Origin of the sequence: Sphingomonas trueperi (genome assembly GCF_040545665.1) — a bacterium.
Taxonomy (GTDB): Bacteria; Pseudomonadota; Alphaproteobacteria; order Sphingomonadales; family Sphingomonadaceae; genus Sphingomonas; species Sphingomonas trueperi_B.
This window is the reverse complement of sequence record NZ_JBEPMH010000003.1, coordinates 57395-112626: the sequence shown is the minus strand read 5'-3', so window position 1 is coordinate 112626 and position 55232 is coordinate 57395. Positions and strand designations below refer to the sequence as shown.

Annotated in this window: 56 protein-coding genes (2 of these 56 running past the window's edge); 21 read left to right on the top strand and 35 right to left on the bottom strand. The window is 67.8% G+C overall.

Annotated features, from left to right (window positions below):
- Nucleotides 1-1103 carry the 3' portion of an outer membrane protein assembly factor BamB family protein gene (locus tag ABIC65_RS11315; RefSeq protein WP_354308743.1) on the top strand. The gene continues 229 nt to the left of window position 1, outside the view, so only the last 1103 of its 1332 coding nucleotides appear in the window; the start codon falls outside the window, past its left edge; its stop codon occupies nt 1101-1103.
- A gap of 124 nt (nt 1104-1227) precedes the next feature.
- Nucleotides 1228-2595 (top strand): ribosome biogenesis GTPase Der, encoded by a 1368-nt coding sequence (gene der, locus ABIC65_RS11310; RefSeq protein WP_354308741.1) that lies wholly within the window; start codon nt 1228-1230, stop codon nt 2593-2595.
- A gap of 147 nt (nt 2596-2742) precedes the next feature.
- Here der and bfr read toward each other — a convergent pair whose 3' ends face one another.
- The 7 genes from bfr to ABIC65_RS11275 all read right to left on the bottom strand — a co-directional run bounded on the left by bfr (nt 2743) and on the right by ABIC65_RS11275 (nt 10026).
- Entirely contained in the window at nt 2743-3225 is a 483-nt protein-coding gene (bfr, locus tag ABIC65_RS11305; RefSeq protein WP_354308739.1) for a bacterioferritin, read from the bottom strand.
- 70 nt (nt 3226-3295) lie between these two features.
- Nucleotides 3296-3466 carry a (2Fe-2S)-binding protein gene (locus ABIC65_RS11300; protein WP_010545522.1) on the bottom strand — a complete coding sequence of 57 codons (171 nt, stop codon included), beginning with the start codon at nt 3464-3466 and terminating at the stop codon, nt 3296-3298.
- Nucleotides 3467-3499: 33 nt separating this feature from the next.
- Nucleotides 3500-4744, bottom strand: a complete 1245-nt coding sequence (locus tag ABIC65_RS11295) for a DUF418 domain-containing protein (RefSeq protein WP_354308738.1) — start codon at nt 4742-4744, stop codon at nt 3500-3502.
- A gap of 9 nt (nt 4745-4753) precedes the next feature.
- On the bottom strand, nt 4754-5407 hold the full coding sequence (locus tag ABIC65_RS11290) for a nitroreductase family protein (protein ID WP_354308737.1): 654 nt from the start codon (nt 5405-5407) through the stop codon (nt 4754-4756).
- 94 nt (nt 5408-5501) lie between these two features.
- On the bottom strand, nt 5502-5903 hold the full coding sequence (locus tag ABIC65_RS11285; protein ID WP_354308736.1) for a hypothetical protein: 402 nt from the start codon (nt 5901-5903) through the stop codon (nt 5502-5504).
- Between the two features lie 66 nt (nt 5904-5969).
- Entirely contained in the window at nt 5970-7001 is a 1032-nt protein-coding gene (locus ABIC65_RS11280) for a sensor histidine kinase (protein WP_354308734.1), read from the bottom strand.
- Nucleotides 7002-7113: 112 nt separating this feature from the next.
- A complete protein-coding gene (locus ABIC65_RS11275) occupies nt 7114-10026 on the bottom strand; it encodes a sensor histidine kinase (RefSeq protein WP_354308733.1) in 2913 nt (970 codons plus the stop codon).
- 160 nt (nt 10027-10186) lie between these two features.
- On the opposite strand from ABIC65_RS11275, the gene ABIC65_RS11270 reads away from it, so the two are divergent.
- Nucleotides 10187-10786 carry an alpha/beta hydrolase gene (locus ABIC65_RS11270; protein ID WP_354308732.1) on the top strand — a complete coding sequence of 200 codons (600 nt, stop codon included), beginning with the start codon at nt 10187-10189 and terminating at the stop codon, nt 10784-10786.
- A gap of 8 nt (nt 10787-10794) precedes the next feature.
- On the opposite strand, the gene ABIC65_RS11265 is transcribed toward ABIC65_RS11270, so the two are convergent.
- The 11 genes from ABIC65_RS11265 to ABIC65_RS11215 all read right to left on the bottom strand — a co-directional run bounded on the left by ABIC65_RS11265 (nt 10795) and on the right by ABIC65_RS11215 (nt 25076).
- Complete coding sequence (locus ABIC65_RS11265; protein WP_354308731.1) at nt 10795-11595, bottom strand: cyanophycinase; 801 nt, start codon at nt 11593-11595, stop codon at nt 10795-10797.
- A complete protein-coding gene (locus ABIC65_RS11260; protein WP_354308730.1) occupies nt 11588-12484 on the bottom strand; it encodes an isoaspartyl peptidase/L-asparaginase family protein in 897 nt (298 codons plus the stop codon). The genes ABIC65_RS11265 and ABIC65_RS11260 overlap by 8 nt, the downstream gene beginning before the upstream one ends.
- The gene (gene cphA, locus ABIC65_RS11255) at nt 12477-15239 is read right to left on the bottom strand and encodes a cyanophycin synthetase (protein WP_354308729.1); all 2763 of its coding nucleotides are present in this window, start codon (nt 15237-15239) and stop codon (nt 12477-12479) included. The genes ABIC65_RS11260 and cphA overlap by 8 nt, the downstream gene beginning before the upstream one ends.
- A 113-nt stretch (nt 15240-15352) precedes the next feature.
- Entirely contained in the window at nt 15353-16501 is a 1149-nt protein-coding gene (locus ABIC65_RS11250) for an acyltransferase family protein (RefSeq protein WP_354308728.1), read from the bottom strand.
- A complete protein-coding gene (locus ABIC65_RS11245) occupies nt 16498-18831 on the bottom strand; it encodes an alpha-N-acetylglucosaminidase (protein WP_354308727.1) in 2334 nt (777 codons plus the stop codon). Before ABIC65_RS11245 ends, ABIC65_RS11250 begins: the two co-directional genes overlap by 4 nt.
- A 69-nt stretch (nt 18832-18900) precedes the next feature.
- Nucleotides 18901-21579, bottom strand: coding sequence for a TonB-dependent receptor (locus tag ABIC65_RS11240; RefSeq protein ID WP_354308726.1), 2679 nt, complete (start codon nt 21577-21579; stop codon nt 18901-18903).
- Between the two features lie 305 nt (nt 21580-21884).
- On the bottom strand, nt 21885-22367 hold the full coding sequence (locus ABIC65_RS11235) for a GAF domain-containing protein (protein ID WP_354309379.1): 483 nt from the start codon (nt 22365-22367) through the stop codon (nt 21885-21887).
- A 178-nt stretch (nt 22368-22545) separates the two neighbouring features.
- Nucleotides 22546-22947: an alternative ribosome rescue aminoacyl-tRNA hydrolase ArfB gene (gene arfB, locus ABIC65_RS11230; RefSeq protein WP_093298655.1), complete on the bottom strand. Its 402-nt coding sequence runs from the start codon at nt 22945-22947 to the stop codon at nt 22546-22548.
- Nucleotides 22940-23599: an RluA family pseudouridine synthase gene (locus ABIC65_RS11225; protein ID WP_354308725.1), complete on the bottom strand. Its 660-nt coding sequence runs from the start codon at nt 23597-23599 to the stop codon at nt 22940-22942. Before ABIC65_RS11225 ends, arfB begins: the two co-directional genes overlap by 8 nt.
- Nucleotides 23600-23719: 120 nt before the next feature.
- Nucleotides 23720-24322, bottom strand: a complete 603-nt coding sequence (wrbA, locus tag ABIC65_RS11220) for an NAD(P)H:quinone oxidoreductase (RefSeq protein ID WP_354308724.1) — start codon at nt 24320-24322, stop codon at nt 23720-23722.
- Nucleotides 24323-24377: 55 nt separating this feature from the next.
- Entirely contained in the window at nt 24378-25076 is a 699-nt protein-coding gene (locus ABIC65_RS11215; protein WP_354308723.1) for a pirin family protein, read from the bottom strand.
- 113 nt (nt 25077-25189) lie between these two features.
- On the opposite strand from ABIC65_RS11215, the gene ABIC65_RS11210 reads away from it, so the two are divergent.
- The 4 genes from ABIC65_RS11210 (at nt 25190) to ABIC65_RS11195 (ending at nt 28520) form a co-directional block, all read left to right on the top strand.
- Entirely contained in the window at nt 25190-26101 is a 912-nt protein-coding gene (locus ABIC65_RS11210) for a LysR family transcriptional regulator (RefSeq protein ID WP_354308722.1), read from the top strand.
- On the top strand, nt 26098-27168 hold the full coding sequence (locus ABIC65_RS11205; RefSeq protein WP_354308720.1) for an AI-2E family transporter: 1071 nt from the start codon (nt 26098-26100) through the stop codon (nt 27166-27168). The genes ABIC65_RS11210 and ABIC65_RS11205 overlap by 4 nt, the downstream gene beginning before the upstream one ends.
- A 134-nt stretch (nt 27169-27302) precedes the next feature.
- Nucleotides 27303-28010, top strand: a complete 708-nt coding sequence (gene ctrA, locus ABIC65_RS11200; RefSeq protein ID WP_093298664.1) for a response regulator transcription factor CtrA — start codon at nt 27303-27305, stop codon at nt 28008-28010.
- Between the two features lie 105 nt (nt 28011-28115).
- Entirely contained in the window at nt 28116-28520 is a 405-nt protein-coding gene (locus ABIC65_RS11195; protein WP_354308719.1) for a diacylglycerol kinase family protein, read from the top strand.
- A gap of 123 nt (nt 28521-28643) precedes the next feature.
- Here the strand turns inward: ABIC65_RS11195 and ABIC65_RS11190 are convergent, their stop codons facing one another.
- Both ABIC65_RS11190 and ABIC65_RS11185 read right to left on the bottom strand, forming a co-directional pair.
- Nucleotides 28644-29291 (bottom strand): HPP family protein, encoded by a 648-nt coding sequence (locus ABIC65_RS11190; RefSeq protein WP_354308717.1) that lies wholly within the window; start codon nt 29289-29291, stop codon nt 28644-28646.
- Nucleotides 29292-29295: 4 nt separating this feature from the next.
- Nucleotides 29296-30951 carry an amidohydrolase gene (locus ABIC65_RS11185; protein WP_354308716.1) on the bottom strand — a complete coding sequence of 552 codons (1656 nt, stop codon included), beginning with the start codon at nt 30949-30951 and terminating at the stop codon, nt 29296-29298.
- Between the two features lie 57 nt (nt 30952-31008).
- Here ABIC65_RS11185 and ABIC65_RS11180 point away from each other — a divergent pair, with 57 nt between their 5' ends.
- Together ABIC65_RS11180 and ABIC65_RS11175 are read left to right on the top strand one after the other, a co-directional pair.
- A complete protein-coding gene (locus ABIC65_RS11180) occupies nt 31009-32253 on the top strand; it encodes a threonine ammonia-lyase (protein ID WP_354308715.1) in 1245 nt (414 codons plus the stop codon).
- The gene (locus tag ABIC65_RS11175; protein ID WP_354308714.1) at nt 32253-32852 is read left to right on the top strand and encodes a TIGR02466 family protein; all 600 of its coding nucleotides are present in this window, start codon (nt 32253-32255) and stop codon (nt 32850-32852) included. The genes ABIC65_RS11180 and ABIC65_RS11175 overlap by 1 nt, the downstream gene beginning before the upstream one ends.
- On the opposite strand, the gene ABIC65_RS11170 is transcribed toward ABIC65_RS11175, so the two are convergent.
- Nucleotides 32836-32982 carry a hypothetical protein gene (locus ABIC65_RS11170; protein WP_354308713.1) on the bottom strand — a complete coding sequence of 49 codons (147 nt, stop codon included), beginning with the start codon at nt 32980-32982 and terminating at the stop codon, nt 32836-32838. The two genes, ABIC65_RS11175 and ABIC65_RS11170, sit on opposite strands and share 17 nt — an antisense overlap.
- A gap of 130 nt (nt 32983-33112) precedes the next feature.
- On the opposite strand from ABIC65_RS11170, the gene ABIC65_RS11165 reads away from it, so the two are divergent.
- The 3 genes from ABIC65_RS11165 to ABIC65_RS11155 all read left to right on the top strand — a co-directional run bounded on the left by ABIC65_RS11165 (nt 33113) and on the right by ABIC65_RS11155 (nt 37021).
- Entirely contained in the window at nt 33113-35455 is a 2343-nt protein-coding gene (locus ABIC65_RS11165) for a ribonuclease R family protein (RefSeq protein WP_354308711.1), read from the top strand.
- 133 nt (nt 35456-35588) lie between these two features.
- A complete protein-coding gene (locus tag ABIC65_RS11160; RefSeq protein ID WP_354308710.1) occupies nt 35589-36599 on the top strand; it encodes a LacI family DNA-binding transcriptional regulator in 1011 nt (336 codons plus the stop codon).
- 257 nt (nt 36600-36856) lie between these two features.
- On the top strand, nt 36857-37021 hold the full coding sequence (locus tag ABIC65_RS11155; RefSeq protein WP_185742933.1) for a hypothetical protein: 165 nt from the start codon (nt 36857-36859) through the stop codon (nt 37019-37021).
- 7 nt (nt 37022-37028) lie between these two features.
- Here ABIC65_RS11155 and ABIC65_RS11150 read toward each other — a convergent pair whose 3' ends face one another.
- On the bottom strand, nt 37029-38324 hold the full coding sequence (locus ABIC65_RS11150; RefSeq protein WP_354308708.1) for an MFS transporter: 1296 nt from the start codon (nt 38322-38324) through the stop codon (nt 37029-37031).
- Between the two features lie 104 nt (nt 38325-38428).
- Here ABIC65_RS11150 and ABIC65_RS11145 point away from each other — a divergent pair, with 104 nt between their 5' ends.
- From ABIC65_RS11145 to ABIC65_RS11120, 6 genes are read left to right on the top strand one after another with little or no spacing between them, the layout of a single operon-like run.
- Entirely contained in the window at nt 38429-39238 is an 810-nt protein-coding gene (locus ABIC65_RS11145) for an APH(3') family aminoglycoside O-phosphotransferase (RefSeq protein WP_354308707.1), read from the top strand.
- 55 nt (nt 39239-39293) lie between these two features.
- Nucleotides 39294-39848 (top strand): CDP-diacylglycerol--glycerol-3-phosphate 3-phosphatidyltransferase, encoded by a 555-nt coding sequence (gene pgsA / locus ABIC65_RS11140; RefSeq protein ID WP_354308706.1) that lies wholly within the window; start codon nt 39294-39296, stop codon nt 39846-39848.
- A complete protein-coding gene (gene moaD, locus ABIC65_RS11135; protein ID WP_354308704.1) occupies nt 39848-40105 on the top strand; it encodes a molybdopterin converting factor subunit 1 in 258 nt (85 codons plus the stop codon). The genes pgsA and moaD overlap by 1 nt, the downstream gene beginning before the upstream one ends.
- Nucleotides 40102-40539: a molybdenum cofactor biosynthesis protein MoaE gene (locus ABIC65_RS11130; protein ID WP_354308703.1), complete on the top strand. Its 438-nt coding sequence runs from the start codon at nt 40102-40104 to the stop codon at nt 40537-40539. The genes moaD and ABIC65_RS11130 overlap by 4 nt, the downstream gene beginning before the upstream one ends.
- 33 nt (nt 40540-40572) lie before the next feature.
- Nucleotides 40573-40842, top strand: a complete 270-nt coding sequence (locus ABIC65_RS11125; protein ID WP_354308702.1) for a ribbon-helix-helix domain-containing protein — start codon at nt 40573-40575, stop codon at nt 40840-40842.
- A complete protein-coding gene (locus tag ABIC65_RS11120; protein ID WP_354308701.1) occupies nt 40839-41153 on the top strand; it encodes a type II toxin-antitoxin system RelE/ParE family toxin in 315 nt (104 codons plus the stop codon). Before ABIC65_RS11125 ends, ABIC65_RS11120 begins: the two co-directional genes overlap by 4 nt.
- Here ABIC65_RS11120 and ABIC65_RS11115 read toward each other — a convergent pair.
- The 3 genes from ABIC65_RS11115 to ahpC form a co-directional block, all read right to left on the bottom strand.
- Nucleotides 41150-42103 (bottom strand): hydrogen peroxide-inducible genes activator, encoded by a 954-nt coding sequence (locus ABIC65_RS11115; protein ID WP_436286729.1) that lies wholly within the window; start codon nt 42101-42103, stop codon nt 41150-41152. The two genes, ABIC65_RS11120 and ABIC65_RS11115, sit on opposite strands and share 4 nt — an antisense overlap.
- 56 nt (nt 42104-42159) lie before the next feature.
- Nucleotides 42160-43740: an alkyl hydroperoxide reductase subunit F gene (gene ahpF, locus ABIC65_RS11110; protein ID WP_354308697.1), complete on the bottom strand. Its 1581-nt coding sequence runs from the start codon at nt 43738-43740 to the stop codon at nt 42160-42162.
- A gap of 131 nt (nt 43741-43871) precedes the next feature.
- Complete coding sequence (gene ahpC / locus ABIC65_RS11105; protein ID WP_066722263.1) at nt 43872-44435, bottom strand: alkyl hydroperoxide reductase subunit C; 564 nt, start codon at nt 44433-44435, stop codon at nt 43872-43874.
- Between the two features lie 206 nt (nt 44436-44641).
- On the opposite strand from ahpC, the gene ABIC65_RS11100 reads away from it, so the two are divergent.
- Nucleotides 44642-45184 carry a hypothetical protein gene (locus ABIC65_RS11100; RefSeq protein ID WP_354308696.1) on the top strand — a complete coding sequence of 181 codons (543 nt, stop codon included), beginning with the start codon at nt 44642-44644 and terminating at the stop codon, nt 45182-45184.
- Here the strand turns inward: ABIC65_RS11100 and ABIC65_RS11095 are convergent.
- Both ABIC65_RS11095 and ABIC65_RS11090 read right to left on the bottom strand, forming a co-directional pair.
- A complete protein-coding gene (locus ABIC65_RS11095; protein ID WP_354308695.1) occupies nt 45169-46392 on the bottom strand; it encodes an acyltransferase family protein in 1224 nt (407 codons plus the stop codon). The genes ABIC65_RS11100 and ABIC65_RS11095 overlap by 16 nt on opposite strands.
- Nucleotides 46393-46480: 88 nt before the next feature.
- Nucleotides 46481-47254 carry a sulfite exporter TauE/SafE family protein gene (locus ABIC65_RS11090; protein ID WP_354308694.1) on the bottom strand — a complete coding sequence of 258 codons (774 nt, stop codon included), beginning with the start codon at nt 47252-47254 and terminating at the stop codon, nt 46481-46483.
- A gap of 155 nt (nt 47255-47409) precedes the next feature.
- Here ABIC65_RS11090 and epsC point away from each other — a divergent pair, with 155 nt between their 5' ends.
- Together epsC and ABIC65_RS11080 are read left to right on the top strand one after the other, a co-directional pair.
- Nucleotides 47410-48099 (top strand): serine O-acetyltransferase EpsC, encoded by a 690-nt coding sequence (gene epsC / locus ABIC65_RS11085; protein ID WP_354308692.1) that lies wholly within the window; start codon nt 47410-47412, stop codon nt 48097-48099.
- Nucleotides 48099-48437 carry a DUF2794 domain-containing protein gene (locus ABIC65_RS11080; RefSeq protein ID WP_354308691.1) on the top strand — a complete coding sequence of 113 codons (339 nt, stop codon included), beginning with the start codon at nt 48099-48101 and terminating at the stop codon, nt 48435-48437. Before epsC ends, ABIC65_RS11080 begins: the two co-directional genes overlap by 1 nt.
- 43 nt (nt 48438-48480) lie before the next feature.
- Here ABIC65_RS11080 and ABIC65_RS11075 read toward each other — a convergent pair whose 3' ends face one another.
- The 8 genes from ABIC65_RS11075 to pstC form a co-directional block, all read right to left on the bottom strand.
- Nucleotides 48481-49593, bottom strand: a complete 1113-nt coding sequence (locus tag ABIC65_RS11075) for a hypothetical protein (protein WP_354308689.1) — start codon at nt 49591-49593, stop codon at nt 48481-48483.
- 70 nt (nt 49594-49663) lie between these two features.
- Entirely contained in the window at nt 49664-50554 is an 891-nt protein-coding gene (locus ABIC65_RS11070; RefSeq protein ID WP_354308688.1) for an SDR family NAD(P)-dependent oxidoreductase, read from the bottom strand.
- 104 nt (nt 50555-50658) lie between these two features.
- Nucleotides 50659-51117 carry a hypothetical protein gene (locus tag ABIC65_RS11065; protein ID WP_354308686.1) on the bottom strand — a complete coding sequence of 153 codons (459 nt, stop codon included), beginning with the start codon at nt 51115-51117 and terminating at the stop codon, nt 50659-50661.
- A gap of 125 nt (nt 51118-51242) precedes the next feature.
- The gene (gene phoB, locus ABIC65_RS11060; protein WP_064314091.1) at nt 51243-51935 is read right to left on the bottom strand and encodes a phosphate regulon transcriptional regulator PhoB; all 693 of its coding nucleotides are present in this window, start codon (nt 51933-51935) and stop codon (nt 51243-51245) included.
- A gap of 10 nt (nt 51936-51945) precedes the next feature.
- Nucleotides 51946-52647, bottom strand: coding sequence for a phosphate signaling complex protein PhoU (phoU, locus tag ABIC65_RS11055; protein ID WP_354308684.1), 702 nt, complete (start codon nt 52645-52647; stop codon nt 51946-51948).
- Nucleotides 52647-53423, bottom strand: a complete 777-nt coding sequence (gene pstB, locus ABIC65_RS11050) for a phosphate ABC transporter ATP-binding protein PstB (protein ID WP_354308683.1) — start codon at nt 53421-53423, stop codon at nt 52647-52649. Before pstB ends, phoU begins: the two co-directional genes overlap by 1 nt.
- On the bottom strand, nt 53423-54721 hold the full coding sequence (gene pstA, locus ABIC65_RS11045; protein WP_354308681.1) for a phosphate ABC transporter permease PstA: 1299 nt from the start codon (nt 54719-54721) through the stop codon (nt 53423-53425). Before pstA ends, pstB begins: the two co-directional genes overlap by 1 nt.
- Nucleotides 54714-55232, bottom strand: the 3' portion of a protein-coding gene (gene pstC, locus ABIC65_RS11040; RefSeq protein WP_354308679.1) for a phosphate ABC transporter permease subunit PstC. Its footprint extends 858 nt past the window's final position; only the last 519 of its 1377 coding nucleotides appear in the window; its start codon lies beyond the right edge, outside the window; its stop codon occupies nt 54714-54716. The genes pstA and pstC overlap by 8 nt, the downstream gene beginning before the upstream one ends.

Here is a 55232-nt window from a genome sequence, read left to right as displayed (position 1 = left end):
CGAAGGCGATGGGCCATCTGACGCTCGGTGAATCGCTGTCGCGCGTGTGGTCGCGCCAGGTCGCCAAGCCGTCGAAGAGCCAGCGTCTCGCCGCGTCGCCGGTGATCGAGGGCAACAAGCTGTTCGTCATCGACCAAGCGGGCACCGTCCACGCCATGGCTGCCGATACCGGCGCGGAGCTGTGGAATGCGCGGACCGGCACCGGTGAAGACAAGCGCAGCCGCGGCGCGCTGTTCGGCGGCGGCGTCAGCGTCGATGGCGATCACGTCTACGCCTCCAACGGCCTCGGTGACGTGGTGGCGTTGCAGGTGGCGGACGGCAAGGAGCTCTGGCGCAAGCGCCCCGGTGGTCCGCTGCGCGGCGCCCCGACGCTGGCCAACGGCAATGTCTATGTGGTGACGCAGGACAACCAGCTGTTCGCGCTGACCCAGGACAAGGGCGAGATTTCGTGGACGGCGACCGCCAGCCTCGAATCGCAGGGCGTGTTCGGCGTCGCGGCCCCGGCTTCGGCGCAGGGCACGGTGATCGCCGGCTTCTCCTCGGGCGAGCTCAACGCCTATCGCTATGAGAACGGCCTGTCGCTGTGGGGCGACGTGCTGACCCGCAACACCATGACCACCTCGGTCTCGTCGCTGTCGGACATCGATGCCGAGCCGGTGATCGACCAAGGGCGCGTCTATGCGCTGGGCGAGGGCGGCCGGATGGTCGCGGTGGACATCACCAGCGGCTCGACGCTCTGGGAGCAAAGCATCGGCGGCCTCGCCTCGCCCTATGCGGTGGGCGAGTGGCTGTTCGTCGTCACCGACGATGCGCGCCTGCTCTGCCTGTCGCGCAGCAGCGGCAAGCCGCGCTGGATCGTCCAGCTCAAGAAGTACAAGAACGAGAAGAAGCTGAAGAACCCGGTCGCCTGGAAGGGCCCGATCGTGGCCGGCGGCCGTCTCGTGCTGATCAACACGCTGGGCCAGATCGTCTCGGTGTCGCCGAAGGATGGCAGCATCCTCTCGACCAAGGAGACCAAGGATCCGCTGTCGCTGGCGCCGGTGATCGCCAACAGCACGCTGTACCTGCTCGACGACAAGGGACGCCTGAGCGCCTATCGTTGAACCTGCTGCTCCGGCTTCGCGCCGGGCAGAATACCCAAAAAGGGGGCCGGGGCGCAGCGCTCCGGCCCCTCTCGTTTTTCCGGCGGCTTTGCGTCGCCCTTTCGACTGCGTTAGAGAATCGATCATGCCTTTGCCCACCGTCGCCATCATCGGACGCCCCAATGTGGGCAAGTCGACGTTGTTCAACCGGCTGGTCGGGAAGCGCCTCGCGCTCGTCGACGACCAGCCCGGCGTCACCCGCGATCGCCGCGAGGGCGATGCGAACCTGCTCGGCCTCGAGTTCCGCGTGATCGATACGGCGGGCTATGAGGACGAGGATGCCGCGACGCTCCCGGGCCGCATGCGCGCGCAGACCGAGGCGGCGGTGCGGGAGGCCGATGTGTCGCTGTTCCTGATCGACTCGCGCGCGGGCGTGACGCCGCTCGACGAGGAAATCGCCCGCTGGCTGCGCTCGACCGACCGCCCGGTGGTGCTGATGGCCAACAAGGCCGAAGGCCGCGCGGGCGAGTCCGGCGTTCTGGAAGCGATGGCGCTGGGCCTTGGCGATCCGATCCCCTTCTCGGCGGAGCACGGCGAAGGCGTGGCCGACCTGTTCGAGGCGCTGCTCCCGCATGTCGACCGCGAGGACGAGGAGCCCGAGGAAGATCCCGAGAGCCCCGACGCGCCGCTCAAGCTGGCGATCGTCGGGCGCCCGAACGCAGGCAAGTCGACGCTGGTCAACCGTATCCTCGGCGAGGATCGGATGATCACCGGGCCCGAGGCGGGCATCACCCGCGACTCGATCTCGATCGATTACGAGTGGACCGATTTCGAGGACAAGCCGCGCAAGGTACGGCTGGTCGACACCGCAGGCTTGCGCAAGAAGGCGCGGGTCGAGGAGAAGCTGGAGAAGCTCTCGGTCGCCGACACGCTGCGCTCGATCGACTTCGCCGAAGTCGTGGTGCTGCTGCTCGATGCAACGCGCGGGCTGGAGGTGCAGGATCTCAAGATCGCCGATCGCGTGCTCCAGGAAGGCCGTGCGCTGATCATCGCGTTGAACAAGTGGGACGTGGCGGAGAATGCTTCCAGCCTGTTCAACGGCGTGAAGGGCGCGCTGGACGAGGGGCTGGCGCAGGTGAAGGGCGTGCCGCTGCTCACCGTCTCTGCGGTGACCGGCAAGGGGCTGGATACGCTGATGCGGGTGGCGTTCGAAACGCGTGATGCCTGGTCGCGGCGCGTGTCAACCGGCCAGCTCAACCGCTGGTTCGAGCGCGCGATCGAAGCGAACCCGCCACCCGCGCCTGGCGGCAAGCGGATCAAGCCGCGCTACGTCACGCAGAACAAGACCCGGCCGCCCAGCTTCGTGCTGTTCGGCACGCGAGTGGACCTGCTTCCGATGAGCTACCAGCGCTATCTGATCAACGGGTTGCGGCGCGAGTTCGATTTCGGCGCGGTGCCGGTGCGGCTGGTGCTGCGCGCGCCGAAGAACCCGTTCGACCGCGAGAAGGATTGAGGAGTTAATCCCCCGCCCGCTTGCGGGAGGGGTTAGGGGAGGGTGCGACATGGAGGTTCCATCCGAACCGGCGTCGCCCGCTACCCTCACACACCCTCCCCTAGCCCCTCCCGCAGGCGGGAGGGGGACAAGAAGAAGGGACGCCCCTTACTCCGCTTCCGCGGGCTTGCTGTTGAGCTGGATGTAGTTCTCCAGCCCCATGCGCTCGATCATGTCGAACTGGCGCTCCAGCGTGTCGACATGCTCTTCCTCGCTCTCGAGGATCTTGAGGAACAGGTCGCGGCTGACGAAGTCGCGCACCGTCTCGCAATGCTGGATCGCATCGCGGAGCACGGCGATCGCTTCCACTTCCAGCGCCAGATCGGCGCGAAGCAGCTCCTCCACCGTTTCACCGATGCGAAGGCGGCCGAGCAGCTGGAAATTGGGCAGGCCGTCGAGGAACAGGATGCGCTCTGCCAGCCAGTCGGCATGCTTCATCTCGTCGATCGATTCGTGGCGCTCGAACTCGGCGAGCTTCTGCACGCCCCAATGGTCGAGCATGCGATAGTGCAGCCAGTACTGGTTGATCGCGGTGAGCTCGTTCTTGAGCACCTCGTTCAGATACTCGAGAACCTTGGCGTCGCCCTTCATGTGCAAATCCCTTATCGTCTGGCGGACAACCTAGCCGCGAAACGATCGGGACGGAACCGGGGAAGTGCGCTCAGGCGGCAGCCCGTTCCTCGGCGATGATGGCACGGGCGAAGGGGACGCACTGGCCGCATTTGGCTTGGCAGCCGAGCGCGCGATAGGCCTGGCAGGCACTTTGCGCGCCGGATCGCGCAGCTTCCCGGACTTCCCGTTCCCGCAGAGCATTGCACACGCAGACGACCATCGACAGTCCCTCGATTCTCTCGCTGCGAGGGATCTAGTGCGATTGCGAGCGATTCGCAAGGCTATTGCGAATGGGTTGCAGGCTGCCCCGCGCCAGGCTGCGCCACAGCCATTCGAACGGCCCATAGCGGAAGACGGTCAGCCAAGGCTGCGACCAGAGCAGCAGCAGCGCCCACACGCCGAATACCACCGGGTAGAGCTGCCAGCGCGAGAGATGGCCGAACCAGCCCAGGCCGTAGCCGTCGAAGAACCAGACGCAGAGCAGGCTGGTCGCAAGGTAATTGGAAAAGGCCATCCGCCCCGCCGCCGCTATCCGGCGGGTGAGCCACCCCTCGGGCCGCGCGAGGAAGAGGATCAGGCACGCCCAGCCGACGATCATCACCGGCCGCACCAGCCCGGGCAGCGTCACCGCCGCCATCAGCACGGCGAAGAGGCTGAACTTCGCTGCGATCAGCCAGATCGCCAGCAGCGCGTAGACAGGCAGGGCAATCGCCCAGCAGCGCAGCCACCAGCGCCGATAGGTTTCGCGCGGCCACGCGCCCGCGAGCAGCCCCGTGCGCAGCGCCGCCATGCCGAACAGCATATAGCCGAGCGTCTCCCAGCCATAGACGAGCAGCATCGCGAAGGGGCTGGTCGCATATTCGCCGAAGCGCTGGCCGACCACGCCGGCATAGTCGCCGCGATGCACGGCCAGCTCGGACGCGATCCGCGCGGGCGTCGGCACGCCGAAGGCGTTCACCAGCGACGCGAATTCGCCCTGCGTCGTCTGCGGCAGCAACGACATCCGCCAGGCATCATGCGCGAAGGTGCCGAACAGCGCGGCGCTGACCAGCACCAACACGGTCCCCAGGCTCAGCAGCCGCGCGATCGGCAGCTTGCGCAAGGGGAAGGCGAGCATGCCGACCAGTGCGTAATGGGATAGGATGTCGCCGTGCCAGACCAGCCAGAGATGGCAGAGACCGAACAGCAGCAGCCAGCCCATCCGCGCATAATGCGTTCGCGCCGGGTCGCGCCCGGCCGCCTCCGCCGCATCGATGACGATCAGCAGCGAGGCGCCGAACAGGAAGGAGAACAGTCCGCGCATCCGTCCGTCGAAGAACAGGAAGTTGACCAGCCAGGCGGCGAGGTCGGCACCGTGCCAGCCGCCATAGGCGCGCGGGTTGAAATAGGCAGCCTCGGGCATGCCGAAGCCGACGATGTTGAGCAGCAGGATGCCGAGCAGCGCGGTGCCGCGGACGAGATCGAGCGAAAGCAGGCGGGCGGAAATCGGGGAATGCACCCCAGGCGCTTAGAACCAGCTGGCGATCTGATCCATCGCTTTACGCTCCAGCGCGGCCGCCGGCACCGCCGCATCGGGGGCAGGGTGACCCGCGACGATCAGCATCATCGGCCGCTCATGCTCGGGCCGCCGGCACAGCCGGTTGAGGAAGCGCGCGGGCGTGGCGGTGTGGACCAGCGTGGCCAGCCCCGCCATGTGCAGCGTGGTAAGCAGCAGGCCGCAGGCGATGCTGACGCTCTCGACCATGTGCGGGTTGGGGAAACGGTCGGTCTCGCTCGCCTTGGTCTGGCCGAAGGCGACGATGATCCAGGGCGCGATTTCGAGATAGGGCTTGTCGGCATTGGTGCCGAGGTTCTGGAGCAGCCCCTGCCACTCGCTGCCGCCGATCCCGCCGTAGAAGTTGCGCTCTTCCTCTTCCACCGCGACGCGCAGCGCGGTCTTGGCACCCGGCGAGGACAGCGCCGCGAAATGCCAGGGCTGGCGATTGGCGCCGCTCGGCGCGGTGCCGGCAGCGGCGATCGCGGTTTCGATGATCGCGCGCGGCACCGGCGTCGCCGAAAAACTCCGGCAACTGTGGCGCATCGCCATCCGCTCGCAAAAGGCTGCGGCGTTGGCGATCCGCGCGTCGTCGGGCAGATCGATATCAGGAGTCCAGGGCCGCATATCAGGTTTCATAGAGGAATTTACGAACAAGCGTCGTCCAAGAGGCGCCGCCTGTCCACCTGTGTCTTATGCGGAGACGTGCATATGTCGAGCTTTATTCGGTTGCAGGCGTAAGCCGGGGGGTTAGCTTGACCCCAGACCAACCCTCGAACGCGCAGCGGTCGCCCGCCTCCCATCCTTGCGCGGCGGCAACATCGGCGACGGTGTTCTCGCGCACATCGGAGGCCCCTTCCTGCTCGGGCCAGGAGACCCAGCAGAAGCCGTTGCTGGCGAGCAACCCGCGCAGCGCGCCCAGTTCGCGTTCCAGATGGTCGCGGCGGTGGGCGAACAGGTGGACGCCCTGCACGCCGTCGGTGGCGCAGCCCAGCTCTTCCAGCGCGGCCCGTTCGGGTGCGATCGCGGCGCGAACCGCGGGCGGCATGTCGTGAAACCATACGCGCATGCCGGGCTTGAAGCCGAGCCGCGTGGCCATTGGGGTGCCAGAACATTGTTCCATCGTCGCCGCCCTCCTTGGATCAACCTACAGGATGCGGCAGACCGGCGCCAGCGGCCTTGATCGCGATCAGACGGCGGGCTGCACGGCGCGGTCGATCGGGATGTTGCGCAGCTCCACCAGCGTACCGGGGCGGGCGGCGACGATCCGCAGTTCGGCGTCCATGCCTTGCGCCAGGCTACGCGCGATGCGCAGCCCCAGGCTGTCCACTTCGGCCAGGTCGAAGCTTTCCGCCACGCCCGTGCCGTCGTCGCGGATCGACAGCGACAGCCGGTCGCCCTCGGCGCAGACCTGGACGAGGATGGTGCCGGTCTCGCGATCGGCAAAACCATGTTCGATGGCGTTGGCGATCCCTTCGGCGACGATCAGCGCCAGCGGAATCGCGCGGTCGGGCGGGAGCAGCAGCGCGCTGTTGGCTTCCACCACATGGCGGATGCCGGGCTTGCCGCTGCTTTCGGCCAGATCCTCGACCAGCGCGGTGACGAAGGCATCGAGCGCGAGCGGCTCGCCCCGGCTGCCGTACAGCCGCCGCTGGATGCGACCGATCAGCTGGAGCCTGGCCGCGGCTTCGCCGAGCGCGCGCTTGGCCTCGCCATCGGCGACCCCGCGCCGCTGGAGTGCGAGCATCGCACCCACCATCTGGAGATTGTTCGAGACGCGGTGCTGCAGTTCCTCGAACAGGATCTCGGTGCGCGCGGCGAGGCCGGCGCTGCGTTCGCGTTCCGCCATCAGCCGGGCATTGGCGACCTGCATCCAATGGACGAGCAGAATGTCCACCGCGACGACGCCGACATAGAACAGCAGCGCCACCGGCGTGCCCCGGGCCAGCGCGAAGCTGCCAAAGGGCGGGATGAAGAAATACCAGGCGAGCAGCCCGCACACTATCGCCGCAACGATGCCCGGGCCGCGCCCGAACAGGAAGGAGGCGAGGATGACCGCCGGGAAGAAGGTCAGGTAGGGAAAGCCCGGCGGAAAGAACGGATCGAGCACCAGCCGCAGCCACCAGGCGACGATGCAGAACCCCAGCGCGATCGCATAGGCCAGCGGCCGCCGCTTCTCGAGCAGCGGCAGGTGTTCCAGCGTCCGATGGTAGGAATTCATCGCCAACCCGTTGCCCCAGTCCTGACCCGCATACGCGGCATCGCTCCCCAGGGACGGAGCGGCCAAGCGGCTACCCTCATCGTTCAGAAACACTGCAGACGCAAGCGCCCCGTCACCGCGCTACCGTGAGGGTAACCACGGTGCCGATCGGCGTGCCGCGACGGACCTCCAGCGAGCCGCCTAGCGCCGCCGCGCGCTCGCGCATACCCTTGAGCCCGTAATGCCCCGGGCGTTCCCCGGCAGCCACGATATCCGGGGGGATGCCCCGGCCCTGATCGTCGATCTCGATCCGCAGCCGGCCGTCGCGGCTGTCCACCCGCACCTGCGCGACCAGCGTGTCGGCATGGCGGCGGACGTTCGCGAGCGCCTCCTGCACGATCGCCAGGATCTGCTCGAGTTCCTCGGGCTGGAAGCGCAGCGGCGGCCCGTCGCGGGTGACGGTGAGGATCAGGCCTTCCTCTTCGAGGTAGCGGGCGAGTTCCTCGATCAGCGGCTGGGGATCGCCGGGGCCGGTAATGCGGCGGAGCGCCATCACCCGGTCGCGCGCTTCCATCATCACGTCGTCGGCGCGGTCCAGCGCGCTGTCGATCAGCGTCTGCGCCTTGGAGCCCGGCTCGGTGGCATAGGCCGCGGCCTGGAAGCGCAGCATCAGGCCCTGCATGCTCTGGAGCAGCGTGTCGTGCAACTCGCGGGCGATGCGCTCGCGCTCGGCGAGCTGGGCCTCGGCGCGGGCGCGGCTGCGGGCGATCTGCTCGCGCAGCCGCCAGGCATAGAGCAGCCACAGCGCGCCCGCGCCCGCGCCGATCGCCAGCAGCCGGAACCACCAGGTCTGGTAGAAATGCGGGGCGATGGTGACGATGACGGAGGCGCCTCGCTCGTTCCACACGCCGTCGTTGTTGGCGGCGATCACCTGGAATCGCCAGCTTCCCGGGCCGAGATTGGCGTAATAGGCCTCGCGCGCGGTGCCCGCGTCGATCCAGGCGCGGTCGACCCCGATCAGCCGGTAGCGGAACCGCACGCGTTCCGATTCGGCCAGGCTCAGCGCCGTATAGGCAATGCGCAGATTGGAGGTGCCTGCGGGCAGGGCGACGTCGCGCGGCGCGGTGTAGCTGCTATCTCCCGCCGTCAGTCGCAGGATCGTTACCGGCGGCGGCAACTGGTTCCGCACGACGCGAGCAGGATCGATCCAGCCGATCCCGACATTGTCCGCCAGCCAGATCCGGCCGTCCCCGCCGCGCACGGCGGTGGTCTTCCGCGTGACCTGCTGCGCGACGCCGGGCAGCCCGTCGGCGGCGGTGAAGAGCCGGTGCTGCAGCGGGGTGCGCGGATCGGCGAAGGCTGCATCGAGCGAGGCCTTGTTGGTGCGGACCAACCCTCGAACGCCATTGATCCACACGGTCCCGTCGCGCGCTTGGACGATGCCGGTGATGCCGCCGAATTCGGGCACCCGCACGTCCGGGATGGCCCGCAAGCGGCCTTGCTCAAGGCGGGCTAGCCCCAGTTCGCCGCCCACCAGCGTACCGGCCGGCCCCTCGGACACCAAGGCGATGACGCCAATCCGGTCGCCGCCGATGACGTGCAGTCGCCCCGCGTCCCGGCGGTACAGGCGATCCCGGCCATAGAACCACGTCCCGCCGCCGGCGCCTGAACTGGTGTACATGCGCGTGGGCGGTTGGTCCGTCGCTTCCATCGGTTGCCAACGGCCATCGGCGAGATGGAACACGCCGACATTGGCCACCGAGATCCATTGCCCGGCCGCGTCGCGGGCCCAGCTCGCCGCCGGGCCAGGCGGCGGCGGCACGGGCAGCGCCGAGAAGCGGCCTTCGTGCAGCCGGAGCAGCTGGTTCTCCAGGCCGACGACCAGGTCGGCGCCGTCGGCCTCGATCATGTTGATCGGCTGCTCGAACCGGCGCAGCCATTGCAGTGGCCCGCCCGGCCGCGCGCGGTACAGGTTGTGCGGGTTGGCGCCGTAGACGGTGCCGTCGCTGGTCACCGCAAGATCGAACCCGCCCAGCGTCTCGTTGTCGACACGAAGCGCGGTGGCGCCGCTGACCGGCCGCAGCCGGAACAGCCCGAGATTGGTACCGACCCAAAGGTTCGATTCGCGGTCCTCGAGCAGCGGTACGGCGACGAGCGACGGCAGTCCCTGCTTCGTGGTGAGGCGGGCATATGCCGGTGTGCCCGCGCCATCCACACCGCGCGTCTGCAGCACGCCGCCCGCGAAAAGCGAGCGCCACAAGATGCCGTCGCGGGTGAAGCGCATGCGGTCCGCAGCAGGCGGCGCAAGGCCCGGGGGCAGCGGCGCGATCCGCAACCCGGCCGCGCGGGCGCGCGCCGCGTCGGCCGGGTCGGCCGAGGCCCATACCTGCCCGTCGGGCGCAACTGCGAGCCGGGACCGTCCGAGGCTGCGACTGACCGCCACGAAGCGCGCGGCGTTCGGGCGCAGCACGCGGATATCGCGTTCGGTCGCCACCCAGATCGCGCCGGCACCGTCCGCAACCACGCTGAACGCAGGGCCGGCCGGCATGCCGCGATCCGTGCCGATCCGCGCGATGCCGCGCGAATCGATCCGGAAAAGTCCGCCTTCGAGCCCCGTCATCGCCGCCCAAATCCTATTATCGGGGCCTCGCGCGAATTGCTCGACGATAGCATTGGGCGTGCCGAAGCTGCGGACGCGGCGGCCCTGCAGGTGCGAGACCTGGCCCTCGAAATGGCCGATCCACAGGCTGCCGTCCAAATCGGCGAGCAGGGCAGTGATGTTGCGCGCCGGGAAGCGGCCGACCGACGGCACGACGGGTTCGAACGTGATACCGTCGAATCGGTACAGGCCGGCGCTGGTACCTAGCCACAGGAAGCCGTCGGGTGACTGGGCGATCGCCCAGATGTCCGGCGGGGCGCCGTCGACGAGGTTCCAGGCGCGGAGGTTGTACTGGTCGATGCTGCGCTGGAGCGGCGCCTGCGCGATGGCAGGCGCGGCGGCGAGGACCGGCGCCAGCAGCATCGTCCAGGTTCGTCTGCGCCGCATCGCTCGCCCATCCTCCCCGCGTTCCGTGCCCTGAGAACGTTCTCCCCGCAAGAGGCCGCGGCGAAGCGTGCGCCAGGTACGACCCGGATCGCACGAACCGCATTGCGCGGGGGGCGGGGAGCATATAGCCTCGCTCGACCAGCACACGGGAAGACTCGCCATGACGCTCGTGACGACCCCCTTGGATCGATTTTCGGTGATCAGCACCGGCAACGGACCGGCCCGCGCGCTATCGGCATTGTTCGGTGCGCCGCTGCGTGCCGACGCGCATCTCGATTATTCGGAAGAAACGGTGCGCCAGCGCAGCCTGTGGGCGGCCAAGCTCGATTCGGCGATCCTGCATGCCGAGCGGCCAGTGCTGCTGGTCGCGAACGGCGCGAGCTGCTTTGCCGCGACCTGGTGGGCCAGGCTTTCGCCGCGCGACTATATCACCCGCGTCGCCGGCGCACTGCTGATCGATCCGATCGCAGGTGAGGGCGATGCCGCGCATTTCGCCTCGCCCAAGATCCGGCTGCCCTTCCCGTCGCTGCTGTTGAGCGGCGACACGCCCGATGCGGCGGTGGCGGAGCGGGTGCAGGCGCTTGCCACCGGCTGGGGCAGTGCGGTCGGCGGTATCCCGCAGCTGCCGCATGCGCGTCGCAGCGGCAGCCATTGGCAGGGCGCCCGCGACCTCGTCCTGCGGATGACCGCGGGCATCGTCGAGCGCCGCGCCCAGGCCGCCGACGCGCTGGCAGCGGTGCTGGCGCCCGAGCAGGACTGAACGGGCGGTCAATCCTTCTTGGAGAGGGGGCGGCGCTGGTCGAGGTCGAACGCATCGCCATGGCTGAGGACGTGCAGGCGTACGTCGTGCATCGATAGCGTGCGCTCCGGGCTCGCCTCGGCGATGTTCGAACGGGTGACGCCAGAGCCGTCGACGATATAGACCGCGCCCGCCCCTGCGACCCGGAAGCAGCAGCCCTCCAGTACGATCGCGGTATCCTCGTCGATGCCGATGCCCAGCACGCGCGGGTTCTGCGCCACCGCGCCGAGCAGCCGGCCGATGCGGCCGCGTTCGGCGAAATGCTGGTCGATGATCACGTCGCGCACCAGCCCCAGGCCCGGCGCCATGTGGAGGTCGCCAATGCGGTGCGATTCTGCGCTGGAGCCCTTCACCAGCATCGTCTCGCTCATCACCGAGGCGCCCGCCGAGGTGCCCGCCACCACGCCGCCGCGTGCGTGAATGTCGCGCACCATGCGCTCGACGGGCGTGTCGCCGATCTGGCTGGAGATGCGCAGCTGGTCGCCGCCGGTGAAGAAGATGCCCGCGGCATCCTCGAACACCGACTGCGTCTCCTGCTCCAGCGTCTCGCCGCGTTCATGCACGTAGAGCTCGACCAGATTGTCGAGCCCCAGCGCGCCGAACGCCTTCTGATAGGCGGTGAAATAGCCGTCGGGCTGGTGGCTGGCGACGGTGGCGATGACGAGCTTGCCGCCGTTCACCCGCTCGGCGACTTCCTTGAGGATGGTCTTGTCGCCTTCCTTGTCTTCGTGGCCGCCGATGATGATGAGCGGTCCGCCGGAGTCAGCCATGCAGCAAGTCCTTCACTTCGTCGCGGTGGACGCCCGCGCGCGGGGCATCGAGCCCATGGGAATGGAGTGCCAGCGCGAAATGCTCGCTGTTATGCGCGATGCCGAAGGCGCCCGAGCGCTCGATGACGATCGCACCGGCTTCGCCGCCGACGCGGCCGAGCCGCGCGATGGCATGGTCTGCCGCTTCGCCGGCCGAGCCGCCGCGTTCGAGCGCGTGCATCACCTGCGCCGCGAGCATCGTCCGCAGGATCGCCTCGCCGTCGCCCGAAAAGGCACAGCCGCCCAGCGTGTCGTCGGCATAGAGGCCCGCGCCGGGGACGGGGGAATCGCCGATACGGCCGGGATGCTTGCCCGGCAGCCCGCCGGTGGAGGTTGCGGCGGCGATCGCGCCGGTGGTGTCGATCGCGACGCAGCCGACGGTGTCGTGCGCCTTGCTGTTCTCCGAGGCGAGCGCCTCCGGAGAGAGCATGGTCTCGGCCTCGACGAGTTCGATGCCGTTGTCTGCTGCGAACCGTTCCGCGCCCTCGCCGGCGAGCAGCACCGGGCGGGCGGTGAGCATCGCCCGGGCGACGCTCACCGGATTGCGGACGCGCCGCACGCCCGCGACGCCGCCAAGGGTGAGCTCGGTGCCCTCCATCAGCGCGGCGTCCATCTCGACGGTGCCGTCGCTGGTCAGCACCGAGCCGAAGCCGGCGTTGAACACCGGATCGTCCTCCAGCACCCGCACCGCCGCCTCGGCTGCGAGCACCGCGCTGCCGCCCGCGCGCAGCACTGCCGCGCCGGCTTCGGCAGCAGCGGCGGTCCCGGCGCGGTTGCGATCGTGGAGCGCCGGGTCGATCGTCTTGGCGCCGCCATGGACGAGGATCGCCCAGCGGATTGCTTCAGGCATGCTGCTTCTCCCGCACCGCCGCGTCGGGCTGGAAGGCGAGGATCCGGTCCCATACCGCCTGGATCGCGCTGGGCATGAGCACCAGCAGGTCGCCGGGGCGGCCGAGCTGCAACACGGTGTCCACCGCCTCCATTTCGTCGACGACGCGGTGGACCTGCTCGGGCCGCACGCCCGCTGCCATCGCGCCTTCGGACATCAGCCCGTTGGTCTCGCCACGTGGTCGGCCCCGGCCGTCGGGTGCCTCGCGGAACACGATCTCGTCGAAGATCGCGCCGGCGAGCTGGCCCATCTCGACGATGTCGCAGTCGCGCCGGTCGCCGGGGATGCTCACCATGCCGATCACGCGGTTGTAGCGCCCGCGCATCCGCTCGATCACCTGGCCCAGTGCCTGCAGGCCTGCGGGGTTGTGCGCATAGTCGAGGATGTGGCGGCGGCCATGCGCATCGTGGATGTTGAGCCGGCCCGGCGAATCCTCGAACGAGATGCTGAAGGCGCTGAGCCCCTCGCGGATCGTGTCGAGCGACAGCCCTTGCGCCGCGCACATCGCCACCGCGGCCAGGGCGTTGGCGATGTTGAAATCGGCGATCCCGCCCAGCGTCGCGGGAATGTCGGCGGCGGCCATCAGCTCGATGCGCTCCCCGCCGCGGTGGAGGATGATGCAGCCGCCATAGCTGCCCGGCTCGCGGACCACCGCCATGCCGCCCTCGGCGATGTGTCGGCGGAGATGGCCGGACAGGTCCGAACCGCCGCTCAGCGAGAACCACACGATCGTCCCGCGCGCATGGCGGGCGATGCGATGGCACATCGGATCGTCGGCGTTTAGCACCGAATGCCCCCGCCGCGCGACGCTCTCCACCACCACGCCCTTCACCTGGGCGAGCTCCTCGATCGTGTCGATGCCCTTGATCCCGAGATGGTCGGCGGTGACGTTGAGCACCGCGCCGACATCGGCACCGTCGAAGCCCAGCCCTTCGCGCAGGATGCCGCCGCGTGCCGTCTCCAGCACCGCCACGTCGACCGCGGGGTTGCGTAGCACCGTGCGCGCGCTTTTCGGCCCGCTGGCATCGGCTTCGGCCATCAGATGGCCGTTGAAATAGATGCCGCTGGTAGTGGTCATGCCGACATTCTTGCCGGCGTGGCACAGGATGCGGGCGACCATCCGCGCGGTGGTCGACTTGCCGTTGGTGCCGGTGATCGCGAAGATCGGGATGCGGCTGCGGCGCCCACGCGGGAACAGCATGTCGATCACCGGCGTGGCGACGTCGCGCGGGGTGCCGCTGGAGGGCTCGAGATGCATGCGGAAGCCGGGGGCTGCGTTGACCTCGACGATGCCGCCGCCGGTCTCGCGCACCGGACGGGCGATGTCGGGCGAGAGGAAGTCGATCCCGCACACGTCGAGCCCGACCACCGCCGCCGCCTGCTCGGCGATCGCGCGATTGGCGGGGTGGATCGCGTCGGTGCGGTCGACCGCGGTGCCGCCGGTGGAGAGGTTGGCGGTGTCGCGCAGGATCACCTGCTCGCCCGCCATGGGGATGGTCGCAGGGTTGCGATCGGACTTCGCCAGCAGCGCCCGCATCGCGTCGTCGATGACGATACGGGTGAGGACATTTTCATGGCCCAGGCCGCGGCGGGGATCCTGGTTGAGATCGTCGATCAGCTGGGCGATCGAGTGGAAGCCGTCGCCGATCACCTGCGCGGGGACGCGCTCGGCGACCGCGACGACCTTGCCGTTCACGACGAGGATGCGGTGGTCGTTGCCCGGCACCTGCTGCTCGACGATCACGCGGCGGCCATGCTGGAGCGCGAGGTCGAAGGCGGTGCGCAGCGCGGCCTCATCGGCGATGCCGGTGGTGACGCCACGGCCGTGATTGCCGTCGAGCGGCTTCACCACCACCGGCCAGCGCAGGCGCTTGGCCTCGGTGAGCGCCTCCTCGACCTGTCGCACCACCACGCCGCGCGGGACGGGAAGTCCAGCCTCGGCGAGCAGCTGCTTGGTCATCGCCTTGTTGCCGGCGATGTCGACCGCGATCTGCGCGGTGTCGCCGGTGATGCTGGCACGAATGCGCTTCTGGCGGCTGCCATGGCCGAACTGGAGCAGGCTCTGCTCGTTGAGTCGCGTGACGGGGATGCCGCGCCGCTCCGCTGCCTCGACCAGCGCGCGGGTGGTGGGGCCGAGGGCGCTGGCCTTGAGGATGGCCTGCAGTGCCGCGACGATCGCGCGCACGTCCTGCGGCGCATCGAGCGGCGGCGAGCCGAGCAGTTGCAGCCCCTCCACCTTGCGCAACGGCTCCGGCAGCAGGTCGGCGACCAGCCGGATCGCGGCAAGGCCGGCGGCGATGCCGACCGCTTCGTCGCGATAGGCATAGAGGATGTTGTACACGCCCGGCCGGTCCTTCACCGACCGCGTCTTGCCGCGGGTAACGCGCGAGCCGGCGAGCGTCTGCAGCTCCAGCGCGACATGCTCGATGATGTGGCCCATCCAGGTGCCTTCGTGCAGCCGCTCGACGAACCCGCCGGGGCGCTGGTAGCTGCAGCCATGGACGCCCAGGCCGGGCAGGAGCGCGAGCAGCGCGTCGGTGAAGCCCGGCAACCTGTCGCTCGGCCATTGCTCCAGGTCGCGCAGGTCGACCTGGATGCGGATCATCGGGCGCGTGCTGAACAGATGCGGGCCGCGATAGATGCTGCGTTCGAGCACCCGCAAGCCGTTCGCCGAAGCCGGGCGCACGAAATCGGCCGGCGGCACCAACGCTGTCATAGTGGACCTCTAGAAGGGGCGCCGAGAACCGTCGCCGGAGCCGCTCCAACGGTCCAGATTTCCCAGCGTTCCCCGACTGATGCGGATCAACTATTTGAAATAAAACTGTCTTGTCAGGCCTTGAGGATAAGGCCCTTGCGGTCCATCCACCAGCCCACCGCCCAGCACAGCATCGTGTAGGCGAAGGCGCAGAGCAGCGACCCGAACGCCCCCGGCGCGATCGTCTGGAAGATGCCCACGCCCGCCGCGTCGTACGCGCCGCCATGGTCGCCCACCGGGATCATGCCCAGCACGGTGACGAACAGCTCGGAGAAGAGATAGATCGCCAGCGGGTTGCGCCCGAGGATGGTGAAGAAGCGGGTGCCGCGCTTGAACCCGGCAATCTCGATCAGCCAGATCGCAGCCCCGAGCAGCACCAGGTCGAGCCCGACGGTGAGCAGGACGTAGGAGCCGGTCCACAGCTTCTTGGCGATCGGGAACCAGGGCGACCAGGCGAGCCCGGCCAGCACCAGCGCGACGCCGACCAGCGCCATCCGCCCGACGGTACGGCGGAGGTCGCCGCCCTGCACGATGGCGAGGCCCGCCAGATAGCCCGCGATCACGTTGACCGTGGCGGGCAGGGTGCCGAGCAGCCCTTCGGGATCGAAGCCCGCATCCTTCTTGTAGAGATGGCCCGGCCCCAGCAGCCACAGGTCGATCCGCGTGCCGATATTGGCATATTTGTCATAGGCCATGCCCGGCGGGCTGAAGACGAGCAGGATCGTCCAGTATCCGAACAGCAGCGCGATGGCGGCAAGCAGCAGCTGGCGGGGCTTGAGCCAGCGGATCAGCAGCGCGGCGAGCACATAGCAGAGCGCGAGCCGCTGGAGCACGCCCGGCACGCGGGTGAGCGCGCGGGGCTTGAGCTCCCAGCCGTTCGCGCCCTGCTCGACGAAGGGGAACCAGTACATCAGATAGCCGAGCACGAAGATGATCGCGCCGCGCCTGAACAGCCGGGCGAGGAAGGGCCCGGTCGCCACCGGCTTGCGGAAGGCGAAGCTCATCGCGTTGCCCATCGCGAACAGGAAGGTGGGGAATACCAGGTCGGCGAGGGTGAAGCCGAACCACTTCGCATGGACCAACTGCGGGTAGGGTTCGGCGCCCGGGCCGGAGGTATTGACCAGGATCATCAGGAAGATGGTGGCGCCGCGAAACACGTCCAGCGCGAGGAAGCGCGGCTTGCCGGCGAGCGCGGCGACGGTGTTGGCCTGGGTCTCGGTCATCGGGCGTCGCTTTCTGCGAGGAGCGTGCGAGCAAGGGCTAGCGGCGCGGCGGGGCGCTGGCGAGCCCACATCTTGCCGTCCTTGAGCCAGGCGGCTTGCCAGTCGCGGATCGCGGCGGCGGTCGCCTTGGCGTCGAAGTCGGTATGCGCGGCAGCGGCGGCGCGCTGGGCGGCAAGGAAGCGCTGCCAGCGCGGCCAGTAATAGCCGGCATAGAGGCCCTGCCAGGCGCGCGACGCATAGTCGGAAAGGTGGCCGGTGCCGCCCCAGACGGTCACCACCGCCTTGGCCTGCTCGACGAACGCGGCCTTTTCGGCAGGCGTGTCGCCATAGGCGGCGGCATCGGCGAGCCAGCTGCCGAGCGTCTCCTGCTGGTTGCCCGCAATGGCGTCGATGTCCTTGGCCAGCTTCTCGGCCGCTGCGGTAGCGCGATCGCCGGTGGCGAGGTCGCCGGCCTTGTAGGCGGCGACGGCGGTCTTGAGCTGCCCGTCCAGCTCCACGCTGGCATAGTGGCGAACGAGATCGACCACGTCATAGGTGTAGAGCGGCTCGCCCGCATGTTGCGGCGCCTGGGCGAGCAGCGCTTCGATTCCGGCTCGGAGTGCCACGGGATCGCCGGCGGCGGCGGGGTATTCGGCGCCATCGAGGCTGGGGAATTTGAACAGCAGATAGGCACCGGCCTGCTCGTGCCACCAGCGCGGAGCCCAGTAGCGGGTGGTGTAGGCACCCGCGATCGCCTTGTCCCAGGCGGCGACCAGCGCGGGCGAGGTCTTGCCGTAGCGGGCCTTTGTATAGTCGGTCAGCCAGGCATCGAGCGGGCGGGCCTGGCCGCCAGCGTCGATCTCGCCCCAGGCGAGGTCATAGGCATAGGCATAGGCGATGCTGTTGCTGTGCAGCCCTTCCGGGAACAGCCCGAAGCCGCGCATGCGGCCATGGCCGGGATTCGCCAGCGCGGCGGTGATGTCGCTGCGGTAGAAGTTCAGGTCGCCGTATACGGGATTGCTGCCGCCGTAATTGTGGACATAGCCGTACGCCCAGCCTTTGCCGTAAAAGGCCTTGGTCGCGTTCCAGATGCCGGGATAGCGATCATTGCCGATGTCGAGCACCAGCATCCGCTCGTCGGGCACCTTGGAGAGGAAAGCCGCGATCGCGTCGGGGGTCCAGAACGCCTTGTCGGCGCCGAACAGCCAGCCCTGCATTACCCAGGTCGCGCCCGGCGCAGCGGCGGTGATCGAGCGGTAGAGCCGTTCCCCGTACGCCGCGAGGCGGGCGTCGCGAACCTCCTTGGGTAGCGCGGCGGCGCGGGTGGCGGCGGTGTTGGCGATGGCGTCGCCATAGGTCGCGGCGCGGGCGTCGCTGCCGTCCTCCGCGATCGGCGGCACCATCTCGTTGAACGCATCGGCGAGGTAATATTCGCCGGGGCCGTAGGTCGCCGTGTAGAGCTGGAGGAAGCGCGCGGCGAGCTTGGCGAACAGCGGGTCGGACGGATCCAGCCAATAGGTGCCGGGGAAGCCCTCCCATTGGCGCATCTGGTAGATCTTCGCTTCCGGATGCGCCTTGGCGAAGGCCTCGGGGACATAGCCGGAGAAGGCCGGCAGGATCGGCTTCATGCCGAGCGCGTGCATCCGGGCGAGGATCTGGCGCTGGAGAACGCGCTTCTTCTCGATCCAGTTGGCCGAGAGCGGCGCGCGATAGCCGGCAATATTGCCCATGCGCTGCCAGGGCAGGAAGGGCGCGGCGGAGAGGCCCTCGGCAACCTGGGCGTCGTTCATGCCCTGCTCGCGCCAGAGCTCGCGCCAGACGAACTCCTGGCCTTCCATCGCCAGCGGCGTGTCGACGCCGTGCGCGGCCATCCAGTCGATCTCGCGCTCCCAGCGGCCCCAGTTCCACCAGGGGGTGGTGTAGCCATAGGTGCAGGTGTTCAGATAGGTGCGCAGCGAGAAGGGCGAGGCAACCACGCCGCTGTCATAGCCGTCGCGAAGCGCCAGCGGGCGATTGCGGACGGCCTCCCAGGAAACGAATAGACTGCCCTGTTGGCCCAGCGTGCGGGCTGCGCCGCGCACCAGCGCGACCGGGGAGGTGCCTTCGATGCGCAGCTTGCCCGCAACGGTGCGGGCGCGGAACTGCGGGGTGGTGCCGGGGACCAGCGCAAGGTCGATCCTGGCGGTATCGACACCAAGCCGCGCCAGCACGGCGCGCGCGGCGGCGGTCTGCGATTGCGGGGCGGCGACGGGGACCGGGCGGCCGGGCACCGCCGCGGCGTGGGTGGCGAGGACGAGCGCGGCCGCGACCGGGCCGAGAAGGGGAAGGCGGCGGGCGGCGGATACGACCAAGTCAGACTCTCCAGGCATCAAAACGAGGTGGGGGCGGCGCCGTCGTCACGGCGTCGCCCCCGGGGCATGTTACATCTTCAGCGTGGCAGACAGGTAGAAGCTGCGGCCATAGAAGCTGCTCTCCTGCCACACCGCAGGATCGCGGAAATAGGCCTGTTCGCGGCTGTTGTTGAGGTTGATCACCCCGGCGGCGAAGCTGAGCCAGCTGTTCGGCGCATAGCCGCCGCTCAGGTCGAACTGGGTGCGCCCCTTCACGACATGGCCTTCGCGGGCGAAGAAGCTGTCCGCGCTGTTCTGCTCGTAGCTGCTGCGGTGGTTGACCGAGAGGCGGATGTTGAAATGCTCGTCCTCCCAATAGGGCGAGACGTTCCACGTCACCTTCGAGAGGTTGCGGATGGTGTAGCCGGTGCCGATCGCCACCTTCTGTGGATAGACCCGCGTGAAGTTGGCGAGCAGGCCGAAGCCGTCCAGCGGCAGGATGCGGTCGAACGACTGGTTCCAGCTGACCTCGAAGCCCTTCACCTTGATGGTGCTGGGATCGTTGAGCGTCTGGGTGATGTCGTAGATGTTGCCGCTGGCATCGACGCAGTCGTTGCCCGAGGTGCTGAGCGCGGTGCCGTTGAACGAGGTCGGGCAGATCAGGCGCGAGAAGGTGCCGTTCTTGATCCACTTGTAGAAGCCGTTGATCGCGATCGTGCTCGAGCGGGTGGGATACCATTCCACGCCGAGATCGAGCTGGTTCGCGGTCAGCGGCTTGAGGCCGGCCTGGCCAAGGTCCACCGTGATCGTGCTGGTGTTCGCCGGGAAGGTATTGGGCGAGCTGCTGGTGGTCTGCGCCATGGACGTGTTCGAATCCATGATCGGGCGGACCAGCACCTTGGCGGCGGCGAAACGGACCTGCACCGTGCGGGTCGGCTCCAGCACCAGGTTCAGGCTGGGCAGGACGTTGTCGTAGCTCTGCTCGATCGCATAGTCGCCGACCTTGCGCTGCACTTCGGTATAGCCGTCGGTGCGCGGGGCGGTGATGTTGCCCTGCACCTTCTGCTTGGTGTGTTCGTAGCGCACGCCGAGGTTGCCGCGCAGCGTCATGCCGCCAAGCTGGGCGTCGATGTCCGCCATCGCATAGGCCGAGGGCATGAAGCGATCGACATGGTAGCTGGCTTCGGGTGCGAAGATGTCCGGCACGGCGATGCCGGCCGCGGCCAGCGCCTTGTCATAGGCGCCGAGGTCCGGGCCGATCCAGGCGCCGGGAATGCCCGAATCGCCGTTGAGGAAGCCCGAGACCGGGTAGCTGGTCGTCGCCATCTGCGGGAAGATCGCACTGGAGGGCGCCGGCTGGTTGGCCAGCGCGATCATGTCATGCCGGCTCACGTCGCGGCTGAAGATCTCGTGGCGATACTTGGCGCCGACGCTGAACTTGGTGAAGGGCCCGAAGGACACTTCCTTGTACAGGTCCGCCTGGCCCGAGGTTTCGCTCGACGCCATCTGGCGGGTGGCGCCGTTCGGATATTCGTTCCGCGTCAGCGTTGCCGGGGCATAGAGCGCGGTGCTCGAGAGATCGGTACCGACGCTGTACTTCACCGAATCCGGATTGGAGAAATCGATCGTCGCGGTCGGGATGTTCACGCCGAGGATCGCGGCGGCCTCGCGCTGATAGGTGCTACCCTTGGTGTAGTTGAACACCGTGCGGCCCGACCAACCATCGTCGCCGGTCCACTTGCCCGAGAGCGTGTAGCCCTGGCTGACGAGGTTGCGGTCCTCGTGCTGGCGATTGTTTTCCATGGTGAAGTTGGTCGCGGTCGCCTTGGTGGCGACGCCGTTCACGACGTTGCTCGCCGCGATCCGTGCGGTGTTGAACAGGAACACCTGCTGGTTCACGTCGTAATCGGTGATGTCCTTGGCGTAAATCGCGCTGGCATCGATCTCGAACCGGTCGCTGGGGCGCCACTGCACGCCGCCGCTGCCCATCAGCCGTTCGGTATCGCGGTCGATACGGCGATAGCGCGGACGGCGGGGGACATAGACGCTTGAGCCCGCGATCGTCTGGGTCGCCCAGCGGTCCATCCAGAAATAGTCCGCGCGATCCTTCAGCTTCTGGTAGCCGAGGTTCACATAGACGCCGAGCTTGCCGTCGGCGAACTGGTCGACATAGCTGCCGCTGATCTTCGGCGTGATCTTGCCGCCGGCATATTCGGAGTTCTGGCCCTTGACCGATAGGACCAGCTGGCGATCCTTATAGTCGAGCGGCATCGTCGTCTTGATGTTGACCGTGCCCGAAAGGCCGCCGGCATCCATGTCCGCCGTCGGCGACTTGATCACCTCGATCGCGTTGGCGAGCTCGGTCTGGATGATGTCGTAGCGGAAGCCGTCGGTGAAGTCGGCGCTCTTGAAGGTCTGACCGTTGACCGTGGTCAGCGCATATTGCGGGCCCAGGCCGCGGATGCTGATCGTCGCGCCGCGGCCGTTGATGTTCGACATCTGCACGCCCGAAATACGCTGGATCGCCTCGGTGATGTTCTCGCTGGGAAACTTGCCGAGATCCTCGGCCGAGATGCCGTCGGTGACGCGGATGTCCTTCCGCTTGGCCTCGATCGCGTTGTCGATCGATGCGCGGATGCCGTTGACGACGATCTCGCCGTCGTCCTGACCCACCGGCGCGTTTTCGGTCTGCGCCTGTGCGGCGTTGGCGAAGCTGAGCGCGGCGATGCATCCCGACGCGAGCAGGAAGTTTTTCGCAATCGTTCTCACTGGCGTGCGAAGGTCTTGGTCTGTCGGCATTTCATACCCCCCGAGTGGTTGAATCCAATGTCCGGTGCGACGCCCATCGCCCTCCCGTGGCATATGTTCTGGATCGGGCGCTGCGGGGGCATTGGTCGGTATCGGTCCTATTGTGTCAAGGCCAATTCAATACAAAAACAAATGTTGGTATTACCTCTTTGCCTGACGAAAATCTGTAAGTTGCGAGGAAGTGGCTGGAAACCGGGCGCAAAAAAGGGTGTCGCCGAACCGCAACAGGTTTGGCGAAACCGCAGCTGGGGCGAAATGGGTAGGGTTCAGGCGATGCGCGGCGCCAGAATGCGCATCAGTGCCTCGCACCCCGCGGCGTCGCCGGCGTCGAAGCGCGCGGGCAGGGGGCTGTCGAGATCGAGCACGCCGAGCAGCTCGCCCTGGTGGACGATCGGCACCACCAGCTCCGAGCGGCTGGCCGCGTCACAGGCGATATGGCCGGGAAAGGCATGGACGTCCTCGACCAGCTGCGTCTCGCGCGTTGCCGCGGCGGCGCCGCACACGCCCTTGCCGAACGGGATGCGGATGCAGGCGGCCTTGCCCTGGAAGGGGCCCAGCACCAGCTCGTCGTTCAGGTTGCGGTAGAAGCCGGACCAGTTGAGATCGGGCAGATACTGGCCGATCAGCGCGGAGACATTCGCCATGTTGGCGATCGGGTCGGGCTCGTCGGCGGTCAGCGAATCGAGGGCGGCGGCAAGGTCGCGATAGAGCTCGGCCTTGGTGTCGGCGGTGATGTCGAAGCTGTACATGGCGGCGATGTAGGGGATCGCGGCGCGCGGCGCGAGGGGGGCTTCCGCGCCTCCACCGCCGTCATTCCGGCGAAAGCCGGAATCCATTGGGGTCACCGTCGAGATTCTTGCTGCGGCGGAGCGGCGAATGGATCCCGGCTTTCGCCGGGATGACGGCCGGCAGGTCGGGGGACATCTTTCAGTCGAAGCTCACTTTCCCCCGCCCCGCTTTCACCGCGGACCGGCCCTTCTTCGCATCTACTCTGCGCGCCTTGGCCGCCTTGCTCGGCTTGGTCTTGATCCGCTTCGCCTGGCGCTCATGCGCCTTGTCGATCAGGTCGGAGAGGCGCTGTCGGGCGTCGGTGCGGTTGGCGTCCTGGGTGCGGTATTGCCGCGCGGTGATCAGCAGCTCGCCCGCCGAGGTCATCCGCGTGCCGGCCAATTCCTTCAGCCGCTCATAGGCATAGGGCGACAGCCCCAGCCGGAACACGTCGACGCGCAACTGCACCGCGGTCGCCACCTTGTTGACGTTCTGCCCGCCGGGTCCCGTCGCGGCGAGGAACTTCTCCTCGATGATTGCCGCGTCGGGGATCTCAGCCATGTGCCGGTCGGCCGAAGCCGATATGGTGGAAGCGTGCGGGCAGCGGCGCGTCGCCGTGTACGTCCGGCTTGCCTGGGCGCGGCACGGTGATCGACTGGGCGTGGAGCATCAGCGCCGGGCCGCCGCGGCCATAGACGGGGTCGCCGACGATGGGGATGCCGATGCCTTCCAGCGCATGGACGCGGATCTGGTGGGTGCGGCCGGTTTCGGGATAGAAGGCGACCAGCGCGCGGCCGTCATGCACTTCCATCCGCTTCCAGCGGGTGCGCGCGGACTTGCCCTTGGGATCATGGGTCATCCGCCAACCCTCTTCGATCGTCGAGACCTTGCCGAGCGGCAGGTCGATCTCGCCGCTTTCCTGCGCAGGCACGCCGTCGAGGATCGCGACATAGCGCTTGGTGACCTGACCGGCCTCGAAGGCTTGGCCGAAGCGCTTCATCGCCTTGGGATTGCGCGCGAGCAGCAGGCAGCCGCTGGTGTCGCGATCGAGCCGGTGGACGGGAACCGGCAGACGCTCGAAGCCGAAGGTCAGCTGGTCGAGCAGGTCCTCCAGGCTTTCGCTGCGGTCGCGCGGGCGATCGACGGGGAGACCCGCCGGCTTGTCGATGATCAGCGCTTCGCCGTCGATGAAGAGTACCCGGTCCTTGAACATGCGCGGGATATAGCGATCGGCGCGCAATTCGCGAGCCCCGAAACGAAAACGGCCGGAGCAGGGGGAGCTCCGGCCGTCGTCATGCGCGGCGCGATACGCTACGCGCGCGCGCTTCGGGGGTTAGGCCTTCAGCTTGGCCGCGGTCTCGGCGATGCGGCGGCCCTGGTAGCGGGCGCCGTCCAGCTCCGCTGCGCTCGGCAGGCGGCTGCCGTCGCCATCGGCGATCGTGGTCGCGCCGTAGGGCGAGCCGCCCTTCACTTCGTCCACGCCGCCCTGGCCCTGATAGCCATAGTCGAGGCCGACGATGGTCATGCCGAAGTGCAGCAGGTTGGTGATGATCGAGAACAGCGTGGTCTCGTTGCCGCCATGCTGCGAGGCGGTCGAGGTGAAGGCGCCGCCGACCTTGCCGTTCAGCTGGCCCTGGAACCACACGCCGCCGGCCTTGTCCCAGAATGCCGCCATCTGGCTGGCCATGCGGCCGAAACGGGTGGGGCTGCCGACGATGATGCCGTCATACTGGGCGAGCTGGTTGACGTCGTCGAGCACCGGGTGGCTCTCGTCGACGCGGAAACCGGCGGCCTGGGCGACTTCGAACGGCGCGGTCTCGGCGACGCGGCGGACGTCGACGGTGGCACCGGCGCTGCGGGCGCCTTCGGCGACGGCGTCGGCCATCTGCGCGATGTGGCCGTAGGACGAATAGTAGAGAACGAGGATCTTGGTCATGGCACTGTTCCTGTCTTGAAAGGGACGGGAGGCCTGCCGCCCCCCGGGGAAAAGCTTATTCGGCGTCGACGAGGACGATCTCGGCGTCCTCGATCGCGGTGATCGTCACGGTCTGGCCGCCGGCAAGGGCTGCACCATCGCGGGCGTCGACGCGATCACCATCAAGGTTGATCGAACCAACCGCGGGTACAAGATACGCATGGCGACCCTCACCTACGGTATAGGGTACGCTTTCGCCTGCCTTCAGCGTCGCACCCAGCACGCGGGCGTCGGCGCGGATCGGCAGTGCGTCCTTGTCGTCCGCGAAGCCGGACGCCAGCGTGACGAAGCGGCCCGAGCGATCGCCCTTGGGGAAGGGCTTGGCGCCCCAGCTCGGCTGGCCGCCGGCCTCGCGCGGCAGGATCCAGATCTGGAAGATCCGGGTCGTTTCCGGCTCGAGGTTGTATTCGGCGTGGCGCACGCCGGTGCCCGCGCTCATCACCTGCACGTCGCCCGCCTCGGTGCGGCCCTTGTTGCCCATCGAGTCCTGGTGGGTGATCGCACCCGAGCGGACATAGGTGATGATTTCCATGTTCTGGTGCGGATGCGGCGGGAAGCCCGAATTGGGGGCGATCTCGTCGTCGTTCCACACCCGAAGCGCGCCCCAGCCCATGCGGGACGGATCGTAATAGTCGGCGAAGCTGAAGTGGTGCTTGGCCTTGAGCCAGCCGTGATCGGCGCCGCCCAGGCTTTCGAAACTGCGTTTGTCGATCATCGCTGATCTCCCATGTGTTGCCGCCAAGATAGGGATTGGCATCAGCGCGTAAACGGAAACGTTGGAAACTGATCGTTTCGTGATATGGCTTTGGCCGAGCAGGAGAGGCAGGGATGAAGCTACCGGATTTCGAGGCCTGGGCGGTGTTTGCCAGCGTGGTGGAGCATCGTTCGTTCAGCGGCGCGGCACTGGCGCTGGGGGTCTCCAAGGCGACCGTCTCCAAGGCGATCACCCGGCTGGAGGAGCGGCTGGGCACCGCGCTGTTCCACCGCACTTCGCGGCGGCTGACGCTTACCGACAGCGGCCAGCAGCTCGCCGAACATGCCCAGCGCATCCTGGACGATGGCCAGTCGGCCGAGGAAGCCGCGTTCGAAAGCGCCAGCGCGCCCTCCGGCGTGGTGCGGCTGGCGGCGCCGCTGACCTTCGGGTCGCGACATCTTTCCGATCTGCTCGCCGAATTCATGATCGCGCATCCGCAGATCAAGGTGGAGCTGACGCTCTCCGACGCGTTCGTCGATATCGTCGGCGAGGGGATCGACGTCGCGATCCGCATCGCCGAGCTGCCCGACAGCTCGCTGCGCGCGCGGCGGCTGGGGCCGGTGAACATCCATGTCGTCGCCGCGCCCAGCTATTTCGAGCGCGCCGGTCGCCCCCAGCATCCCGCGGACCTCGCCCGCCATGCCTGCTTCATCTACACCAACACCGCGACGCCGGGTGTGTGGCGCTTCAAGAAGGCGGGCGGCGAGGAGGCCGCGGTGCGCGTCGAGGGACCGCTGCGCACGGACAATGGCGAGGCGATGCTGCCGGCGCTCCGGGCCGGGCTGGGGGTTGCGCGCTTGCCGGGCTTCCTGGTCGATGCGGAGATCGCGGCTGGGCGGCTGGAGACCGTGCTGACCGATTGGGTCGCGGGGGCGGTGGGGCTCCACCTCGTCACCCCGCCGGGATCGCGCCGGCCGGTGCGGGTGGAGGCGCTGATCGAGTTTCTGACGGAGCGCTTGCGCAGCATCTGCGTTCGGCACGCGTGAAACGACTCGTTCCCGATGATGCCGATGCGCGGTTCATCCGCCGCGTCCTGATCCTGCTCACCGTCGGCGCGGTGGTGGTGGCGCTGGTGCGCGCCGCCGATCTGCTGATCCTGACTTTCGGTGCAGTGCTCGGCGCGGTGGTGATCCGCGCCATCGCCGATCGCTACGCCCAGCTCGGCGTGCCGAAGCGCTGGTCGGTGGTAAGCGCGATGCTCACCGTGCTGGCAGCGATCGGTTTCCTCGTCTGGCTGTTCGCAGTGCAGTTCGGCCCGCAGGTCGAGGCGCTGGTCCGATCGATCCCGCAGCTGGTCACGCGGCTCAAGGCGTGGGCGCAGGAAAGCCCGGTGGCGGCCAAGCTCTACGACGCCGCCGAGGCGGCCTTTGCCGGTTCGCGAGTCGCGCGCGATGCCAGCGGCTTTGCGCTGGGCTCGTTCGAGCTGTTTCTCAATGCGCTGCTACTGCTGGTCGGCGCGCTGTTCATGGCGGCCGATCCTGGCGTTTATATCCGCGGACTGCTGCTGCTCGTACCCAAGGGCAACACCCGCGACGCCTTTGCCGACGCGCTGGCGGACGTAGGCACCACGCTGCGGCTGTGGCTACGCACCCAGCTGATCCTGATGACCAGCATGGGCCTGCTGGTCGGGGTAGGGCTATGGATCGCGGGCGTGCCGTCGCCTGCCGCGCTGGGGCTGCTGGCGGGCCTCAGCGAGTTCATCCCCTATGTCGGCCCCACCGCGGCGATGCTGCCGGCGCTGGGCCTTGCCGCCACCGGTGGTTCGGGGGCGCTGATCGGCTGCCTGCTGGTGTTCGCCGGTGTGCGAATCGTCCAGACCAACTTCCTCACGCCTTTCGTGCAGAGCCGGGTGATCGCCATCCCGCCTGCGGTGACCCTCTTCGCGATCATCGGAATCGGATTCGTCTTCGGATTGTTCGGCCTGTTCTTCTCCGCCGCGCTGCTGGTGGTGATCTTCACCCTCGTGCGCAGCCTCTATCTGCGCGAGGTTCTGGGCGAGGAAATCGACGTGCGGCCGACGGTTTCGGGAGATACGTCCGAACCCGATGCGTAGATTCCCCGGGGCTTGCGGAACCTCCCGACTTACGAGAAATTAACCTTTCGGCTTCATTGACGCTTAGGTTAATGAAGCGTCCAGCGCGTCGGGCATCGGGGCTACGTCGTGTGGTGTGGACAGGGGAACCGGCAATGCGCGTGCTGCTGATCGAAGACGAGCCTAGCACAGCCAAGGCGATCGAACTGATCCTTTCGGGCGAAGGGTTCAACGTCTACACGACCGACCTCGGTGAGGAAGGTTTGGACCTCGCCAAGCTGTATGACTACGACATCATCCTGCTCGACCTGAACCTGCCGGACATGCACGGCTATGACGTGCTGAAGAAGGTCCGCACCGCGCGGGTGCAGACCCCGGTGCTGATCCTCTCGGGCATCAGCGAGATGGATTCGAAGGTGCGCTCGTTCGGCTTCGGCGCCGACGATTACGTCACCAAGCCGTTCCATCGCGAAGAGCTGGTCGCCCGCATCCACGCCGTGGTGCGCCGCTCGAAGGGCCATTCGCAGTCGGTCATCCGCACCGGCAAGCTGGCGGTGAACCTGGATGCCAAGACCGTCGAGGTCGACGGTGCCCGCGTCCACCTGACCGGCAAGGAATATGCGATGCTGGAGCTGCTCTCGCTCCGCAAGGGCACCACGCTGACCAAGGAGATGTTCCTCAACCATCTCTATGGCGGCATGGACGAGCCCGAACTCAAGATCATCGACGTCTTCATCTGCAAGCTGCGCAAGAAGCTCAGCATGGCATGCGAGGGCGACAACTATATCGAGACCGTCTGGGGCCGCGGCTATGTGCTGCGCGAGCCGGACGAGGGCATGCAGGCGGACACCCAGGTCGCCTGATTTTCCCGAGATCACGCAGGGGCAGGGCCGTCGTCACCTCCGGGTGGCGGCGGCCTTTTCGTTTCGGGGCTGGCGGGGGAACGGCGGATCGGCCACGCTGATCGGATGACGATGCCAACCGAGCGACCTGCCGTGCCAAAAGGCTTCAGCATTTCCGCGCGCCTGAAGAGCTTCCGCTACGCGATTCGAGGGCTGCGCGTGCTGGTGCGCGAGGAGCATAATGCGCGGGTGCATCTGGCGGCTTCGCTTTGTGCGGTGGCAGCCGGTGCTGCCTTGCAGTTGTCGGCTGCCGAATGGCGTTGGCTCGTCCTGGCAATCGCGCTGGTCTGGCTGGCCGAGGCCTTCAATACAGCGATCGAGGATCTTTGCGACCGGATCTGCCCGGACTTCGACCCCGCGATCGGCCGGATCAAGGATTTGGCGGCGGGCGGGGTGCTGGTGGCGTCGCTCGCGGCTGCGGCGATCGGGCTGCTGACGCTGGGACCGCCGTTGTTGCGGGTGCTGACGTAAAATAGCCCCTCCCCTTCAGGGGAGGGGTTGGGGTGGGGGATGACCGACAAGCGTGGGGATGCGCTCCCAGTTCAGGCCCCACCCCCAACCCCTCCCCTGAAGGGGAGGGGCTTTTTGCTTGCTTCACCCGCGGCGGGTCGCCGCATGGTGTTCCGCGCGGGCGAGCAGCGCCAGCAAGTCCTCCCGGCTGACGTCGAACGCCTCGCCGGCCTCTTCCAACGCCGCATCGATATCCTCCGGCAGCAACCCCGGCGCGGGCGGGGCGGGCTGCACGCGGTGCGGGTAGCTGTGCCCGGTGAAGCGGTGGACGAGCAGCCCGCACAGCGCCAGCAGCACGGCGTTCACGCCGATCGGCACCAGCACGAAGCCAAGCCCCTTCGCCAGCACGGCGGGTGCGAGGACGGGCAGCAACACGGTGCCGCCGCCCGGCGGATGCAGGCTGCGGGTCAGCGACATGACAAGGATCGCCAGTCCTACCGCGACTCCCGCCGCGAGCGCACCATGCCCAAGCCACCACGCCACCGCCAGCCCGACCAGCGCCGAAATCCCGTTCCCCCCGATCACCCGCCAAGGCTGCGCCAGCGGGCTGGACGGTACCGCGAACACCAGCACCGCCGACGCGCCGATCGGTGCCGCGAGCAGGATCGCGGTGGTCGTATCGAAGCCGGCCAGCGCCGAAACCCAAGCCGTCACCCCGATCCCGATCGCGCCGCCCAGCGCGGCGCCGATCCGGTCGCGCCACTGCGCGCCGGCCATGACCAGCCGGACCATCAGTTCAGGGCTTCGCCCCCCAGGCGCGGCGGCCGCCAACCCAGGTCTCGACCACCTTGGTGCCGCGCAGTTCGGCCGGCGAGACGGTCAGGGGATCGCGGTCGAGGATCAGGAAGTCGGCCCACAGACCCGGTGCCAGCCGCCCGATCTTGTCGTCGGCGAAGCCGGCATAGGCCGCGCCGATGGTGAAGCCCGCCCAGCCTTCCTCACGGGTCAGCTTCTCCTCAGGGCGCCACCCGCCCGGCGGATTGCCCTGCGCGTCCTGTCGGGTGAAGCTTGCCGCCCAGCCCGCCCAGGGATCGGGGCTCTCGACCGGATAGTCCGAACCGAACGCCAGGTGCGTCCCGTCGCGCAGCATTGTCTTCCAGGCATAGGCCCCGGCGAGCCGGTCAGGCCCCAGCCGCGCCTCGGCCATCGTCCGGTCGCTGGTCTGGTGGACCGGCTGCATCGAGGCGATCGCGCCCAGCTTGGCGAAGCGCGGCAGGTCCTTGGGATCGATGATTTGGGCATGCTCGATCCGCCAGCGGCGATCGCCCTTGTAGGTCTCGGACAGGATCTCGATCGCGTCGAGCACCTGCTGGTTCGCACGGTCGCCGATCGCGTGGACGGCGAGCTGGAAATTGTCCATCGCGCCGCGCGCCATCAGATTGAGCAGCTGGTCGTCGGTGAGGAAGCCCAGCCCCTTGTTGCCCGGCGCGTCGCTATACTCGGCCTTGAGCCACGCCCCGCGCGAGCCGAGCGCGCCATCGGCATAGAGCTTGATGCCGCCCATCCGCAGCCGGTCGCCATAGAGCCAGGGCGTCGGCCCGGCGCCCGCGACGCGCAGCGCGGTGTCGACGCCGTGGGCATAGCTCAGGATGCGGAGGTGGAGCTGGCCGATATCGGCCATGCCGCGCATCGTCTCCCAATCGTCGACCGTCGTGCCCATGTCTGCGGTGGCGGTGATGCCGAGCGAGAGCAGCTTCTGCTGGGCCGCGAGGAACGCGGCGTTGCGCTCGCGCGGGGTCGGCTGCGGCACGACCTTGGCGACCAGCTCGGTCGCGGCGTCGACCAGCACGCCGGTGGGCTTGCCGCTCGCGTCGCGCTCGATCCGGCCGCCGGCGGGGTCCTTGGTCGCAGCGGTGACGCCCGCCAGTTCCAGCGCCTTGCTGTTGGCCCAGCCGGCATGGCCGTCGACGCGCTCCAGCCATACCGGGCGGTCGCTCACCGCGCGGTCGAGATCGGCGGCGGTGGGGAAGCGGCCGAGCTTCCAGGCCTCCTGGTTCCAGCCGCGGCCGAGCACCCATTTCGCGCGGCTCTTGCCCGCATAGTCGCCGATGCGCGCCAGAGCGTCGTCGAGGCTGGTGGTGGCGGACAGGTCGAGCTGGAGCTGCTGGAAGCCGAGGCCCATGAAATGGCCATGCGCGTCGATCATGCCCGGCACGATCGTCGCCCCCTTCAGGTCGAGCCGCCAAACCAGCTTCTTGGGCCGCTTCTGCCCCTTGGCGTAGACCGCGACGACCTTGCCATAGGGATCGATCTGCAGCGCCTCGAAGCGCACCACCGCGCCCTTGGCGTCGAGCGTGATGCCGTTGACATTGTCAACGATTCCATCGGCCTGGGCGGCGGGCGCAAGCAGCAGGGCGGTGGCGGCGGCAAGCCGCTTGAGGCGCGTGAACATGGGTGCGGGCATAGGGCCTGTTCCCCTGCCGCGCCAGATGGTCTAGGCGGGAAGCCTATGGCTACCAAAGCAGCACCAGCGCCCGCATCGCTCCCCGTGTCCATCGCCGATGTTCGTGCGGCGGCGGAGCGAATTTCGGGCGCGGTGGTGCGCACGCCGACGCTGCACAGCCGCACGCTTTCGCAGCTGACCGGCGCGAACGTGTACCTGAAGTTCGAGAACCTCCAGTTCACCGCCGCCTACAAGGAGCGCGGCGCGCTCAACACGCTGCTGCAACTGGATGCCGAAGCGCGGTCCAAGGGCGTCATCGCCGCCTCGGCCGGCAACCATGCGCAGGGCCTGGCCTATCACGCGACCCGGCTGGGCATCCCCAGCACGATCGTGATGCCCAAGAACACGCCGATCGTGAAGGTGACGCAGACCGAAGGACACGGCGCCAATGTCGTGCTCCACGGCGAGACTTTCGACGCCGCCTACCAGCATTCCCGCGAGCTCGAGGCGGAGCGCGGCTTCACCTTCATCCACCCATTCGACGATCCGCGGGTGATCGCGGGGCAAGGCACCGCGACGCTGGAATTGCTCGAGGACGTGCCGGGGATCGACACGCTGGTCGTGCCGATCGGCGGCGGCGGGCTGATCTCGGGCGCGGCGGTGGTCGCCAAGGCGCAGGACCGGCCGATCGAGGTGCTGGGCGTCCAGGCCGAGCTCTATCCCTCGATGTACAACCGCGTGCACCATACCGAGATGCCGTGCGCTGGCGACACGCTCGCCGAGGGTATCGCGGTGAAATATCCCGGCACCATCACCGCCAAGATCGTCGAGGCGCTGGTCGACGACATCGTGCTGGTCGGCGAGCGCCGGCTGGAGGAGGCGGTGAGCCTGCTGCTGCAGATCGAGAAGACGGTGGTCGAAGGGGCAGGGGCCGCGGGCCTGGCGGCGCTGCTGTCCGAGCCCGAGCGCTTCAAGGGCAAGACCGTCGGCACCATCCTGTGCGGCGGCAATATCGACACGCGGCTGCTGGCGAACGTGCTGCTGCGCGACCTCGCCCGCTCGGGTCGCCTCGCGCGCCTGCGCATCCGCCTGCAGGACCGCCCCGGCGCGCTGTTCCATGTCGCGCGGATCTTCCACGAGCAGGGCGTCAACATCATCGAGGTGTATCACCAGCGCGTGTTCACCTCGCTGCCCGCCAAGGGCCTGGTCACCGACATCGAGTGCGAGACGCGCGATCGCAACCATCTCGACCGGCTGATCACCGCGCTGCGCCGGGCGCAGTACGAAGTGAGCATGGTCGAGTCCGCCTGATGCGTACGCTGTTCTCGACCCTGCTCTACCAGCAGCCGCTGGGCGACGCCGCGCTGGTCGCCGATCTCGAAGCCTCGTGCCTGCAGCTTGCCGAGGACGATAGCGCCGGGCGCCGCTGGTGCCGCGAAAATCATTATCGCGGCTATACCAGCTATGCCTCGCTCGACGACCTGCCGATCCGCGATCCGGCCTTTGGCGATCTGAAGCGGCTGCTCGACAAGCATGTCGCGAAGTTCGCCGAGGCGTGCGCGTTCGATCTCGCCGGGCGCAAGCTCAAGCTCGACAGCCTGTGGGTCAACGTGCTCGACGGCAAGGGCGGGCACGGCGCGCACATCCACCCGCACAGCGTCGTCTCGGGCACCGTCTATGTGGCGCTGCCGCACGGTGCGCGCGGGCTCAAGCTCGAGGACCCTAGGCTCGCGATGATGATGGCCGCGCCCACCCGGCGGCCCGATGCGCCGGAATCGCTCCAGCCCTTCATCGAGGTGGTGCCGGAGGTCGGCACGGTGCTGCTCTGGGAAAGCTGGCTCCGCCACGAAGTCCCGCCGGGGGCGGCGAAGGACAAGCGGATCAGCGTCAGCTTCAACTATCGCTGGTAACGCTGTCCAGCGACGCGACCTGCATAACCGACCGCGCGGGCTTGGCGGGATGGAACGAAGCGGCGTGCGAAACGAACGCCACGCAGGTGCCGAGCGCGGCACCGATCAACAGACAACGCGAAATAGCCATGGACGGACTCCTCAAATCACACAGGATCCACAGTCCATTATAGTGAAGACCGCGCTTACCATGGTGCCTCCCGCGCTTTTACGGAGCCCGCAGGTGACGGCCGGGCGGATCGCGCCTATGTTGCGGGCCAATGGCTAAGAACAGAACAAGCGCAGGGTTGCCGACGCGGCAGCAGATTCTCGATTTCATCGCATCCTCGGACACGCCCGCTGGCAAGCGCGAGATCGCCAAGGCCTTCGGGCTGAGCGCGCAGGACAAGATCCTGCTCAAGGCGCTCCTGAAGGACATGAGCGACGAGGGGCTGATCGACGTCGCCCCCGGCCGTGCCTTCCACAAGATGGGCGGGCTGCCCAAGGTTACCGTGCTGCGCATCACCGATGCGGACGGCGACACCACCTGGGCGGTGCCCGAGCGCTGGGAGGCCGAGCATGTCCCGGCACCCCGGCTGCGCGTCCGCGAGATGCGCGGCAAGCGCTCGGCGTTGGGGGTGGGCGACCGCATCCTCGCGCGCACCGAAGAGGCCGGCAACGGCTGGATCGCGCATCCGATGAAGACGCTCGCCCGCGGCGAGGAACTGATGCTCGGCGTGCTCCACGAGGAGGGCGGCAAGCTCTGGCTGCAGGGCGTCGAGAAGAAGGAGCGGCGCAGCTGGCCGGTCTCTGACGCCGGCGGCGCCGAGCCCGGCGACCTGGTGCTGGCCGAGAAGGCCGGTCGCCCGCCGCGGATCACCGCGCGGGTGGTCGAGCGGCTGGGCGATCCGTTCGCGCCGCGCAGCTTCTCGCTGATCGCGATCCACCGCCACGGCATCCCCAACGTCTTTTCCGAGGAGCTGCTGGAGGAGGCGGAGCGCGTCGCCAGGCAGCCGCTGGGCGAGGGGCGGGAGGATCTGCGGCATTTGCCGATCGTCGCGATCGACCCCGCCGATGCGCGCGACCATGACGATGCCGTCTGGGCGACGCCCGACGACGATCCCGCCAACGAGGGCGGCTGGAAGGCGATCGTCGCGATCGCCGACGTGTCCTTCTACGTCCGCCCGGGGTCGGAGCTGGATCGCGAGGCGCGCAAGCGGGGCAATTCGGTCTATTTCCCCGATCGCGTCGTGCCGATGCTGCCCGAGGTGCTGTCGGCGGACGTCTGCTCGCTGAAGGAAGACGTGGATCGTGCCGCGCTCGCCTGCCATCTGCAGGTGACGAAGGGCGGGGCGCTCAAGAGCTGGCGGTTTACGCGGGCGGTAGTGCGGCTGGCGGCCAACATTGCGTATGAAGATGCGCAGGCGGCGATCAATGGTACGCTGGATAAGCCCCTCCCCTTCAGGGGAGGGGTTGGGGTGGGGAACTCCGCCCCCGGCGAAGGACACGCGGATCGGCCGTCCCCCACCCCCAACCGCTCCCCTGAAGGGGAGGGGCTTTTGGAGGCCCTCCGTCCGCTCTGGGACTGCTGGCACGCGCTCAACGCCGCGCGCGAGAAACGCGAGCCGCTGGACCTCGATCTGCCCGAGCGCCGCATCGTGCTCGACGAGAAGGGCCGCATCCTCTCGGTCGCACCGCGCGAGCGGCTCGATGCGCACAAGCTGATCGAGGATTACATGATCGCCGCCAACGTCGCCGCCGCCAAGGCGCTGGAGGCGAAGAAGACGCCGGTGATGTACCGCATCCACGAGCCGCCGGCGCGCGAGAAGCTCGCCGCGCTCAAGGAATATCTCAAGACCTTCGAGATCGAGTTCGCGCTGGGCCAGGTGGTCCGCCCGGCCACCTTCAACCGCATCCTCGATCGCGTCGGCGAAGAGGAGTTCCGGCCGCAGGTGATGGAGCAGGTGCTGCGTACCCAAACCCAGGCCTATTACGGCCCCGAGAATGTCGGCCATTTCGGCCTGGCGCTCGGCTCCTATGCCCATTTCACCTCGCCGATCCGTCGCTATGCGGACCTGGTCGTGCACCGCGCGCTGGTCGATGCCTATCGGCTCGGGCCGGGCGGGCTTACGCCTGAGGAAGCCGGCAGCATGGATCGGATCGGCCAGTCGATCAGCCAGCTCGAACGTCGCGCGATGGAGGCCGAGCGCGAGACGATCGACCGCTACGTCGCTGCCTATCTCGCCGCGCATGTCGGCGAAGTGATGGAAGCGCGGATCACGGGCGTGCAGAATTTCGGCTTCTTCGCGACCGTCGAGGGCGTGGGTGGCGACGGACTGGTCGCGGCGCGCGACCTTGGCGCCGAATATTTCCATTTCGACGAAGCGGGCAAGCGGCTGGTCGGCGAGCATAGCGGCGAGGAATTCACCCTCGGCCAGCGGATCGAGCTGCGACTGGTGGAGGCGAACCCCGTCTCCGGCGCGCTGCGCTTCGAGCTTCCCGACGGAAAGGGATCGGCGGGCGGTCCGCAGCGGACCGGCCGGCCGGGCAAGGGCGCGCCCAAGCGGGTGATCCACCGCCGCGGCCGCCCGAGCAACATCCGCCACAACGGGCGCAAGCGCTAGGACGAGGCGCTGCCGGGTCCGCCGTCTGGCAGCGCTGTCCAAATTCCGTGCAAAGCCGGAACGGCCGCGCTACAAGCTGTCGCAAAGAGCATGTTGCAATGCCGAAGTGACGTTTGTCAGCGAGGGAGTGAGAATGGCCGGCCGTCCGACGATCAAGGAAGTCTCGAAGATCGCCGGCGTGTCGTTCAAGACCGTCTCCCGCGTGCTCAACAACGAAAAACATGTCAGCGAAGAGACGCGGCGGCGCGTAGAGGAAGTGGTGGCGCAGCTCAACTTCCGGCCGAGCCATGCCGCGCGGACGCTGGCCGGGCGGCGCTCGTTCCAGGTGGCGCTGCTCTACGACAATCCCAGCCCCTATTACGTCTTTCACATCCAGTCGGGGGCGATGGAGCGGTGCCATGAGCTTGGCTATCGCCTGCTGATGCAGCCGATCGACAGCAACGCGCCCGACATGGTGCCCGATGTGCTGGCGCTGGTCGACGAGGCGCATCTGGACGGCGTGATCCTCTCGCCGCCGCTTACCGAGATGCCCGAGCTGATCGAGGCGCTGGACAAGCGAAAGCTGCCCTATGTCCGGATCGCACCCGGGCTGCGCAAGGATCACGGGCTGGCGACGACGATGGACGACGTGGCGGCGGCGCGCGAGATCACGCGGCACCTGCTCCAGCTCGGCCATCGCCAGATTGCCTTCGTGCGCGGCCCCGAAAGCCATGTCTCCTCGGCGGATCGCCTTGCCGGTTATCGGCAGGAACTGGAGGCGCACGGAATCGCCTTCGATCCCGCGCTGGTGATCGCCGGTGACTATAGCTTCGCCTCCGGCGGTGCGGCGGCGCGGGCGCTGTTCGGGCACAGTCCCCGGCCGACCGCGATCTTCGCCGGTAACGACGACATGGCTGCTGGCGCGCTCGCGGCGGCGCATGAGGCGGACATCGCAGTGCCCGATGCGCTGTCGATCGCAGGGTTCGACGATTCGGATCTGGCGCGTGCAGTGTGGCCGCCGCTCACCACCATCCGCCAGCCGGTGCGCGAACTCGCTTATGCCGCGGCGGACCTGATGCTGGCAGGGACCGCGGTGACCCCGCAGGTGATGCTGGAGCACGAACTGATGGTGCGCGCCACGACTGGCCCCGTACCGAAGGACTGATTTTTCTTCAAAGCGTTAGCGTATCCTCCCCCGCCAGGGGGAGGTGGCGCGCGACGCGCGACGGAGGGGGGAGGATGCCAGACCCTCTCGGCCGTCGTGCTTCCTCCCCCTCCGAGCTGCTGCGCGGCCCACCTCGCCCTGGCGGGGGAGGAAACAATTTTCGTCGGCGGGCGCCACGCGGAGCCATCCCGCGCCGGGACGCCGTTAACCATGCTTGCCACTGGTCGAAATCGTAAACGGCGCGTTAACCTTGCGCCATGCAGCAGCCGTTCGCCCTACGCGGCACCCGCCGCCATCCGTTCCGCCGCCACGTGCGGCAGGTGATCGCGCGCCAGCGCAAGGCGAGCGAGGACGGCGACGTTAAGCTCTTCGCGCTGAGCTTCACTGCCTTCTTCGTCTGCTTCTACACCTTCCTGCTGTAACCGCCCCTCAGACCTCGGCCGCGTCGCGCCCGCGCGGCACATCGCCTTCCTTGTGCAGCCTGCGCGCGCACCAGGCCGAGGCCAGCGCCAGCACGGCGACTACCCACAGCGCATCCTCGACGTTGACGCCCGGGATGCGGGTGAAGCCGAAGATGCCCACCGACCCCAGCACCATCGCGCCCGAATTGACGACGTTGTTCGCCGCCACCGTCCGCGCGGTCTGCGATTTTTCGACGGTGGTGGTCAGGAAGGCGTAGAGCGGCACGACGAACATGCCGCCGGTGGTTGCGATCATGATCAGGTCGCCCAGCGCATGCCAGGCCGCCGGCATCCGGACGAAGTCCATCGTCTTGAGCAGCGGGCCGTCGTGCACCGGCCAATAACGGGCGGTGAAGTGGAAATCGATGACGAACACGGTCATCGCCAGCACCGAGGGCACGCAGTAGCGCGCGGAGACATTGCCCTTGAGCAGCTTGTTGATGATCACCGATCCGATCGCGATGCCGATCGAGAAGATGCCGAGGAACACGCTCGCCACGTCCTTCTGCGCGTGGAACACGTTCTTGACGAGCGGCGGGAACAGCACGCCGAGCACCGCGGCGATCGACCAGAACACGCTGATCGAGAGGATCGCGAGGAACAGCCGGCGAATGTGCATCGTCGCCGAGATCAGCCGGGCCGAGGCGCGGAAGATGTTGAGGTCGATCTCCAAATGCGTCAGTGGCGGCGCGGGCGGGATCTGGAGCGAGGCGAGCCAGCCGACCAGCGCCACGCCAATCACCGCGAAGGCGGCGGCATGCGCGCTGATCAGTCCGCCGGCAATGGTGCCGCAAAGGATCGCGACATAGGTGCCGGCCTCGATCATACCGGTGCCGCCCAGCACGTCGTCCTCGGCCAGGTGCTGCGGCAGCACGGCGTATTTGATCGGCCCGAAGAAGGTGGAGTGCACCCCCATGCCGACCAGCGCCACGAGCATCAGCGGCAGGCTCTTGAGGAAGATCCCCGCGGCGCCGACCAGCATGATGCCGACCTCGGCCGCCTTGATGATCCGCATGATCTTGGCCTTGTCATGCGTATCGGCGAGCTGGCCGGCCAGTGCCGAGAAGAGGAAGAAGGGCAGGATGAAGATGCCGGTGGCGATCGCGCTGAACCGCGTCTCTTCCTCCACCGAGTTGAAAATCTGGTAGGTCGCGAAAAAGATCATCGCGTTCTTGAAGAGGTTGTCGTTGAACGCTCCCAGGAACTGCGTGATGAATAGGGGCAGGAAGCGGCGCTCCTTCATCAGCCCGAGCGCACCGATCATTCGATAATAGCTCCCCTCGCTGCGGTGTTCCGCACGGTGAGGGGGCGGCATACCGGGGGGCGGGCGCGGCTTCAATCGATTAATCGGAAGGAGGTGGAGGGCAGGTGGAGAACGCGTTGAGAGATGTGGCGATCGAGCCGGTGGCGGTGCCGCCGGGGCTGGCCCGGCTGGTCGGCGGGCGGCGCTGGTTCCGCGATCAGGTCGGCCAGTCGGGCTGCGCTGTCTATCGGCTCGCGCGGGAGGGCGAGGACGACCTTTATCTGAAGATGGCGGGGGCGGAGACGCTGTCGGATCTGGTAGACGAGATGGCGCGGTTGCGCTGGCTCGCGGACTATCTGCCGGTGCCGCCACTGCACGGCTTCGGGCTGGAGGCAGGCACCGGCTGGATGCTCACCGGCCGCCGGCCGGGACGCACCGCCTATCAGCTGCTTGAGGAGGATCCTGCCGCCGCGCCCGCGCTAGCAGGATCGCTGGCGCGGTTCCTGCTGCGGCTGCACGCGATCCCCGTCGAGCGCTGTCCGTTCAACGCCGACCATAGGCTCCGGCTCGCGGCGGCGAAGGATCGGATGGAAGCCGGGCTGGTCGAGGAAGAAGAATTCGACGCGGCGCGGCGGGGCAAGTCGGCGGGAGACGTGTGGGACGAGATGCTCGCCGCCATTCCGCCCGCGTTCGACCGGGCGGTGACGCATGGCGACTTCTCGCTCGACAATCTGCTCGTGGTGCAGGGCGAGGTGACCGGCTGCATCGATCTGGGACGGGTGGGGATCGCCGACCCATGGCAGGATCTCGCGATCCTCTGGCACAGCCTGAAGGAATTCGGCGAGGCGGCCGCCGAGGCGATGCTCCAAGCCTATGGAATTGCACTCGATCCGGCCAAGCTCGACTTCCATCTCCGGCTCGACGAATTCTTCTGACGGCCCGGACCTTTGACCCTCCCGCTGCGCCGAAGCCGGTGCTAGGGCTTTGCCGATGTTGACGTTGCCGAACATTCTCACCCTGTCGCGCATCTTCATGGTGCCGCTGCTGGTGGGATTCCTGTGGTGGCCACATTGGACGCCCGGATATGCGATCGCCTTCGCGCTCTATTGCCTGATGGGCATCACCGATTATTTCGACGGTTATCTGGCGCGCGCGCAGGGGACGGTGTCGAAGCTCGGCGTGTTCCTCGATCCGATCGCCGACAAGATCATGGTCGCGGCGGTGATCCTGATCCTGGTGGGCAAGGGCGTGATCGCCGACTGGCACGTCATCGCGGCACTGGTGATCCTGCTGCGTGAGATCGCGGTTTCGGGGCTGCGCGAGTTTCTGGGCGGCATCCAGGTCTCGGTGCCGGTCTCCCGTCTCGCCAAGTGGAAGACGACGCTGCAACTGGTGTCGCTGGGCGCACTCATCCTTTCGGGCGCGGTGCCGGACTGGGGCTGGGTGATGGTGGTGGGACTCACCACCTTGTGGGGCGCGGCGGTGCTGACGGCGATCACCGGCTGGGACTATCTCCGCGTCGGCTTGAGCCATATGGACAGCTGATGACCATTTCGATGCTCTACTTCGCCTGGGTGCGCGAGCGGATCGGCACCGGCGAGGAACAGGTCGACCCGCCCGAGGCGGTGCGCAACGTCGCCGACCTGATCGACTGGCTGTCGCAGCAGAGCGACGGCCATGCCGCCGCCTTTGCCGAGCCGGCAAAGCTCCGCGCTGCGATCGACCAGCGGTTCGTGCCGCTGGATGCGCTGCTGGGCAGTGCGCGCGAAGTCGCGATCTTCCCGCCGGTGACGGGCGGATGATCCGCGTCTCGGTCGATCCGGCGCCGATCGAGCTCGGCGTGGAAGTCGCGGCCCTGGAAGAGCGCGGCGCCGGCGGCGTCGCGACGTTCACCGGCGTGGTGCGCACCGACGACGGCGTCGAGGCGCTGGAGCTGGAGCATTATCCCGGCATGACCGAGGCGGCGCTCTGCGCGCTGGCCGAGGCGGCGATCGATCGCTGGAACCTGCTCGGCGTCACCATCGTCCACCGGGTCGGCCGGATGACCGCGGGCGAGCGGATCGTGTTCGTCGGCACGGCGGCGGCGCACCGGCGCGAGGCGCTGGAGGCGTGTGCGTATCTGATCGACCGGCTCAAGACCGACGCGCCGTTCTGGAAGCGGGAATGGCTGGCAGGCGGCACGCGCTGGGTGGAGCCGCGTGCCACCGATGCGGAGGCCGCCGCCGGCTGGGCGTAGCTGTACAGGATATTCCATGATATCTGTACAGCCATGACCAAGCCGATGAACCTCAACGTCCGAGTCTCCGGCCCCTTGAGCGACTTCGTTGCTCGAAACGTCGGCGAGGACGGGCTGTACGAGAATGTCAGCGAATATGTCCGCGACCTGATCCGTCGCGACAAGGAGCGGGTCGAGCGCGAGATGTTCGAGACGCTCAAGGCCGAGCTGCAGCGCGCTTTCGCGACGCCGGACGAGGACTATATCTACGTCACCGCCGACGAGGTTTTGGAACGCAACCGCGCACGGCGCGCCGCACGATGAGCGGCTTCTTCATCGAGCCTGCCGCCGACCGTCGGCTCGATGAGATTTACGAGTACACGGCCGATCAGTGGGGCGAGGACCAAGCGGACGCCTACATTCGCACGTTGTTCGAGCGATGTGGAGCGATTGCGGCCAAACGGGTTCCATGGCGCCCGCTACCGGCGGAATTCGGCGTTCCGCTATATTTCGCGCGAGCGGAGCACCACATCGTCTATTGGCGCGAGCGCTCGGACGGCGTGATCGGGATCGTCACCATCCTCCACGAGCGCATGCATCAGCTGGAGCAGCTCCGCGCCGTCTGGGAGCCCTAGGTACGCGCCGCGGTCAGCACGTCCGCGAGCAGGCGGAAATCCCGTTCGCGGGGGGACGCCTTGCGCCAGACCAGCGCGATGTGGCGCGAGGCATTGACCGAATCCAGCGGCCGCGCCTTGACCGAGGTGTGCTCCAGGATGCCGGCGTCCACCGCCATTTCCGGCAGCATCGTCACGCCGAGGCCGTTGTCGACCATCTGCACCATGGTGTGCAGCGAGGTGCCGAGCATCGTCGCCTCGGCGCGCATCTCCGGGCGGTTGCAGGCGGCGAGCGCATGGTCCTTCAGGCAGTGGCCGTCTTCCAGCATTAGCAGCCGGGTCTCGTCGATCGCGTTCGGATGGATCGCGCCATTGGGGTCCATCTCGCCCTCGCGAAAGGCGACGAACAGCCGGTCGTCGAACAGCGGAGCGCTTTCCACGTCGCCGCAGGAAAAGGGCAAAGCGAGCAGCACGCAGTCGGTGCGGCCATGGCTGAGCGCCTCGCAGGCCTGGCCGCTGGTCTCCTCGCGCAGATAGAGCTTGAGATCGGGATATTGCTCGCGCAGCCGCGGCAGGATGCGCGGCAGCAGGAAGGGCGCGATGGTGGGAATGACGCTCATCCGCATCTCGCCCGAGAGCGGACGGCCGGCGGCGCGGGCGAGGTCGCCCAGCTCGTCCGCCTCCCGCAGCACGCGGCGGGCCTTCTCGACGATCCGCTCGCCCAGCGGCGTGAAGCGCACCACCCGGCGGGTCCGCTCGACCAGCACGACGCCGATCAGCGTCTCCAGCTCGCGGATACCGGCGGAGAGGGTCGACTGGGTGACGAAGCACGCCTCCGCGGCGCGGCCGAAATGGCCGGCATCGTTGAGCGCCACCAGATATTGCAGCTGCTTCAGGGTAGGGAGGTAGGTTTGCGCCACTAATCGCCTCTCTCGATGGTCGAGCGGGTATATAGTGGCGTTTCCGAACATGGGAAGCGAATAGCCGCTCCCCCGAGCGCGCGAGGCAATCGGGGGAGCGCAGGGGCTCAGGCGGCAGCGGCCTGAAGTTCTTCTTCCGGCAAGCGGATCATATAGTCGAAGGCCGAGAGCGCCGCGGTCGAACCCGCGCCCATCGCGATCACGATCTGCTTGTACGGCACGGTGGTGCAGTCGCCCGCCGCGAAGATGCCGGGCTGGCTGGTCTCGCCGCGCGCGTCGATCTCGATCTCGCCGCGATTGGTGAGCGCCACCGCGTCCTTCAGCCATTCGGTGTTGGGCACCAGGCCGATCTGGACGAAGATGCCTTCCAGCGCGATGTCGTGCTCGGTGCCGGTATTGCGGTCCTTGTAGCTGAGGCCCGAGACCTTCTCGCCGTCGCCGATGACCTTGGTGGTCATCGCCGAGGTGAGGATCTTGACGTTGGGCAGGCTGGCGAGCTTGCGCTGCAGCACCGCGTCGGCGCGCAGCTGGCTGTCATACTCGATCAGCGTGACATGCGCGACGATGCCGGCCAGGTCGATCGCGGCCTCTACGCCCGAGTTGCCGCCGCCGATCACCGCAACGCGCTTGCCCTTGAACAGCGGGCCGTCGCAGTGCGGGCAATAGGCCACGCCCTTATTCTTGTACTCGTCCTCGCCGGGCACGTTCATCTGCCGCCAGCGTGCGCCGGTGGAGAGGATGATCGCCTTGGCCTTCAGGCTCGCGCCGTTTGCCAGCACAACCTCGTGCAGGCCGCCCTCGCGCTTCGCCGGGATCAGCTTCTCGGCGCGCTGCAGGTTCATGACGTCGACGTCATAGTCCTTCACATGCTGCTCGAGCTGGGCGACGAGCTTGGGGCCTTCGGTGTGCGAGACCGAGATGAAGTTCTCGATGCCCATCGTGTCGAGCACCTGGCCGCCGAAACGCTCCGCCGCGACACCGACGCGGATGCCCTTGCGCGCGGTATAGATCGCCGCCGCAGCCCCTGCAGGGCCGCCGCCGATGATCAGTACCTCGAACGGATCCTTCTGCTTGATCTTCTCGGCCGCGCGGGCTTCGGCGCCGGTGTCGATCTTGGCGACGATCTGCTCCAGGTCCATCCGGCCCGAGGCGAAGGGTTCGCCGTTCAGGTAGACGGTCGGCACGGCCATGACCTTGCGGCCTTCGACCTCTTCCTTGAACAGCGCGCCGTCGATCGCGACGTGGCGGATATTGGGGTTGAGCACCGCCATCAGGTTCAGTGCCTGCACCACGTCCGGGCAGTTCTGGCACGACAGCGAGAAATAGGTCTCGAAGCTGAACTCGCCCTCGATGTTGCGGACCTGCTCGATCAGCTCCTGCGCCGCCTTGCTGGGGTGACCGCCGACCTGGAGCAGCGCGAGCACCAGCGAGGTGAACTCGTGGCCCATCGGGATGCCGGCGAAGCGCACGCCGATATCGGTGCCCTTGCGGCGGATCATGAAGCTGGGCTTGCGCTTGTCGTCGGCGTGGACGAGGTCGATCTTGTCGGAAAGCGCGGCGATGGCCGCCAGCAGCTCGCCCAGCTCGCGCGACTTGGCGTCGTCGCCCAGGCTGGCAACGAGCTCGATCGGCTCGCGGATGTTCACGAGATAGCCCTTGAGCTGCTGCGTCAGAGTGGCGTCGAGCATAGGAAAACTCCTGTATCTTCTACTAAAACGACCCGGAGCGGAGGGGGTATCCGCTCCGGGTCGCAACCGGCGCCCGCAAGGGGGGCAGGGGCGGGCGCCGTATTCTTCGATCCTCCGAAGAGGATCGGTTGTTAGATCTTGCCGACCAGGTCGAGCGACGGCGCGAGGGTCTCGGCGCCTTCTTCCCACTTGGCGGGGCAGACTTCGCCCGGGTGGGCGGCGACATACTGTGCGGCCTTGATCTTGCGGAGCAGTTCCTGGGCGTTGCGGCCAACGCCTTCCGAAGTGACTTCCATGATCTGGATCACGCCGTCCGGGTCCACAACGAAGGTGCCGCGGTCCGCCAGGCCCTGGCCTGCACGCAGAACGTCGAAGTTGTTCGAGATCGTGTGGTTCTGGTCGCCGAGCATGTAATAGTTGATCTTGCCGATCGCGGGCGAGGTGTCGTGCCACGCCTTGTGGCTGAAGTGGGTGTCGGTCGAGACCGAGTAGACTTCAACGCCCATGCCCTGCAGGGTCGGGTAGATATCGGCGAGGTCTTCCAGCTCGGTCGGGCACACGAAGGTGAAGTCGGCCGGGTAGAAGAAGAAGACTGCCCACTTGCCCTTCACGTCGGCGTCGGTGACTTCGACGAACTTGCCTTCCTTGTAGGCCTGTGCGGTGAACGGCTTGATGGTGCTGCCGATAAGAGCCATGATTGTTGTTCCTCCAGAACGGGGGTTGCTGTTGCGAAGCCGGATATAGGCGGCCGCATCGGGTCTGTGAAATTGGAAGACCCGCTTGGGCTGATCGAGTATATCACTCAGTGGCGCAACATTAATCGAGTTGGTCGGCGAACGAGGAGGCTGCGATGGGGCGAGAAGCGACCGTCCGGGCGGAGGTCGGCAGCGAGGCGGGGGAGGTGAAGCTGCTGCTGGAAGCAGACGCGCTGATCCTGCGCGGCGCCATTCGCCGGCACTTCGCCCGATCGAGGCTTGAGTCGCTTCGCGTGGACTCGGGCTTGCTACGCTTCGACTGCGGCGGAGAGTCGGTGGCGCTGCATCTCGGCGAGTCTGCAGTGGCGAAGTGGATGGCGGCAATCCAGCAAGTTCCGCCGTCGCTCCGTGAAAAGCTCGGGCTGGCACGCGATCGAGCATATTGGGTCGGCCCACCCGCTACCGAACCCGAACTGATTGCGGCGATCGACGGCGCCTGCACCGCGTTTCCAGATGAGGCGGCGGTGCTCCTGGGCGTGGTTGAGCAGCCCGCCGATCTCGACGCGCTGATCGCCGCGCAGCCGCTGCCGACAAGGCTGCCTTTATGGGCGATCTATCCGAAGGGCAAAGCAGTGCCCTTCGGCGACGCGGCGGTCCGAGTTGCGCTGCGCGAGGCCGGCTATCGCGATACCAAGAGCTGCGCGGTATCGGCGCGGCTGACCGCGACGCGCTATCACCCGCGCGATTGAGCCCCCGCGGGCGCCGTCATGCGCGCCGGGGACGGGCGAAGCCGTTCGCCTACCCGCTTGCCGAAGCGCCATGCCGGGCGCTCGATCAGCAGATAGGTTGCCGCGGTGATCAGCACGATCAGCACCGCGAGCACCGGGATCAGCAGCGGCAGCGCTGCCACCGGCATCGCCTGCACGATCGGCGTCGCGTCGACGAAGAGGATGTTCAGCAGGATGCCGTGGAGCAGATAGATGCCGAAGGATACCTCCCCCACTACCGCAGCACCCGGCAGCGAGAAGATGCCGCCGAAGCGGTTTCCCGCCGCCACGCAGCAGAAGAAGAAGGCGAAGGGGAAGAAGGCCGGGGTAAGCCCATGGTCGAACAGCGTCAGGGCCGGGATCATCGCCAGCGTGGCGACGATCGCCGCGATCCGTGAGGCCAGCCAGCGCCGGACGGCATCGCGGCCGCAGAGCTCATAGGCCAGCATGCCCGCGGCGAAGAGCGGCCAGAAGGATAGCAGGCCCGGCGCGAAGTGCAGGAAATGGGCGACGATGCCCACCAGCAGTACGCCAACAGGCACTGTCCAGCTCGGCAGCTTCATCGCCTTGGCAAGCTGCAGCGCCAGCGCGGTACCGGGCAGCAGGATCAGGTAGAACAGCCATTCCTGCCAGAGCGACCAAAGCACGAGCGCGTTGACCAGCCCGCTATCGGCATAGCCCATGATCGGGACTTCGCGATGCGCGCTGATCCATTCCAGCGCGGCGCGGGGATAGCCGGCATCGAGCCGCGCGCCGGTCCGCAGCATGATCACCAGCGAGATGATCAGGAACGACACCGCTACGAGCGGCACGATGCGGAAGAAGCGGCCGATATAGACCTTCGGCCAGAAGACGTTGCCGATTCCCTTGAGCGCCGTGGGATAGAAGACCAGCCCGGTGATCATGAAGAACAGCGCCACGGCGCCCGCGCCGAGCTGGTTGACGATCGCCAGGTCCGCCGCCGACCAAGGTTGCCCGAACACGACGACATGCGTCCAGATCCAGAAATGATGGCTCAACACCGAAAGCGCCAGGAAACCGCGCAGACCGTCGATATTGCCGAAGCGCGGGCCCTTGGGGACCGGAAAGCCGAACCGCCGCAGCGCACCGCCGGTGAGCACCGCGGCAAGGAGCGAAAGGGGATAGAAGAGGAAGAAGTTGAACGTGAAGGGGTCGGCCGGAAGACTCACGTCGGTTTAACCTCTCATCGCGGCGATGTCGCTGCCTTGGGTATCATGCGAATCCCAGCTTTGCACGTCCGGTACGCGCGCAACCGGCTCAGGCGAGCGCGCGATAGAGGCTGAACGCGCTGGTCGCGGTGAGCACGATACCGACCAGGCTGAGGAGCAGCCGGGTCGGTATGCGCTTGGCGAACATCGCCCCGAACGGTGCCGCAACCACGCCGCCGATCAGCAGCCCCAATACCGGGTGCCAGAAATCGGGGGTGAAGCCCTGTGCGCCGATATGGAACAGGAAGGTCGCCGAAATGGTGAGCGTCAGGAAGAATTCGGTGGTGTTGACCGTGCCGATCGTCGTGCGCGGCTGCGCGCCCTGGACGAGCAGGTTGCTGGTCACCACCGGCCCCCAGCCACCGCCGCCCGCCGCATCGAGAAACCCGCCGGCGAGGCCCAGCGGCTCGACGATCTTCGGTTCGCGGTGGTGGGGGGCGAAGCGGATCGCGCGGAACAGCAGGTAGAGCCCGATCGCCGAGAGATAGGCCATCACGAACGGCCGCGTCACCGAGGCGTCGAGCGTGGTCAGCACATAGGCGCCGAGCACGCCGCCAATAATGCCCGGGATCAGCAGCCGCGCGAACAGCCGCCAGTTGACGTTGCGATGCAGGACGTGGCTGAGTCCCGAGACGCCGGTGGTCATCGTCTCGACCAGATGGACGCCGGCCGAGGCGGTGGCGGGCGCGATGCCCAGCACGCTCACCAGCAGCGTGCTCGAAATGACCCCGAAGGCCATGCCGAGGGCGCCGTCCACCAGCTGGGCGGCGAAACCGACGGCGACATAGGGCAGCATTTCGGCGAGCGTGATTCCGGCGAACATCCATGCCCCTGTTGCGGCGGTCGGCCTCTCGAAATGGCGGGTTCCGTCAAATCCTACAACCCCGATAGTGTATGAACGGGACCGGCATGCCGCGGGGCGATGCTGGAAATCGCGGCCATGCTCCCCTATTTTGCCTGCTGCAAAGGGGTCCGGCCATGTACCAGCGTCTCAAGCGCTATCTCGATTCGATTCATGCGCGCGATCCCGCGCCGCGCAGCCGGCTGGAAATCCTGCTCTATCCGGGCGTCTGGGCGCTCGGCTATCACCGTATCGCGCATGCCCTGTTCCGGCGCCGCCTCTTCTTCCTCGCCCGGCTGGTCAATCACTGGTCGCGCTGGATGACAGCGATCGACATCCATCCGGGGGCGACGATCGGCGACAATTTCTTCATCGACCATGGCTTTGTCGTGATCGGCGAGACCGCGATCATCGGCGACAACGTCACCATCTACCAGTGCGTGACGCTGGGCGGCACCAGCCCCGACAATGGCGTGGGCGGCAAGCGTCATCCGACCCTGCTAGACGGCGTGATCATCGGCTCCGGCGCGCAGGTGCTGGGGCCGATCACGGTGGGCGAGCGCGCGCGGATCGGTGCCAACGCCGTCGTCACCAAGGACGTGGCGCCCGGCGCGGTGATGGTGGGCATCCCGGCCAAGCCGACCTTGGTCGAGGCGGTGACCTGGCAGAAGGATTTCGTGCCCTATGGCACGCCGTGCAGCGACGGGTTCGATCCCGCCAGCCAGAAGCTGGAGCTGATGCGCAGCGAGCTGGACACGCTGCGCAAGCGGCTCGACGCGATGATTGCCGAGCGTGAGACTCTGGCCGAACGGCGCGACCGGGCCTGATGGGAACCGTCACCCCGCTCCCCCTCGCGCGGCCCGAGCAGGTCGGCTTCGATCGCCTCGAACTCAACCGGATCCTCGATCTCTACGGCCGGATGGTCGCCGCCGGGCATTGGCGCGACTATGCGATGCAGTTCGAGAAGGACTTCGCCGTCTTCGCCGCGTTTCGCCGCGCCGCCGAGCGGCCCGAATATCGGATCGAGAAAAGGCCGTCCTTGCGCAACCGCCAGGGCATGTGGGCGCTGGTCAACGAGAGCGGCGCGGTGCTGAAGCGCGGGCACGAGCTCGGCCCGGTGCTGGCGCCGGTCGAGCGGCGGCTGATGAAGCTGGTGGAAGAATAGGCAAGGATATCCTCCCCCTTGCGGGGGAGGATCGGAAACGCCGTCAGGCCAGCGCGCCCTGCTGGGTCGGCGGCAGGCGCCGGGCGAAATCGCCCAGCATGCCCACCGCAGCGCGGCGCATCGGGTGCCAGAAGGCGGAGAGCGACAGCAGCGCCGAGCCGATCACCAGCCCGGTGAATGCCGCGCTCAGCTCCACCGCGCCGCTCTGGTGGAACAGCGAGTACATCGCCCACAGCACATAGGCGAGGCTGGAGACGAGCAGCGCGCGCCGGTCCACCGCAAGCGCCACGAAGGCGAAGAACAGGTAGAGCGCGAAGACGAGCGCGGCCATCGGCGCGCCGATCTCGCCGTCGAACACGCCGAGCATGCGGAAGATCGGGTGCGCGATCAGCGGCGCGGCGGCGAGGTGCAGCCAGAAGGCGACGTCGGCGCGACGGGTGCGGCGTTCGAGATCGGTCATGTCCCAGCGCATCGCCGCCACGAAGGTCGCGATGCCGCCGACCAGCAGGATCGCGTTGACCCACTCCTTGGCGGCGGGGATCAGCGAGAGGATCAGGCCCACCGAGACCCCAACGACGGCCAGCGCGCCGGCAGCCACCGTGATCGGCACCATGAAGCGCCGCCAATGGACCCAGGCCGCGGCTGCGGTCAGGCTGCCCGCTACGGCCACGATCGTCCCGCCGAAGCGCTGCTGCGCGACCTGGCTGGTCAGGTGCAGCGTGTCGGTGAGCCAGTCGCCGTTGATCACGAACAGGCCCGCGATGGTCGCGCCCGCGCCGCCGACGAAGCCGAGCAGCAGCAGGATCGAGGGGAGCGCCAGGCGGCGCCGCGCGGTGAAATATTCGGCGAGCATCCAACTGGTCGCCGCGACCGCTGCACCGCCGCCGATCAGGTTCGCGCCGACCACGCGCGGCTCCGGGCCGCCCCCGGTCAGCATTTCGACCAGGCTGCCGCCCAGCTTGCCGATCGCCAGCAGGATCAGCGCCGCGGCGATGGTGACGAAGATGTCGTTGAAGCCGCTCAGCAGCCGAAAATGCTCTTCGTCCACCGCGGGCGTGGCCCGGCTGGCGGCGACATAGTTGCGGAACGCCGTCGCGGCATCGGGGGTGAGTGCCCCCGCCTCCACGGCGCCTGCCAGTTCGCTTTCGCTATACATCGGCAATCCTCCTTCGTAGCCGGAAGATGCCACGAGTGTATTGCTGATGCAATACGGTGATGCGCGTAGGCTAACGCTGCAGCCTGCTGAGGATGGCCATGGTCTGCTCGGCGCCCGATCCGGGAACGATCTCGCCGCTACGGTCGACGATCTGCGCCCATTGCGCGGCGACCGACTCGGGTGTCGGCTCGGCCAGCACTGCGCCCGGCGTGAGGGTGATATAGGCCGCCTGCACCACGCCCGCGCCGGCACCGACGATCATGTTGCTCGGCGCCTGCTCGGAGACCAGGAACAGCGCGGCCGGGGCGACCTGCTCCGGCGCGAAGGCGGCGAACGCGGCTTCGGGGAAGAGGTCCTCGGTCATCCGCGTGCCCGCGACGGGTGCGATGGTGTTGACGCGGATGTCGTGCTTGGCGCCTTCGAGGTGCAGCGTCTTGGTGAGCCCAGCCAGCCCGAGCTTGGCGGCGCCGTAGTTCGCCTGGCCGAAATTGCCGAACAGGCCGGTCGAGGACGCGGTCATCAGGATGCGGCCATAGCCTTGTTCGCGCATCGATTCCCAAACCGCCTTGGTGACGTTGGCCGAGCCGATCAGGTGGACGTCGACGACGAAGGCGAAGTCCTCGGGCGTCATCTTGGCGAAGCTGCGGTCGCGGAGCACGCCGGCATTGTTGATCAGGATGTCGATCCGGCCCCAGCGCGCCTTGGCGGCCTCTGCCATCGCGACCATCGCCGCGGCATCGGTGACGCTGCCGCCATCGGCGATCGCCTCGCCGCCGAGCGCCTCGATCTCTGCGACCACCGCACGGGCGGCATCGGAATGGCCCGACCCGTCGCGGCTCGCGCCCAGATCGTTCACCACCACGCGCGCGCCGCGCTTGGCCAGTTCCAGCGCATAGGCACGGCCGATCCCGCCGCCGGCACCGGTGACGATGGCGACGCGGTCGTCGAAGCGGATGGTCATGGGCACTGCTCTCCAACAAGGTTTTGCGGAGAGCCTAGGGGAGGTTGGCCGGAACGCCAACCTTGCTCCCCTCCCGCGGGCGGGAGGGGAGGGAAAGGCAGGACTTACTTGCCGCCGGGCTGGCGGCAATGGTCCTTCACGGTGCGCGAGCAACGCGGATAGCTGGCCGGATCCGACGGCGGGGGCGGCGGTGCGGCAGCAGCAGCCGGGGCAGGCGCGGCTGCCGGGGGCGGCGGAGCCGCTGCATCAGCGGGCGGGGGCGGGGGTGCCGGCGGTGCGCCCGGCGCGGTCGTACCCGGGGGCGGGGGCGGCGAGGGGGCGACGCCCGAGCCCGGCGGCGGCGGGGGCGGAGGCGGCGGAGGCGTCGCTTCGCCGGCGCCCATCGTGCCGGTCATCGGCGCGGGCGGCGGGGCGGCGGGATCGGTCTGCGGCGCAGGCATCGGTGCCGCCGGCGGGGCGGGCTGTGCCTGGGTCTGGTCCGGCGTCGTCTGCTGCGCCGGCATGTCCTGCGCAATGGCGGTGCCGCTAAGGACCATCGCCGAGGCGAGAAGCATCCACTTCATCTTGTGTCTCCTTCTTCATGAAAGACGAGGTGCGAACGTCCGCCGCGGCGGATTGTTGCAACCTTGTTTCCGGGAAGCTGGAGTCGAGGCGCGGCGATCGAGCGCCGCCGCGCCTCGATTTCGGCTCAGTTGCCCGCGTCCAGCGCGTAGCCGGCCGAGCGCACCGTACGGATGATGTCCGGACGGTTGCCCTTGTTGATCGCCTTGCGCAGGCGCCGGATATGGACGTCGACGGTGCGCGATTCGATGTCGCTGTCGTGCCCCCACACCGCGTCCAGCAGCCGCTCGCGCGAGAAGACCCAGCCCGGATGCTCGAGGAAATGCTTGAGCAGGCGGAACTCGGTCGGCCCGAGCTGGATTACTTCGCCGCCGCGGCGGACCTTGTGGCCCACCGTGTCCATCTCGATGTCCGAATAGGTGAGCGCCTCGCCCGCCAATGCCGGTCGCACGCGGCGCAGCACCGCGCCGACACGCGCCACCAGCTCGCGCGGCGAGAAGGGCTTGGTGACGTAATCGTCGGCGCCGGTCTCCAGGCCGCGGACGCGGTCTTCCTCTTCGCCGCGCGCGGTCAGCATGATGATCGGCACGTTCGCCGTCTCCGGCATGCGGCGCAGGCGGCGGCACACCTCGATGCCGGAGAGCCCCTCGACCATCCAGTCGAGCAGCACGATGTCCGGCGTCGCCTCCTTGGCGAGGAGCAGGGCTTCCTCGCCATCGGGGGTGTGCTTCACTTCATAGTCTTCGCGCTTGAAATGCCAGGTGACGAGTTCCGCGATCGCGGCATCGTCTTCCACCAGCAGCATCTTGACCCGTGCCATTATGTTCCCCTCAGCTCCCGCTGCTTTCGCCGGCTTCCGCTTCGGCGAGATAGTGCCCGGTCGCGGCAAAATAGACCATTTCGGCGACGTTGGTTGCGTGGTCGCCGATCCTCTCCAGATTCTTGGCGACGAACAGCAGGTGCGCGACCTGGCTGATCGTGCGCGGATTCTCGACCATGAAGGTCACCAGCGTGCGGAAGATCGAGTCGTAGAAATCGTCGAGCGCCGTATCGCTCGCATGCACCTCGGCCGCCGCCTTGGCGTCGCGCGCCGAAAAGGCGTCGAGCGCGGCGCGCACCATGTCGGCGGCCAGCTGCCCCATCGCCGGCAGGATCGACACCGCCTCGATCCGCTCCTCGCCCTCGGCGTGGATCATCGGCACGCGCTTGGCGATGTTCTTGGCGTAATCGCCGATCCGCTCGATCACCGCGGCGATCTTCAGCGCAGCGATCACCTCGCGCAGATCGTCCGCCATCGGGGCACGCAGTGCGATGACGCGAACCACCAGCTTTTCCAGCTCGGCCTCGATCGCATCGATCTGCTTGTCCTTCTTGCGGACGGTCCTGGCCAGCGCCTCGTCGCCGCGCTGCAGCGCCTTCATCGCGTCGTAGATCGCCTGCTCGGCGAGCCCGCCCATCTGCGAGATCAGCGCGCGCAGCTGGCCGATGTCCTGGTCGAACGCCTTGACCGTGTGTTCGTGGCCCGATGCCATCAGCCATACCTTCCGGTGATATAGTCCTTCGTGCGCTCTTCGCGGGGCGCGGTGAAGAGGTTGTCGGTCTCGCCATATTCGACCAACTGGCCGAGATGGAAGAAGGCGGTGCGCTGCGACACGCGCGCAGCCTGCTGCATGTTGTGCGTGACGATCACGATCGCATAGCGGCCGCGCAGCTCGTGGATCAGCTCCTCGATCTTGGCGGTGGCGATCGGATCGAGCGCGCTGGCCGGCTCGTCCATCAGGATCACTTCGGGGTCGACCGCGATCGCGCGGGCGATGCACAGCCGCTGCTGCTGGCCGCCGGAAAGCGCGGTGCCGCTGTCGGACAGGCGGTCCTTCACCTCTTCCCACAGCCCCGCGCGCTTCAGCGAGCGCTCGACGATCTCCTCCAGGTCGGACTTGGAGGCGGCCAGGCCGTGGATGCGCGGCCCGTAGGCGACATTCTCGAAGATCGACTTGGGAAAAGGGTTGGGCTTCTGGAACACCATGCCGACGCGCGCGCGCAGCTGCACGACGTCCATGTCGTCGGCATAGATGTCTGCGCCGTCCAGCGTGATCTCGCCCGACACCCGCGCGCTGGCGATGGTGTCGTTCATGCGGTTGAAGGTGCGCAGGAAGGTCGACTTGCCGCAGCCCGACGGGCCGATGAACGCGGTGACCTTGTCCATGTCGACGTCGATCGACACGTCCTTCACGGCCTGTTTCTGGCCGTAGAACACGCTGACGCCGCGGGCCGACATCTTGTGGGGAGCGGGGGAGAGGGCGGTCATTACCAGCGGGTCTCGAACTTGTTGCGGAGGTAGATGGCGAGCCCGTTCATCGCGAGCAGCACCGCGAGCAGCACCAGGATCGCGGCGCTCGTCTTCTCGACGAAGCCGCGGCTGACTTCGTCGGACCAGAGGAAGATCTGCACCGGCAGCACGGTCGAGGGATCGGTGAAGCCGCCGGGCGCGGTGACGATGAAGGCGCGCATGCCGATCAGCAGCAGCGGCGCGGTCTCGCCCAGCGCGCGGGCCATGCCGATGATCGTGCCGGTGAGGATGCCGGGCATCGCCAGCGGCAGAACGTGGTGGAACACCACCTGGATCGGGCTCGCGCCGATGCCGAGCGCGGCGTCGCGGATCGACGGGGGCACCCCCTTGATCGCGTTGCGGCTGGCGATGACGATGACGGGCATGATCATCAGCGCCAGTGTCACGCCGCCGACCAAAGGCGCCGAGCGCGGCAGCATCGGGCCGAAGCTGTGCCCGCCGATCTGCCAGATGCCGAGGAACACGGCGAGCCCCAGCAGGCCGAAGATGATCGAAGGCACCGCCGCGAGGTTGTTGATCGAGACCTCGATCAAATCGGTCCAGCGGTTCTTCGGCGCATATTCCTCGAGATAGATTGCCGAGAGCACGCCCACCGGGAAGGCGATGAGGAAGGTGATCGCCATGGTGAGCAGCGAGCCCTTGAGCGCCCCCCACACGCCGACCGCGACCGGATCGGTCGAATCGGACTCGCTGAGGAACGTCCAGTTGAAGCCTCGCCGGATCGCACCCTGCTGGGTGAGCCGGGCGACTCCCGCCTCCATCGCCGGGTCGCCGTCCCCAGCCAGCGCACGGTCGAAGCCGGTGGCGGCGGGGACATAGACGGTCGCGCGCCGCTCGAGCAGCGAGGGATCGCGCTTCACCGCGCTGCGCACCGCCAGCCAGGCGCTGGGGGCAAGGTAGCTGGCACCGTCTGCACCGAAGGCACGGGTCGCGGCATTGTCTACCACGTCCTCCAGCCCCGCGCTCGCGAGCGCGAGATCGGCGGCGGGGGTGGCGAGTTGGTTGCGCTCGATCTTGAGGCCGTCCGCCTTCAGGTCGATCGGCAGCGCGAGTTCGGTGACGGTGAAGCCGCGCCAGCCCTGCGCCACCATGGTCAGCAGCAGGAAGCCGAGGAACGCCGCCGACAGGATCACCGCGCCTGCACCCAGCACGCGAAAGCGCCGCTCGGCGGCATAGCGGCGGCGGATGCGCTTCTGCATCGCCGGGCTGTTCCAGTCGGTCGGCCGGCGCTCGGCCTGGGCGGCGGGCTTACTCATAGGCTTCGCGATACTTCTTCACGACGCGCAGCGCGACGATGTTGAGCAGCAGGGTGATGACGAACAGCGTCAGCCCCAGCGCAAAGGCAGCGAGTGTCTTGGGACTGTCGAACTCGGCCTCGCCGGTCAGCAGGTCGACGATCTGCTTGGTGACGGTGGTGGCGCTCTGCAGCGGGTTGAGCGTGATCGTCGCGGCGCCCGAGGCGGCCATCACCACGATCATCGTCTCGCCGATCGCGCGGCTGACGGCGAGCAGCACGCCCGCGACCACGCCCGGCAGCGCAGCGGGGACGAGCACGCGCGTGATCGTCTCGCTGGTCGTCGCCCCCATGGCCAGGCTGCCGTCGCGCATCGAGGTCGGCACCGCGGCGAGGGAATCATCGGCCATCGAGGAAACGAAGGGGATGATCATCACGCCCATCACCAGGCCTGCCGCCAGCGCGCTTTCGGAGGAGGCGAAGGGATCGCCGAGCAGCACCGCGAGCCTGCGCACGGCGGGCGCGACGGTGAG

Bases quoted from the DNA above. Each gene is read 5' to 3' on its own strand.
- ABIC65_RS11260 (WP_354308730.1), bottom strand. From the start codon at position 12,484: ATGCCTGAAGCAATCCGCTGGGCGATCCTCGTCCATGGCGGCGCCAAG.
- ABIC65_RS11155 (WP_185742933.1), top strand. From the start codon at position 36,857: ATGCAGCAGCCGTTCGCCCTACGCGGCACCCGCCGCCATCCGTTCCGC.
- pstA (WP_354308681.1), bottom strand. From the start codon at position 54,721: ATGAGTAAGCCCGCCGCCCAGGCCGAGCGCCGGCCGACCGACTGGAAC.
- ABIC65_RS11300 (WP_010545522.1), bottom strand. From the start codon at position 3,466: ATGGTCGTCTGCGTGTGCAATGCTCTGCGGGAACGGGAAGTCCGGGAA.
- ABIC65_RS11090 (WP_354308694.1), bottom strand. From the start codon at position 47,254: ATGTTCGCCGGAATCACGCTCGCCGAAATGCTGCCCTATGTCGCCGTC.
- ABIC65_RS11175 (WP_354308714.1), top strand. From the start codon at position 32,253: ATGCGTACGCTGTTCTCGACCCTGCTCTACCAGCAGCCGCTGGGCGAC.
- phoB (WP_064314091.1), bottom strand. From the start codon at position 51,935: ATGGCACGGGTCAAGATGCTGCTGGTGGAAGACGATGCCGCGATCGCG.
- ABIC65_RS11290 (WP_354308737.1), bottom strand. From the start codon at position 5,407: ATGCGGCCCTGGACTCCTGATATCGATCTGCCCGACGACGCGCGGATC.
- ABIC65_RS11165 (WP_354308711.1), top strand. From the start codon at position 33,113: ATGGCTAAGAACAGAACAAGCGCAGGGTTGCCGACGCGGCAGCAGATT.
- ABIC65_RS11285 (WP_354308736.1), bottom strand. From the start codon at position 5,903: ATGGAACAATGTTCTGGCACCCCAATGGCCACGCGGCTCGGCTTCAAG.
- moaD (WP_354308704.1), top strand. From the start codon at position 39,848: ATGACCATTTCGATGCTCTACTTCGCCTGGGTGCGCGAGCGGATCGGC.
- ABIC65_RS11215 (WP_354308723.1), bottom strand. From the start codon at position 25,076: ATGATCGACAAACGCAGTTTCGAAAGCCTGGGCGGCGCCGATCACGGC.
- ABIC65_RS11195 (WP_354308719.1), top strand. From the start codon at position 28,116: ATGACGATGCCAACCGAGCGACCTGCCGTGCCAAAAGGCTTCAGCATT.
- ABIC65_RS11115 (WP_436286729.1), bottom strand. From the start codon at position 42,103: ATGTTCGGAAACGCCACTATATACCCGCTCGACCATCGAGAGAGGCGA.
- ABIC65_RS11185 (WP_354308716.1), bottom strand. From the start codon at position 30,951: ATGTTCACGCGCCTCAAGCGGCTTGCCGCCGCCACCGCCCTGCTGCTT.
- ABIC65_RS11120 (WP_354308701.1), top strand. From the start codon at position 40,839: ATGAGCGGCTTCTTCATCGAGCCTGCCGCCGACCGTCGGCTCGATGAG.
- ABIC65_RS11125 (WP_354308702.1), top strand. From the start codon at position 40,573: ATGACCAAGCCGATGAACCTCAACGTCCGAGTCTCCGGCCCCTTGAGC.
- ahpC (WP_066722263.1), bottom strand. From the start codon at position 44,435: ATGGCTCTTATCGGCAGCACCATCAAGCCGTTCACCGCACAGGCCTAC.
- der (WP_354308741.1), top strand. From the start codon at position 1,228: ATGCCTTTGCCCACCGTCGCCATCATCGGACGCCCCAATGTGGGCAAG.
- arfB (WP_093298655.1), bottom strand. From the start codon at position 22,947: ATGGCTGAGATCCCCGACGCGGCAATCATCGAGGAGAAGTTCCTCGCC.
- epsC (WP_354308692.1), top strand. From the start codon at position 47,410: ATGTACCAGCGTCTCAAGCGCTATCTCGATTCGATTCATGCGCGCGAT.
- ahpF (WP_354308697.1), bottom strand. From the start codon at position 43,740: ATGCTCGACGCCACTCTGACGCAGCAGCTCAAGGGCTATCTCGTGAAC.
- phoU (WP_354308684.1), bottom strand. From the start codon at position 52,647: ATGGCATCGGGCCACGAACACACGGTCAAGGCGTTCGACCAGGACATC.
- ABIC65_RS11065 (WP_354308686.1), bottom strand. From the start codon at position 51,117: ATGAAGTGGATGCTTCTCGCCTCGGCGATGGTCCTTAGCGGCACCGCC.
- ABIC65_RS11280 (WP_354308734.1), bottom strand. From the start codon at position 7,001: ATGAATTCCTACCATCGGACGCTGGAACACCTGCCGCTGCTCGAGAAG.
- ABIC65_RS11210 (WP_354308722.1), top strand. From the start codon at position 25,190: ATGAAGCTACCGGATTTCGAGGCCTGGGCGGTGTTTGCCAGCGTGGTG.
- ABIC65_RS11150 (WP_354308708.1), bottom strand. From the start codon at position 38,324: ATGATCGGTGCGCTCGGGCTGATGAAGGAGCGCCGCTTCCTGCCCCTA.
- ABIC65_RS11270 (WP_354308732.1), top strand. From the start codon at position 10,187: ATGACGCTCGTGACGACCCCCTTGGATCGATTTTCGGTGATCAGCACC.
- ABIC65_RS11265 (WP_354308731.1), bottom strand. From the start codon at position 11,595: ATGGCTGACTCCGGCGGACCGCTCATCATCATCGGCGGCCACGAAGAC.
- ABIC65_RS11235 (WP_354309379.1), bottom strand. From the start codon at position 22,367: ATGTACAGCTTCGACATCACCGCCGACACCAAGGCCGAGCTCTATCGC.
- ABIC65_RS11225 (WP_354308725.1), bottom strand. From the start codon at position 23,599: ATGTTCAAGGACCGGGTACTCTTCATCGACGGCGAAGCGCTGATCATC.
- ABIC65_RS11250 (WP_354308728.1), bottom strand. From the start codon at position 16,501: ATGACCGAGACCCAGGCCAACACCGTCGCCGCGCTCGCCGGCAAGCCG.
- cphA (WP_354308729.1), bottom strand. From the start codon at position 15,239: ATGACAGCGTTGGTGCCGCCGGCCGATTTCGTGCGCCCGGCTTCGGCG.
- pgsA (WP_354308706.1), top strand. From the start codon at position 39,294: ATGTTGACGTTGCCGAACATTCTCACCCTGTCGCGCATCTTCATGGTG.
- ABIC65_RS11160 (WP_354308710.1), top strand. From the start codon at position 35,589: ATGGCCGGCCGTCCGACGATCAAGGAAGTCTCGAAGATCGCCGGCGTG.
- ABIC65_RS11130 (WP_354308703.1), top strand. From the start codon at position 40,102: ATGATCCGCGTCTCGGTCGATCCGGCGCCGATCGAGCTCGGCGTGGAA.
- pstB (WP_354308683.1), bottom strand. From the start codon at position 53,423: ATGACCGCCCTCTCCCCCGCTCCCCACAAGATGTCGGCCCGCGGCGTC.
- ABIC65_RS11070 (WP_354308688.1), bottom strand. From the start codon at position 50,554: ATGACCATCCGCTTCGACGACCGCGTCGCCATCGTCACCGGTGCCGGC.
- ABIC65_RS11170 (WP_354308713.1), bottom strand. From the start codon at position 32,982: ATGGCTATTTCGCGTTGTCTGTTGATCGGTGCCGCGCTCGGCACCTGC.
- wrbA (WP_354308724.1), bottom strand. From the start codon at position 24,322: ATGACCAAGATCCTCGTTCTCTACTATTCGTCCTACGGCCACATCGCG.
- ABIC65_RS11080 (WP_354308691.1), top strand. From the start codon at position 48,099: ATGGGAACCGTCACCCCGCTCCCCCTCGCGCGGCCCGAGCAGGTCGGC.
- ABIC65_RS11075 (WP_354308689.1), bottom strand. From the start codon at position 49,593: ATGTATAGCGAAAGCGAACTGGCAGGCGCCGTGGAGGCGGGGGCACTC.
- ctrA (WP_093298664.1), top strand. From the start codon at position 27,303: ATGCGCGTGCTGCTGATCGAAGACGAGCCTAGCACAGCCAAGGCGATC.
- ABIC65_RS11190 (WP_354308717.1), bottom strand. From the start codon at position 29,291: ATGGTCCGGCTGGTCATGGCCGGCGCGCAGTGGCGCGACCGGATCGGC.
- bfr (WP_354308739.1), bottom strand. From the start codon at position 3,225: ATGAAGGGCGACGCCAAGGTTCTCGAGTATCTGAACGAGGTGCTCAAG.
- ABIC65_RS11275 (WP_354308733.1), bottom strand. From the start codon at position 10,026: ATGCGGCGCAGACGAACCTGGACGATGCTGCTGGCGCCGGTCCTCGCC.
- ABIC65_RS11180 (WP_354308715.1), top strand. From the start codon at position 31,009: ATGGCTACCAAAGCAGCACCAGCGCCCGCATCGCTCCCCGTGTCCATC.